At 70.6% G+C, this 57,220-nt stretch carries 49 protein-coding genes, 4 tRNA genes and 3 pseudogenes (2 of these 56 running past the window's edge); 28 read left to right on the top strand and 28 right to left on the bottom strand.

What is annotated here, in order from left to right; translation table 11 throughout:
* The 4 genes from ACFVX4_RS06915 to ACFVX4_RS06900 all read right to left on the bottom strand — a co-directional run.
* On the bottom strand, positions 1-1,466 hold the 5' portion of the coding sequence (locus ACFVX4_RS06915; protein ID WP_389972655.1) for a sensor histidine kinase. The gene continues 193 nt to the left of window position 1, outside the view; the window shows 1,466 of its 1,659 coding nt (coding positions 1-1,466); the start codon lies at positions 1,464-1,466; its stop codon lies off the left edge, out of view.
* Positions 1,459-2,202 carry a response regulator transcription factor gene (locus ACFVX4_RS06910; protein WP_389972653.1) on the bottom strand — a complete coding sequence of 248 codons (744 nt, stop codon included), beginning with the start codon at positions 2,200-2,202 and terminating at the stop codon, positions 1,459-1,461. The genes ACFVX4_RS06915 and ACFVX4_RS06910 overlap by 8 nt, the downstream gene beginning before the upstream one ends.
* An 83-nt stretch (positions 2,203-2,285) precedes the next feature.
* Positions 2,286-3,164, bottom strand: coding sequence for an amidohydrolase family protein (locus ACFVX4_RS06905; RefSeq protein ID WP_389972651.1), 879 nt, complete (start codon positions 3,162-3,164; stop codon positions 2,286-2,288).
* A 71-nt stretch (positions 3,165-3,235) separates the two neighbouring features.
* Positions 3,236-4,114 (bottom strand): DUF2797 domain-containing protein, encoded by an 879-nt coding sequence (locus ACFVX4_RS06900; RefSeq protein WP_389972649.1) that lies wholly within the window; start codon positions 4,112-4,114, stop codon positions 3,236-3,238.
* A 148-nt stretch (positions 4,115-4,262) separates the two neighbouring features.
* On the opposite strand from ACFVX4_RS06900, the gene ACFVX4_RS06895 reads away from it, so the two are divergent.
* Complete coding sequence (locus ACFVX4_RS06895) at positions 4,263-4,814, top strand: hypothetical protein (RefSeq protein ID WP_389972647.1); 552 nt, start codon at positions 4,263-4,265, stop codon at positions 4,812-4,814.
* Positions 4,815-4,839: 25 nt separating this feature from the next.
* Here the strand turns inward: ACFVX4_RS06895 and ACFVX4_RS06890 are convergent, their stop codons facing one another.
* Positions 4,840-5,259, bottom strand: a complete 420-nt coding sequence (locus ACFVX4_RS06890; RefSeq protein ID WP_389972645.1) for a MarR family winged helix-turn-helix transcriptional regulator — start codon at positions 5,257-5,259, stop codon at positions 4,840-4,842.
* Positions 5,260-5,315: 56 nt separating this feature from the next.
* On the opposite strand from ACFVX4_RS06890, the gene ACFVX4_RS06885 reads away from it, so the two are divergent.
* From ACFVX4_RS06885 to ACFVX4_RS06875, 3 genes and pseudogenes are all read left to right on the top strand, one after another.
* The gene (locus ACFVX4_RS06885; protein WP_389972643.1) at positions 5,316-5,840 is read left to right on the top strand and encodes a DUF6790 family protein; all 525 of its coding nucleotides are present in this window, start codon (positions 5,316-5,318) and stop codon (positions 5,838-5,840) included.
* 189 nt (positions 5,841-6,029) lie between these two features.
* A pseudogene (locus tag ACFVX4_RS06880) lies at positions 6,030-6,509 on the top strand (aminoglycoside phosphotransferase); the annotation flags it as partial.
* A 207-nt stretch (positions 6,510-6,716) separates the two neighbouring features.
* The gene (locus ACFVX4_RS06875; protein WP_389972641.1) at positions 6,717-6,917 is read left to right on the top strand and encodes a hypothetical protein; all 201 of its coding nucleotides are present in this window, start codon (positions 6,717-6,719) and stop codon (positions 6,915-6,917) included.
* 102 nt (positions 6,918-7,019) lie between these two features.
* On the opposite strand, the gene ACFVX4_RS06870 is transcribed toward ACFVX4_RS06875, so the two are convergent.
* Positions 7,020-7,092: transfer RNA gene (locus ACFVX4_RS06870), tRNA-Arg, on the bottom strand.
* Positions 7,093-7,710: 618 nt separating this feature from the next.
* Between ACFVX4_RS06870 and ACFVX4_RS06865 the strand changes: the two genes are divergently transcribed.
* Positions 7,711-9,105: a hypothetical protein gene (locus ACFVX4_RS06865; RefSeq protein WP_389972639.1), complete on the top strand. Its 1,395-nt coding sequence runs from the start codon at positions 7,711-7,713 to the stop codon at positions 9,103-9,105.
* An 85-nt stretch (positions 9,106-9,190) separates the two neighbouring features.
* Here the strand turns inward: ACFVX4_RS06865 and ACFVX4_RS06860 are convergent.
* Positions 9,191-9,281, bottom strand: a tRNA-Ser gene (locus tag ACFVX4_RS06860).
* Between the two features lie 228 nt (positions 9,282-9,509).
* Here ACFVX4_RS06860 and ACFVX4_RS06855 point away from each other — a divergent pair.
* A complete protein-coding gene (locus tag ACFVX4_RS06855; RefSeq protein WP_389972637.1) occupies positions 9,510-9,971 on the top strand; it encodes an SSI family serine proteinase inhibitor in 462 nt (153 codons plus the stop codon).
* Between the two features lie 180 nt (positions 9,972-10,151).
* Entirely contained in the window at positions 10,152-14,102 is a 3,951-nt protein-coding gene (locus tag ACFVX4_RS06850; RefSeq protein ID WP_389972635.1) for a PAS domain-containing protein, read from the top strand.
* A gap of 70 nt (positions 14,103-14,172) precedes the next feature.
* Here ACFVX4_RS06850 and ACFVX4_RS06845 read toward each other — a convergent pair whose 3' ends face one another.
* The 8 genes from ACFVX4_RS06845 to ACFVX4_RS06810 all read right to left on the bottom strand — a co-directional run bounded on the left by ACFVX4_RS06845 (position 14,173) and on the right by ACFVX4_RS06810 (position 22,270).
* Positions 14,173-15,822: a long-chain fatty acid--CoA ligase gene (locus tag ACFVX4_RS06845; RefSeq protein ID WP_389972633.1), complete on the bottom strand. Its 1,650-nt coding sequence runs from the start codon at positions 15,820-15,822 to the stop codon at positions 14,173-14,175.
* A 144-nt stretch (positions 15,823-15,966) separates the two neighbouring features.
* Entirely contained in the window at positions 15,967-16,656 is a 690-nt protein-coding gene (locus tag ACFVX4_RS06840) for a SigE family RNA polymerase sigma factor (RefSeq protein ID WP_389972631.1), read from the bottom strand.
* A 181-nt stretch (positions 16,657-16,837) separates the two neighbouring features.
* Positions 16,838-18,004 carry a lipid-transfer protein gene (locus ACFVX4_RS06835; RefSeq protein WP_385331054.1) on the bottom strand — a complete coding sequence of 389 codons (1,167 nt, stop codon included), beginning with the start codon at positions 18,002-18,004 and terminating at the stop codon, positions 16,838-16,840.
* The gene (locus ACFVX4_RS06830) at positions 18,001-18,396 is read right to left on the bottom strand and encodes a MaoC family dehydratase (RefSeq protein ID WP_389972629.1); all 396 of its coding nucleotides are present in this window, start codon (positions 18,394-18,396) and stop codon (positions 18,001-18,003) included. The genes ACFVX4_RS06835 and ACFVX4_RS06830 overlap by 4 nt, the downstream gene beginning before the upstream one ends.
* On the bottom strand, positions 18,393-19,427 hold the full coding sequence (locus ACFVX4_RS06825; protein ID WP_389972627.1) for an acyl-CoA dehydrogenase family protein: 1,035 nt from the start codon (positions 19,425-19,427) through the stop codon (positions 18,393-18,395). The genes ACFVX4_RS06830 and ACFVX4_RS06825 overlap by 4 nt, the downstream gene beginning before the upstream one ends.
* A gap of 1 nt (position 19,428) precedes the next feature.
* Positions 19,429-20,379, bottom strand: coding sequence for a bifunctional MaoC family dehydratase N-terminal/OB-fold nucleic acid binding domain-containing protein (locus ACFVX4_RS06820; protein WP_389972940.1), 951 nt, complete (start codon positions 20,377-20,379; stop codon positions 19,429-19,431).
* Between the two features lie 95 nt (positions 20,380-20,474).
* Positions 20,475-21,740, bottom strand: a complete 1,266-nt coding sequence (locus ACFVX4_RS06815; RefSeq protein ID WP_389972625.1) for an acyl-CoA dehydrogenase family protein — start codon at positions 21,738-21,740, stop codon at positions 20,475-20,477.
* Positions 21,741-21,958: 218 nt separating this feature from the next.
* A complete protein-coding gene (locus tag ACFVX4_RS06810; RefSeq protein WP_389972623.1) occupies positions 21,959-22,270 on the bottom strand; it encodes a hypothetical protein in 312 nt (103 codons plus the stop codon).
* Between the two features lie 326 nt (positions 22,271-22,596).
* Here ACFVX4_RS06810 and ACFVX4_RS06805 point away from each other — a divergent pair, with 326 nt between their 5' ends.
* On the top strand, positions 22,597-23,514 hold the full coding sequence (locus tag ACFVX4_RS06805; RefSeq protein ID WP_389972621.1) for a bifunctional DNA primase/polymerase: 918 nt from the start codon (positions 22,597-22,599) through the stop codon (positions 23,512-23,514).
* Here the strand turns inward: ACFVX4_RS06805 and ACFVX4_RS06800 are convergent.
* The 3 genes from ACFVX4_RS06800 to ACFVX4_RS06790 form a co-directional block, all read right to left on the bottom strand.
* Entirely contained in the window at positions 23,498-25,087 is a 1,590-nt protein-coding gene (locus ACFVX4_RS06800) for an ABC transporter substrate-binding protein (RefSeq protein WP_389972619.1), read from the bottom strand. The two genes, ACFVX4_RS06805 and ACFVX4_RS06800, sit on opposite strands and share 17 nt — an antisense overlap.
* A gap of 566 nt (positions 25,088-25,653) precedes the next feature.
* Positions 25,654-25,740: transfer RNA gene (locus tag ACFVX4_RS06795), tRNA-Ser, on the bottom strand.
* Between the two features lie 179 nt (positions 25,741-25,919).
* Complete coding sequence (locus tag ACFVX4_RS06790) at positions 25,920-27,386, bottom strand: trypsin-like peptidase domain-containing protein (protein ID WP_389972617.1); 1,467 nt, start codon at positions 27,384-27,386, stop codon at positions 25,920-25,922.
* Between the two features lie 254 nt (positions 27,387-27,640).
* Between ACFVX4_RS06790 and ACFVX4_RS06785 the strand changes: the two genes are divergently transcribed.
* From ACFVX4_RS06785 to ACFVX4_RS06775, 3 genes are all read left to right on the top strand, one after another.
* Positions 27,641-28,474, top strand: coding sequence for a glycerophosphodiester phosphodiesterase (locus ACFVX4_RS06785; protein ID WP_266416657.1), 834 nt, complete (start codon positions 27,641-27,643; stop codon positions 28,472-28,474).
* A gap of 53 nt (positions 28,475-28,527) precedes the next feature.
* The gene (locus ACFVX4_RS06780) at positions 28,528-29,217 is read left to right on the top strand and encodes an ATP-binding protein (RefSeq protein ID WP_389972615.1); all 690 of its coding nucleotides are present in this window, start codon (positions 28,528-28,530) and stop codon (positions 29,215-29,217) included.
* Positions 29,218-29,405: 188 nt separating this feature from the next.
* Positions 29,406-30,371 (top strand): DUF5926 family protein, encoded by a 966-nt coding sequence (locus ACFVX4_RS06775; RefSeq protein WP_389972613.1) that lies wholly within the window; start codon positions 29,406-29,408, stop codon positions 30,369-30,371.
* 812 nt (positions 30,372-31,183) lie between these two features.
* On the opposite strand, the gene ACFVX4_RS06770 is transcribed toward ACFVX4_RS06775, so the two are convergent.
* Positions 31,184-31,906 (bottom strand): bifunctional DNA primase/polymerase, encoded by a 723-nt coding sequence (locus ACFVX4_RS06770; protein WP_389972611.1) that lies wholly within the window; start codon positions 31,904-31,906, stop codon positions 31,184-31,186.
* 631 nt (positions 31,907-32,537) lie between these two features.
* On the opposite strand from ACFVX4_RS06770, the gene ACFVX4_RS06765 reads away from it, so the two are divergent.
* Together ACFVX4_RS06765 and ACFVX4_RS06760 are read left to right on the top strand one after the other, a co-directional pair.
* On the top strand, positions 32,538-33,908 hold the full coding sequence (locus tag ACFVX4_RS06765; RefSeq protein ID WP_389972609.1) for a PP2C family protein-serine/threonine phosphatase: 1,371 nt from the start codon (positions 32,538-32,540) through the stop codon (positions 33,906-33,908).
* Between the two features lie 112 nt (positions 33,909-34,020).
* A complete protein-coding gene (locus tag ACFVX4_RS06760) occupies positions 34,021-35,484 on the top strand; it encodes an aminopeptidase P family protein (RefSeq protein WP_389972607.1) in 1,464 nt (487 codons plus the stop codon).
* 76 nt (positions 35,485-35,560) lie between these two features.
* On the opposite strand, the gene ACFVX4_RS06755 is transcribed toward ACFVX4_RS06760, so the two are convergent.
* On the bottom strand, positions 35,561-36,139 hold the full coding sequence (locus ACFVX4_RS06755; protein ID WP_389972605.1) for an ATP-binding protein: 579 nt from the start codon (positions 36,137-36,139) through the stop codon (positions 35,561-35,563).
* A gap of 212 nt (positions 36,140-36,351) precedes the next feature.
* Here ACFVX4_RS06755 and ACFVX4_RS06750 point away from each other — a divergent pair, with 212 nt between their 5' ends.
* The 9 genes from ACFVX4_RS06750 (at position 36,352) to ACFVX4_RS06710 (ending at position 46,289) form a co-directional block, all read left to right on the top strand.
* A complete protein-coding gene (locus ACFVX4_RS06750) occupies positions 36,352-37,155 on the top strand; it encodes a hypothetical protein (RefSeq protein ID WP_389972603.1) in 804 nt (267 codons plus the stop codon).
* Between the two features lie 154 nt (positions 37,156-37,309).
* Positions 37,310-38,053 (top strand): YcnI family protein, encoded by a 744-nt coding sequence (locus tag ACFVX4_RS06745; protein WP_389972602.1) that lies wholly within the window; start codon positions 37,310-37,312, stop codon positions 38,051-38,053.
* 45 nt (positions 38,054-38,098) lie between these two features.
* Positions 38,099-38,752: an SCO family protein gene (locus ACFVX4_RS06740; protein WP_389972600.1), complete on the top strand. Its 654-nt coding sequence runs from the start codon at positions 38,099-38,101 to the stop codon at positions 38,750-38,752.
* Positions 38,749-39,198: a copper chaperone PCu(A)C gene (locus tag ACFVX4_RS06735; RefSeq protein WP_389972598.1), complete on the top strand. Its 450-nt coding sequence runs from the start codon at positions 38,749-38,751 to the stop codon at positions 39,196-39,198. The genes ACFVX4_RS06740 and ACFVX4_RS06735 overlap by 4 nt, the downstream gene beginning before the upstream one ends.
* Positions 39,199-39,212: 14 nt before the next feature.
* On the top strand, positions 39,213-41,177 hold the full coding sequence (locus ACFVX4_RS06730) for a copper resistance CopC/CopD family protein (RefSeq protein ID WP_389972596.1): 1,965 nt from the start codon (positions 39,213-39,215) through the stop codon (positions 41,175-41,177).
* A gap of 5 nt (positions 41,178-41,182) precedes the next feature.
* Positions 41,183-42,520 (top strand): iron uptake transporter deferrochelatase/peroxidase subunit, encoded by a 1,338-nt coding sequence (gene efeB, locus ACFVX4_RS06725; RefSeq protein ID WP_389972937.1) that lies wholly within the window; start codon positions 41,183-41,185, stop codon positions 42,518-42,520.
* 27 nt (positions 42,521-42,547) lie between these two features.
* On the top strand, positions 42,548-43,483 hold the full coding sequence (pheA, locus tag ACFVX4_RS06720; protein ID WP_389972594.1) for a prephenate dehydratase: 936 nt from the start codon (positions 42,548-42,550) through the stop codon (positions 43,481-43,483).
* A 716-nt stretch (positions 43,484-44,199) separates the two neighbouring features.
* The gene (gene serS, locus ACFVX4_RS06715; RefSeq protein ID WP_266416688.1) at positions 44,200-45,489 is read left to right on the top strand and encodes a serine--tRNA ligase; all 1,290 of its coding nucleotides are present in this window, start codon (positions 44,200-44,202) and stop codon (positions 45,487-45,489) included.
* Positions 45,486-46,289, top strand: coding sequence for an HAD family hydrolase (locus tag ACFVX4_RS06710; RefSeq protein ID WP_389972591.1), 804 nt, complete (start codon positions 45,486-45,488; stop codon positions 46,287-46,289). The genes serS and ACFVX4_RS06710 overlap by 4 nt, the downstream gene beginning before the upstream one ends.
* Positions 46,290-46,333: 44 nt before the next feature.
* Here the strand turns inward: ACFVX4_RS06710 and ACFVX4_RS06705 are convergent.
* The 6 genes and pseudogenes from ACFVX4_RS06705 to ACFVX4_RS06680 form a co-directional block, all read right to left on the bottom strand.
* Positions 46,334-46,421 (bottom strand) — tRNA-Ser (locus tag ACFVX4_RS06705).
* 286 nt (positions 46,422-46,707) lie between these two features.
* Positions 46,708-47,406 (bottom strand): hypothetical protein, encoded by a 699-nt coding sequence (locus ACFVX4_RS06700; protein WP_389972934.1) that lies wholly within the window; start codon positions 47,404-47,406, stop codon positions 46,708-46,710.
* A gap of 326 nt (positions 47,407-47,732) precedes the next feature.
* Positions 47,733-48,452 carry an ABC transporter permease gene (locus ACFVX4_RS06695; RefSeq protein WP_389972589.1) on the bottom strand — a complete coding sequence of 240 codons (720 nt, stop codon included), beginning with the start codon at positions 48,450-48,452 and terminating at the stop codon, positions 47,733-47,735.
* A gap of 30 nt (positions 48,453-48,482) precedes the next feature.
* Complete coding sequence (locus tag ACFVX4_RS06690; RefSeq protein WP_389972931.1) at positions 48,483-49,394, bottom strand: ABC transporter ATP-binding protein; 912 nt, start codon at positions 49,392-49,394, stop codon at positions 48,483-48,485.
* On the bottom strand, positions 49,391-50,311 hold the full coding sequence (locus ACFVX4_RS06685) for an ABC transporter permease (protein WP_389972587.1): 921 nt from the start codon (positions 50,309-50,311) through the stop codon (positions 49,391-49,393). The genes ACFVX4_RS06690 and ACFVX4_RS06685 overlap by 4 nt, the downstream gene beginning before the upstream one ends.
* A pseudogene (locus tag ACFVX4_RS06680) lies at positions 50,304-51,291 on the bottom strand (ABC transporter ATP-binding protein); the annotation flags it as partial. The pseudogene ACFVX4_RS06680 and the gene ACFVX4_RS06685, both read right to left, overlap by 8 nt.
* A gap of 288 nt (positions 51,292-51,579) precedes the next feature.
* Here ACFVX4_RS06680 and ACFVX4_RS06675 point away from each other — a divergent pair.
* The 5 genes and pseudogenes from ACFVX4_RS06675 to ACFVX4_RS06655 all read left to right on the top strand — a co-directional run.
* Positions 51,580-52,431, top strand: coding sequence for a M24 family metallopeptidase (locus ACFVX4_RS06675; RefSeq protein ID WP_389972585.1), 852 nt, complete (start codon positions 51,580-51,582; stop codon positions 52,429-52,431).
* Complete coding sequence (locus ACFVX4_RS06670) at positions 52,428-54,209, top strand: SDR family oxidoreductase (protein WP_389972583.1); 1,782 nt, start codon at positions 52,428-52,430, stop codon at positions 54,207-54,209. Before ACFVX4_RS06675 ends, ACFVX4_RS06670 begins: the two co-directional genes overlap by 4 nt.
* On the top strand, positions 54,206-55,186 hold the full coding sequence (locus ACFVX4_RS06665) for a MerR family transcriptional regulator (RefSeq protein ID WP_389972581.1): 981 nt from the start codon (positions 54,206-54,208) through the stop codon (positions 55,184-55,186). Before ACFVX4_RS06670 ends, ACFVX4_RS06665 begins: the two co-directional genes overlap by 4 nt.
* Before the next feature lie 147 nt (positions 55,187-55,333).
* Positions 55,334-55,876, top strand: a complete 543-nt coding sequence (locus tag ACFVX4_RS06660) for an RNA 2'-phosphotransferase (RefSeq protein ID WP_389972579.1) — start codon at positions 55,334-55,336, stop codon at positions 55,874-55,876.
* A gap of 124 nt (positions 55,877-56,000) precedes the next feature.
* Positions 56,001-56,126 (top strand): annotated as a pseudogene (locus ACFVX4_RS06655) (LLM class flavin-dependent oxidoreductase); the annotation flags it as partial.
* A gap of 68 nt (positions 56,127-56,194) precedes the next feature.
* On the opposite strand, the gene ACFVX4_RS06650 reads toward ACFVX4_RS06655, so the two are convergent.
* Positions 56,195-56,596: a DNA-binding protein gene (locus ACFVX4_RS06650; RefSeq protein WP_389972577.1), complete on the bottom strand. Its 402-nt coding sequence runs from the start codon at positions 56,594-56,596 to the stop codon at positions 56,195-56,197.
* Positions 56,593-56,841, bottom strand: coding sequence for a hypothetical protein (locus ACFVX4_RS06645; protein ID WP_389972575.1), 249 nt, complete (start codon positions 56,839-56,841; stop codon positions 56,593-56,595). Before ACFVX4_RS06645 ends, ACFVX4_RS06650 begins: the two co-directional genes overlap by 4 nt.
* A gap of 232 nt (positions 56,842-57,073) precedes the next feature.
* On the opposite strand from ACFVX4_RS06645, the gene ACFVX4_RS06640 reads away from it, so the two are divergent.
* Positions 57,074-57,220 carry the beginning of a plasmid pRiA4b ORF-3 family protein gene (locus tag ACFVX4_RS06640; RefSeq protein ID WP_389972573.1) on the top strand. The gene runs 2,097 nt beyond the window's last position, so 147 of the gene's 2,244 nt are visible here — the first part of the coding sequence; its start codon is at positions 57,074-57,076; its stop codon lies off the right edge, out of view.

The raw sequence follows: 57,220 nt of genomic DNA, 5'->3' as shown, positions 1-57,220 counted from the left end.
GAGTCCACCTCGACCCGGCCGCCGTGCGCGGCGACGACGGCCTGCACGATGGCGAGCCCGAGCCCGGTGGAACCCGCGCTGCGGGAGCGCGAGGCGTCACCGCGCGCGAACCGCTCGAAGACATGAGGCAGCAGTTCGGGCGGAATGCCGGGCCCGTCGTCCCCGACCTCCAGCGTCACCCATGGCCGGCCGACCGCGGACCGCACCCGCACGGTGACGGTCGTACCGGGCGGGGTGTGGGTACGGGCGTTCGCCAGCAGGTTGACCAGCACCTGATGGAGCCGGGTCGGATCGCCGTGCACGGTCGCGGGCTCGTCCGGCAGTTCCAGGCGCCAGTGGTGGCCGCGCTCCCCGGCGGCGCGGGCATCGCTCACCGCATCGACGACGACCGGGGAGAGATCGGTGCTCTCAAGGCTGAGCGGGCGTCCGGCGTCCAGCCGGGCGAGCAGCAGCAGATCCTCCACCATGCCCGTCATCCGCTCCGCCTCGGACTCGATCCGCCCCAGGGCGTGCCGGGTGTCGGGGCCGGTCTCCTCGTGGCCGCGCCGGGTCAGTTCGGCGTACCCGCGGATCGAGGCCAGCGGGGTGCGCAGCTCGTGGCTGGCGTCCGCGACGAACTGGCGCACCCGCGTCTCGCTCTCCTGCCGCGCCGACAGCGCCGAACCGACGTGGCCCAGCATCCGGTTGAGCGCCGCGCCCACCTGGCCGACCTCGGTCCGCGGATCGGCCTGGGCCTGCGGGACCCGCTCCAGGAGGGCCACCTCACCGCTGTGCAGCGGGAGTTCGGAGACCAGGGTCGCGGTCGCGGCGACCCGGCGCAACGGCCGCAGCGCGACCCCGACCATGGCGGCGCCCGCGAGCCCGGCCGCGCTCAGCCCGGCGCCGGTGACACAGACTTCGACGAGGATCAGGGTGGTGAGGGCACCGCTCACCTCGGCTGCGGGGAGGCCGACGACGATCGTCGTCCCGTGCGGGTCCGTGACCGCCTCCACCCGGCTGCCCCCGAGCCCCGGCAGGTCGACGCTCCTCGCCCCGCTCCCGGCGGTGACACCCGCCGCCGCCAGGGCACTGCGCTGGGCGCCGGTCATCGGCTGCCCGCTGTCCTCGACCCCGGGCCCCGGCGTGGAGGTGCTCTCCACGACCACGCGCGAGGCGGTGACCGCGCCGTCCGCCACCACGGCCCCGAAGGCGCCGACGGGCAGCCCGCGCGCGTCGACGAAGGCCAGCGGGTCGAGGCCCTGCGGCAGACCGCCACCGGGCATCGGTCCCCCGCCGGGCGGCTTCGCGGCCCGTACGGCGATGGCGGCCAGCTGGTCGTCGAGCTTGCCGTACATGTAGCTGTGGAACGCGATGGTGGTGACCGATCCGATGACCGCGGCAACGACGGCGATCAGCGTGACCGCCGAGACCACCAGCCGGGTCCGCAGCGTCCACGGTCCTCGCCACCGGTACGGGCGCCTACTCACCGGGCTTGATGAGATATCCCGCCCCGCGCCGGGTGTGGATCATCGATGACCGCCCCGCGTCGATCTTCTTGCGCAGATACGAGATGTACAGCTCGACGACGTTCGCCTGCCCGCCGAAGTCGTAGTTCCACACCCGGTCGAGGATCTGCGCCTTGCTCAGCACCCGCCGCGGATTGCGCATCAGGAAACGCAGCAGCTCGAACTCGGTCGCGGTGAGATGGATGGACACCCCGGCCCGGCTCACCTCGTGGCTGTCCTCGTCCAGAACCAGATCGCCGACGACGAGGGTCGACTCGCTGCGCACGGCCGCCGCCGTGCCGGACCGCCGGATCAGCCCGCGCAGCCGCGCCACGACCTCCTCCAGGCTGAACGGCTTGGTCACGTAGTCGTCGCCGCCCGCCGTGAGGCCGGCGATCCGGTCCTCCACCGCGTCGCGCGCGGTCAGGAACAGGACGGGGACCTCGGAGAGCTCCCGCCGCAGTCTGCCGAGCACGGCGAACCCGTCCGTGTCGGGCAGCATCACGTCGAGGATCACCACGTCGGGCCGGAAGTCGCGCGCCATCCGGACGGCCCCGGTACCGTCCCCGGCGCTGCGCACCTCCCAGCCCTCGTAACGCAGGGCCATGGACAGCAGCTCGGCGAGCGGAGCCTCGTCGTCCACCACCAGCACACGGACGGGGGTACGGTCCGCCCTCAGCAGTTCGGTACGCCCCTGGGGCGAGGTCGTCGTCGTCATGCCCCAACCCTGTGAGGCTCCTCTGAAAGGGTCCTTACCCGATTCTGTGAATTCCCTGAGAAAGCAGCGCCGCCGAGGGGCCGTCAGCCAACCTCGAACAACGCGCTCGCGTTCCCGTGACAGACCGCCCGCAGCCAGTCGTCGCCCAGCTCCAGCCGTTCCAGCGCGTGCAGTTGATGCGCGTACGGATATGGAATGTTCGGGAAGTCCGTGCCCAGCAGAATCCGGTCCCCGAGCGCGGCGAGCCGCCCCCGCTCGGCCGGCGGGAACGGGGTGAAGTCCTCCGTGAAGTCCGTGAACGCCATCGTCGTGTCGAGCCGCACCCGCGGATACGCCTCCGCGAGCGCCAGGAACTCCGCGTACTCCGGCATCCCCATGTGCGCCACGATCAACGGCAGCCGCGGATGCCGGGCGAGCAGCCGGCCGACCGGCTCGGGGCCCGTGTACTTGCCGGGCGCCGGCCCCGAGCCGCAATGCATCACCACCGGGATCCCGGCCTCCGCGAGCAGCCCCCAGACCGGCTCCAGCAGCGGGTCATTGGCGTCGTACGCGCCGACCTGTACGTGCGACTTGAAGACCCGCGCCCCCGCCTCGACGGCCTCGCGCACATACCGCTCCACGCCCTCCTCCGGGAAGAAGGTCGCGGTGTGCAGGCAGTCGGGCACCCGGCGCGCGAAGCCGGCCGCCCAGCCGTTCAGCCAGGCGGCCATCCCGGCCTTGTGCGGGTAGAGCATCGAGGTGAACCGGAGCACGCCGAACGAACGCAGCAGGGCGAGCCGTTCGTCCTCGTCGTGGCGGTACTCGATCGGCCACTCCATCCCGGTCAGCGGCCCCGCGGAGTCGAAGTACGCCCAGACCTTCCGGAGCACCCGCTCCGGCATGAAGTGCGTATGGACATCGATGATCCCGGGCAGCCCCAGCCGTTCCCAGAACCGCACGACGTCGTCGGCGTCACCACTCATCCCGCGCCCCTCTCACCGTTCTCACCATCCGGCCGGTCCGGCTCCCACCGGTCCGGACGGATCCGACGATCTCAGAACAGCCCGCCCTGCACGCCACCGCCCCCGAAGTCGGCCACCGGCACCCCGACCCCGGCCCGCGCGTCCGCCGCCACCAGCTCCCACCCGGTCATCAGCCGGGTGTCCAGCACCACGACCCCGTCGGCCGTCGCCAGATGCAGATCGGGCCCGGCCGCCGCCACCAGCCGCCCCGCGACCGCACCCCCGGCCACCAACTCGGTCACCGCCGAGGCCACCTCGACCACCCCGTCGATCCCGAACAGCCCCGCGTGATCGACCGCCTCGAACGGCAGCCGCTCCAGCGACTCCGGCCACCCGGCCCCCTCCAGCGCCGCGGCCCGCCCGTAGAGCTCCGCCACCTCGGCACCACGCTCCGCCGCCCCCGGCAGCGCCCCGCGAACGGCCCGCTTCCTCGCATACGGAATCCGGTCCGGCACCCCGAGCGCCGACCGCAGCAGTTCCTCGGTCCGCCGGCACGCCATCAACGGCCCCCGCCCCAGCCAGCTGAACACCACGGCCCCCTGCTCGCGCAGCCGCGCCGCTTCCCGCTGTTCGGCGGTGATCCCGACCTTCACCATTCCCGGCCCGAACCAGGCCAGATACACGCGGTACGTCCTCGGGTCATCGGCGATCGTGTCGGCGGCCACCGAATGCGCCCGGTCCAGCCGCGCACACTCCGGACACCGCGCCCCCGTGCTCCGCCCCGACACCACGGCCCCCACCGGACACGCGTTCCCGCGCGCCCCGACACAGCCCCGCTCCCCCTGGGCCCGGAACCCGAACTCCGCCCCGTACATCTGCGCACTCGCCCGCACGGCCCCGCCGCGCCGCCAGCCGAGCACGGGCGGCCCCTGCGCGTCGGGCCACCGCAGCCCGGTGCACTGCCATCCCATGGCCACCACCATGAACGAACCTCCGGAGCGACGTCAGCGGACGGCCTCGGCGGCCCCGCGCGGAGACAGGAAATCCGGAGGTCTCCGGAGAGCCGTGCCAAGTATCCTGTTCAACTGCTTTCCAGACATGATCGGTTGGAGAATCCACGTGTCCGACTCCGACGACACCCGCACCACCGGCGACCCGGCCGGGAGGACCGATCGCAGCCACCGGACAGTGATCATCGCGGCTGTCATCACCGGCGCGGCCACCATCCTCGCCGCCGTGATCGCGACCACGGTCGCGGGCGGCACCTCCCCGAAGGCACCCGCCGCCGCAGCGCCCCCGGCCCCGCAGCACACCTCGGACACCTCGGACACCCCGCGCCCCGTGCAGAGCCTTCCGTCCACACCACCGCCCCCGGCACCGTCCCCCACGGCCGCCCGCATCATGGCCGCCCCCGACTCGGCCGCCATAGGAGCCACCGTCACGATCACGGGCTCCGGTTTCGCGGCCGGAGAGCAGGTGCGCATCACGTTCAACGGCACGTACGGCGCCACCCTCGACCTCCGCGACATCACGGCCGACCCGGACGGCGGCTTCGCCGCAGAGGTCACGGTCCCGAAGGACAGTGTCGATTCGCACCAGCAGCAGTCGTTCGAGGTGCGCGGCCTGGACAGCGACAAGCTCGCCGACACCCCGTTCCACATCACGGGCTGAGGGAACGGCGGGCGCGGCGGCGCCCTCAGTCGGATGCGAGGAACTCGGCGAGCCGAAGCGTGTCCTGGAGATAGCGCTCATAGGGAAAACCGGCCGCGACGAGCCCGGCGCGGAGTTCGTCGTAGAGCGGCTTACCGGCGGCGTGGAAGGCCTTCCGGCCCGCCTCGGTGAGGCGGACCAGCCGCCGCCGCGCGTGTTCGGGGTCGACGGTGATCTGCACCAGGCCACCCGCTTCGAGCGGTCGTAGCGCCCGGCTGATCGCCGGATCCGACACCGACAGCGCCTGTGCCAGCCGATGCTGCGTCGTCGGCTCGATGTCCTCCAGCGTGCCCAGAAGCCGTATCTGGCTGTAGGTCAGCCCGTCGGGGTCGTCCGTGCGCTGCCTGGTCGCCTCACTCAGCAGCATGACCACGCGGTGCAGCAGGTCTGCGAGTCCGTCATCCACACCACTCACTATACCCGACTCTTGACTTGTTAATATTAACTAGTCAAGATTGAGGCATGGACACCTTCTCGTACGTCGCCCAGTCCGCGCTCCCCCTGGTCTGGATCCTGATACCGACCATCGGAGCCTTCGTACGGACCCGCCACGCCCAGTCACCCCAGCAGGCACTGGAAACCTGGCAGCGCTGGTGGGCCATCGGCGCCTTCGGCTGCGGCAGCCTGTGGATGACGGTCGCGTTCCTCGCCTTCCCGGACGTCATGGCCACCGCGATCGGCTTCGACCGGACGCCCTTCATGTTCGAGATCGCCTTCGCCAACCTCGGGTTGGCCGTCATGGGCTTCCGGGCCGCCTCGGCATCCGCACGCGAGCGCATCACCATCGGTCTCGGCGGCGGGATGCTCCTCTGGGGAGCCGTGGTCGGCCACGTCTACCAGTGGTTCGCCAACGGTGACCACGCCCCCGGCAACACCGGCGGAGTCCTCGTCAACGACCTCCTGATCCCGGCGGTCATGATCATCCTGGCCGTGCGGTCCCGGCGACTGGCGGCCACAGCCCGACCGGCCGCGGACATCGCCGCCTGACACCCCATCCCTACCCTTCAGTCCTCATCACGTCCGCACGCCGGCACGGCCACCCCGTCCTGCCAGCCGTCGAGCTGCCCACCAGGCACCCGATCCGCCGGGAACATCCCTCTTCGCGGGACGTTCCCGAAAACCAGGATCAACTCCTACGAACCAGCCCCGCCAGGCTTGACGAAACAGATAGGGCCCCCCGAAGTCGCCGCCCTCCTGTGCCGCCTCGGGGCGACCCCCTGCCCCGGCATCGAACTACGCCACGCCGAACAGCGCCTGGAGCACTACGCTGCCCACCCCGACGACCTCCGCCTCTTCGCCGGGGCCCACCTCCTACACACTGACCTGAACAACGCCAACGTCCTCGTTGACGACCACGTCCCCCAGGGCGACCGGGCCCGCCTGGTCGACTGGGTCTGGGCGACTCGCGGAGCGGCCTGGCTCGACGCCGGCTACTGGGTCATCTGGCTCATCGCCGCTGGCCACACCCCCGCATCGGCCGAAGGCTGGGCCGCCGAGATCCCCGCCTGGCACACCGCCCCCGCCGAGGGCATCACCGCCTTCGCCGCCGCCAACGCCAACGTCTGGTCCGAGATCAGCACCGCCGACCCCGGCCCATGGACCCTCCGCCTCGCGACTGCCACCACCGCCTGGAACGCACACCGCAAGGCTGGTTGAACCGAACCCTCCGCCCAGGCCAGCCGCCCCGGCTACAGCTGGTTGAACGGCAATCTGCGTTGCCTGATGCGAACTTGGCTTGCGCCCCACTCCTGCTGGCCGTGCTCGCCGAGGGGCTGCCGTCGTGGTTCTTCGTTGGCCTGGGTGCCCGCTTCTCGGGCTTTTGCGGCGCGAACGGGCGGGGCCGCCGCAGGCGGTGGCGGAGACGTGGAGCCGGCTGCAGCCCGGGGCCGCCGCGCCGCGCGGCCCGCGCAGCGGGCCGCCGTGATCCGCATGACCATGGACATCTACACCTTCGCGCGGCTGGACTCCCAGCGGTTCCGCTTTCGACCGCGTCGGGATGCGCTGACGGGTGGCGGCAACGCGGCGGACGCTGACGACGGCACGGGGTTCCTCGTGGCCGTCTGATCGGTCCGACGGCCGCCCCCGGAAAAGATTGCCATCAACCTCCGCCGTCATGACATACGACAGAGGCCCTCAGGACTTCTCCTGAGGGCCTCTCGCCTGCTGTGCACTCGGCAGGATTCGAACCTGCAACCTTCTGATCCGTAGTCAGATGCTCTATCCGTTAAGCTACGAGTGCTTGTGCTTCCCGGTTTTTTCTCCCCGGTCGGCGTTGCGAGAACAACATTACATGACCTGCGCCGTAGCGCGAAATCCATTAGCCACACCCGCTTCGACCTGCGGAAACACCGTGTTCAGCGGCTGCGGGGGCGGGGCGCCGCAGCCGCTGCGGGGCGGTCGGCGGACGGGGTGGGTCCGTATGTGGCCGGAGCCCCGCGTCGGCGGGCCGGGCGCCGGGGCGCGTGTCAGCGGCCCCCATCTCCACGGACGTTCACGCGGTCGCCGCTGCGGCGCCGGAAGCGTCAACTTCGCTGGTGACCGATTCACCCCGAGCAGGGGTGGGCGCACGAGGCGCGGCGGAGGCTTCCGGCCATGACGGGGTGGGCGGGTGAGAACCAGGAGACGGGTGCGACGGGTGCGGCGCACCGACGGCGGCGCGGGTGGCGTTGTGGCGGGAGTGGCCCGGGGGCGGGTTTCACAAACCTGCCGCGCGGGTTTGGCCGAACCGCCCCGTTCATCGCTTTACGCGATCACCCGAATGCATTGCGCTACTGGGTGTACCGACTCCGCCACGGCGCGCAGTTGTGCGGCCGGACGGCGGTGCGTTCCAGCAGCGTCGACTTGAGGGGAAGAAACCATGTCCACACCTCCTGCTCCGCTCCGGGTCGCCCTGGCCAACGGCAGCTTCGAACAGCCCGTCGTCACCGGTGTGGAGATCCTGCCGGACTCCTCACAGACGCAGGCGCCCAAGCGGGTCCCGGGCTGGCTCACCACCGCCACCGACCACATGATCGAGCTGTGGCATACGGGCTTCAACGGAGTACCGGCGGCCGACGGCACCCAGTTCGCCGAACTCAACGCCAATCAGGTCTCCACGCTCTACCAGGACCTGCCCACCGCACCCGGTACGAAGCTGTACTGGCGGCTGTACCACCGCGGCCGCCAGGGGGACGACACCATGGCGCTGGACATCGGCGCGCCGGGCTCCGCGGTGCAGCAGAGACGCTTCACCGACGGCAACACCGCCTGGGGTTACTACACCGGCACCTACACCGTCCCGGCAGGCCAGACGCTGACGCGCTTCGCCTTCCGTTCCGTCTCCGCCGCCGGCGGCAACCAGAGCATCGGCAACTTCCTGGACGGCATCTTCTTCGGCACCGCCCCCTACCTGGTGCTCACCAAGACCGCCGCTCCCACGGGGCCGCTGGAGGTGGGCGATGTCATCACCTACCGCGTCAACGCCAGGAACGAGGGCGGCGGCGCGGCCGAGAACCTCGTCCTGACCGACGTGATCCCGCAAGGCACGACGTATCTGCCCGGTTCCCTGCGCATCGTCGACGGCCCGAACGCCGGGCCGAAGACCGACGCGCGGGGTGACGACCAGGCGTACTACGACGCCCAGGGCGACAAGGTCGTCTTCGCGCTCGGCAACACCACCACCGGGGAAGGCGGCAGCCTGCCCAACACCGAGACCCTGCCGGCGGGAACCACGGCCGAATACCGGGTCACCATCGACCGGGCCGCCGGCGGCAAGCAGATCAGGAACACCGCCACCGCCTCCTACGAGAACCGGCTCGGCGACACCCCGGAGCCGCTGACGGCCACCTCCGACGAGCAGGTCACCCAGGTCAACCCGGCCGCCGACCTGACCGTGGTCAAGGCAGCCGACGCGACCACCGTCACCGTCGGGCAGACCGTGACCTACCGCATCACCGTCCACAACGCCGGCCCGAACCGGGCCACCGGCGTCACCGTCACCGACCGGCTCCCGGACGGTCTCGCCTTCCTGTCCGCCGACGGCCCCGGAAGCTACGACCCGGCCACCGGACGGTGGGCCGTGGGCACCCTGGCCGACGGCACCGGGGCCACCCTCGTGCTGCGGGCCAAGGCCACCGAAGCCGGCCCGGTCGTCAACACCGCCACCGCCACCGCCAACGAAAAGGATCCCGACTCCACCAACAACACCGACGCCGTCACCATCTGCGTCGAGCCGGCCCCCTCCTGCTGCGACCCCTGCGCGACCCGGAAGTAGCCGGGGCCTGCCGTCGGTCGCCGGAACGGCTCTGAAAACGACTCAGGGAGTTCAGCCAAACAGGCTGAACTCCCTGGTCAGAGAGCGGAGGCGGAGGGATTTGAACCCTCGATGGGCTTTAAGACCCAAACCGCATTAGCAGTGCGGCGCCATAGACCGGACTAGGCGACGCCTCCAGCACACCCCGCGCGAGCGCGAGTGGTGCGTGCAGATGATGACACAGTTGAGCGGTGCCTCACCAATCGACGCCTACGGTACTAGGCAGTCGGGCGCGAGGGCAAAGCGCCTGCGGTTGCGCAACGCCGTGGCGTGCGGAGCGTTAGTGATGACGGAGGCGCCGTCCTCCCGTCCTTCCGTCCGTTCCACCGGCACTCCCGCCGAAGTGCACGAGCACAGGAGCCCGCATGTTGCGCCGCCTCGCCCTCACCGCCGTCGCGTCCCTAGCCGCGCTGTCCGCCGCCGCGCCGACCGCGACCGCGGTCACCGGCCCCCTTCCGCTTCCGCTGCCGCTGTCACTGCCCGTGCTGCGGGACGACGCCCGTACCCAGCTGACGATCACGGTCTCGGGCTCCGGGAACGCCGCGGCCGAGGGCGCCTTCGAGTTGCGGTGCGGTCCGGCGGGCGGCAGCCACCCGGTGGCGCGGCATGCCTGCGACCGGCTGGACGAGCTGACGGGCGAGGGCGCGGACCCGTTCGCCCCGGTGCCCGAGGACGCGCTGTGCACCCAGCAGTTCGGGGGACCGGCCACCGCCCGGGTCAGCGGGACCTGGCGGGGGCGGAGCGTCGACACGGTCTTCAGCCGGACCAATGGCTGCGAGATCGCCCGCTGGAACAGCCTGCGGCCGGTGCTCCCGAACGTCGGCTGACCGGGCCGGCCAGGACGGAGTCGTACACCGTATGCACAGAACCTTGGTGAGAGCTCCCCCTCATCCGCAGCCCCACGCCCCCTCACTGCCTTTAGACTCCTCCAGTGACAGCCCGCGGCCCGAGGGGCAAGATGGGGCCCGCTGTCGGCAAGGTGCGGTAACCAGGGAGGAAGCGTCGTCGTGAGCAGCAGGCCATCCCGAGGCGCTGCTCGCCTCGCAGCCATACTCGATGCACTCCCTGACGGGCTGCTGCTCGTCAACTGCAACGGCACGGTCGTCAACGCCAACACCATCGCGCTCGAAATGTTCGAGACGCCGGGCACCGCGCTCGTCGGTCGCGGGCTCCTCGATCTGCTGCCCGAGTTCGACTCCAAGCTGATCCCGGGCTCGATGCGCCGCCCCGAGACCGCCGCCGAGCGCGTCCGTACCAAGCCGACCCGGATGACCGCGCGGCGGACCGACGGCACCGAGTACCCCGTCGAGGTCACCAGCGCCAGCCTGGAGGACGGGCAGGCCGCGTACAACGACTTCCAGAGCACCTACAGCGGCAGCTACACGGGTGACGAGCTGCTGATGCTCGTCGTACGGGATCTGTCGGGCACCGTGGACACCGAGGCCGAACTGGCCCGTTCGCAGCGGCAGACCGAGATGATCCTGCGGGCCGCGGCCGAGGGCGTGGTCGGTACGGACACCGACGGCCGCGTCGTCCTGGTCAACCCCGCCGCCGCGCAGATCCTCGGCTTCCGCGCCAGCGACCTGGGCGGCCACGAGCTGCATCCGCTGATCCTGCACTCGCGGGCGGAGGGCGAGCCGTTCCTGTACGAGGAGTCGCCGCTCGCCGACACCCTCAGGTCCGGGCGCAAGCACCGGGTGCGCGGCCAGGTCCTGTGGTCCAAGAGCGGCGCGCAGGTGCCGGTCGATCTGACCACCGCACCGGTCCGGGACGGCGACCAGCTGGTCGGCGCCGTCATGACGTTCACCGACCGCAGGCCGTACGAGGAGCTCGGCGCGCAGCACCGGGCCGAGGTCGCCGAACTGACCGGGAGCCACACCGCCGAGGTCGCCGAGCTGACGGAACGGCACAGCACGGAGCTGGCCGACCGGACCGAGCGGTACGCGGCCGAGCTGGAGGCGCAGGCCGACCGGCTGGCGGCGCTGACCGCCCGGCACACCCAGCTCACCGCCGTGCTCGGCGAATCGCTGCGCGGCCCGCTGGAGGAGCTGCGCGGCGAACTCTCCACGCTCGCCGCCGACCCGGCAGGACAGCTGTGGCCCGAGGCGAACCAGATCCTGCACCACCTGGCCGCGGGCTACGCCCGGATGACCACCCTCGTCGACAACGTGCTCGGCTACCAGCGTCTGGACGCCGGCTCCGAGAAGCTGGCCAAGGCGAACGTGCTGCTGGACTCGGTCGTGACGGCCGGTATCGACGCGGCCGTCGAGCTGATCGGTCCCGGGCGCGCCCAGTTCGCCGTGCACACGCCGCCGATCGAGGCCGAGGTGGACGCGGCCCGGCTGGTGACCGCGCTCGCCCATCTGGTCGCGGATGTCGCCGGGGTCGACTCGACCGGCAAGGCCCGGGTGGTGCCCGGCGGCGGGTACGTCGACTCCACGGTCGTCGTCGCGGCGGCGCAGCGCGGCGAGGTCGTACGGATCGAGGTGCGCGGTCCGTTCGCCGGGGGAGACCCGGTGCACGAGCCGATCGTGCGCGGGATCGTGCGGGCGCACGGCGGCGTGCTCCAGACGCACGAGGTGCCGGGGATGAGCGGCAGCGCGTATGTGCTGGAAGTGCCGTTGGGCGCGGGTTCGGGCACGGTGACGGCGTCCGCGTCCGAGCCGGAGCCGGTGGCCGGGGCGCAGCCAGGTGCCGGGCCCGAGACGGCTGGGCAGCAGCCGGGCGGCGGGCGGCGACGGGCGCGTCGGGCGTCCACGGACGCGTTCCTGGAGAGCCCGGTGGGTGCTTCCGGGGCGGATGCCGGGTCCGGCGGTGACACGGCGGCGGCCGAGCCGACGGGGCGGCGACGGGCGCGTCGTGAGCCCGTGGCGCAGGACGCGCAGACGTTGCCGGGGGCGCAGGACACGCAGGGCGGGGGTTCGGGGCGCAGGCGGGGGCGGCCGAGTCCGGCCGAGACCGGGGCCCAGCACTCGCTTCCGGACCGGCCGGCCCAGTTGCCCGAGCAGGGGCAGAGGTCCGGGCAGCAGGGCGCCGGGCAGGCATTGGCGCTGCCCGCGGCCCCGGCGCCGTCCGAGGGAGCCGTGGTGACGGCGGCCGAGGGCGCGCAGGGTGGCGGCGGCCGGCCGCAGCTCGGCCAGACCGTGCCGCCGCAGGGCGTTCCGGCAGAGGGGCAGATGCCGGTGCCGGTGCCCGCGGGCGGACACCGCGCGCGTCAGGGAGCCGAGAACCAGCTGGCCCTGCCGGCTTCCACCGCGGCTCCGGCTTCCGCCGCGGCCGGCGACCCCGAGGGGTTCCCGCAGCCCGGTGACGGCTCCGGGCCCGGAGCGTCGCAGGCGCCTCAGCCGACCGGGCGGCGGGCCCGGCGGGCGCTGGCGGCCGCCCAGGAGCGGACCGACCGGGCCGAGCCCGCAGGGCCCCGTACCGCGTTCGCCCTCCCGCCGGCGGAGGCCGACCGCTCCCCGGCCACGGCCGCCGACGCGGACGCCTCGCTGCCGGGACGCCATGACTCCGTGCGCAGCGCGCCGGACGACGACCACACACCGCCGCAGGCGCATCCCGTACCGACCGGCCGTCGCCGGGCCCGGCACTCCGAGGCTCCCCAGCAGCCCGGTCGGCCCGAGGAGCCCGCCGTTCCCGGTGAGCAGTCCGAGGACCTGCCCGGCGACGGTGCGGACCGGCCCGCGGCCGGACGGACCACGCACGCCACCGGCGCCACGGCCGTCGCGGCCACCCCGGGTTCCCCGGAGAGCGAGGAGGACGCGGAGGGCGAGGCGGACCACCCGCGGATCGCACCCGTGCCGGACACGCGCAGGCAGCCGCTGCCCGCGGAGGCCCCGATGCCCGGCGGCTCGTCGGACTCGACGCAGGGGCGCGCGTTCAGCGTGCGGACGCTCGGGCAGGGCGTGCCCTTCGCCCAGCACATCGCGCACCAGCAGAACCAGACGCTCGGCGGTGCCGGGCGGCGCCGCAAGCTCGCCGCCCCACCGGAAGGCGAGCGCACTCCGCAGGCCGCCCCGTCGGCGCCGTCCGCGCCCGCTTCCTCCCCCGCCGGTGGGGCGCAGACCGGCCCCGCGCAGGGCCCGCTGCGTTCCGGGCCGGAGGCCGAGGGACGCTCGTACGCGATAGGGGCACCCGACGAGGGCGCCGAGGGGCCGGAACCGCTGGACGGTCCGGGTGGCGCGGTCGAGGTCGCCAACCGTCCGTCGCCGCAGCCGGTCGACGACGAGCTGCCCCCGGAGCCGCTGGACAACCCGCGCCGGCTGCTCGTCTGGCCCGCGCCCGACGTCTCCACCCAGCAGGCGCTGAGCGACCGGGGCTACCGGCCGGTGATCGTGCACTCGCGCGAGGAGGTCGACGCCCAGATCGCGGCGTTCCCCGCTGCGCTCTTCGTCGACCCGCTGACCGGCCCGATCACCCGCAAGGCCCTGCAGTCGCTGCGTCAGGCGGCGGTGGCGGCCGAGGTGCCGGTGCTGGTGACGGCCGGGCTGGGCCAGGCCTCGCGGGAGGCGGCGTACGGTGCCGACCCCGCCGTCCTCCTCAAGGCGCTCGCCCCGCGCGACAGCGAACAGCATCCGCCCCGGGTGCTGTTGATCGAGGAGCACGAGGAGATCGCGCTGGCGCTGACGGAGACCCTGGAGCGCCGCGGCATGCAGGTGGCGCAGGCCGCCACCGACAGCGAGGCGGTGTCGCTCGCCACCCGGATGCGGCCCAATCTGGTGGTGATGGACCTGATGCAGGTACGCCGCCGCCGGGCCGGCATCGTCGACTGGCTGCGCGCGAACGGCCAGTTGAACCGCACCCCGCTGGTCGTCTACACCTCCGCCGCCGACATGAACGGATCGGATCTGCCGAAGCTGAGCTCGGGCGAGACCGTTCTCTTCCTGGCCGAGCGGTCCACCAGCGAAGAGGTCCAGTCGCGCATCGTCGATCTGCTCGCGAAGATCGGTACGAACTGAGACGCGGGAAATGACCGGGGCGGTGCGGGATCACTCCCGTACCGCCCCCGTCGTGTCCACGGCCCCCGGCTCAGAGCCGGGTGATGTCCAGCTCGCCCTCCGCGTACTGCTTGCGGATCACCTTCTTGTCGAACTTGCCGACGCTGGTCTTCGGCACGGCCGGAATGATCGTCCAGCGCTCCGGCAGCTGCCACTTGGCGATGCCGGAGGTGGCGAGGAAGTCCTTCAGCGCCTCGTAGTCGGCGCTCGCGCCGTCCTTGAGGACCACGGTCGCCAGCGGGCGCTCGCCCCACTTCTCGTCCGGGACGGCGACGACCGCCGCCTCGGCCACATCGGGGTGCGCCATCAGCACGTTCTCCAGTTCGACGCTGGAGATCCACTCGCCGCCGGACTTGATGACGTCCTTGGCCCGGTCGGTGAGCGTGAGGAAGCCGTCCTCGCTGATCACGCCGACGTCGCCGGTCTTCAGCCAGCCGTCCTCGCTGAACTTGTCCTCGGGGCGCAGGGCCTCGCCGTCCGCGCCCCCGTAGTAGGCCCCGGCGATCCAGGGGCCGCGCACCTCCAGCTCACCGGCCGACTCGTTGTCCCACGGCAGGTGCTCGCCGCCGGGGCCGACCAGCCGCGCCTCGACACCGGCCGGGAAGCGGCCCTGGGTGACGCGGTAGGGCCATTCCTCCTCCTCGGTCAGTCCGGCGGGCGGGTTGGCCATGGTGCCGAGCGGCGAGGTCTCCGTCATGCCCCAGGCGTGGCAGAGGCGGACGCCGAGCTTGTCGTACGCCGTCATGAGGGAGGGCGGACAGGCGGCGCCGCCGATGGTGACGCGGGCCATGGAGCTGAGGTCGCGCGGGTTGGCGGTGACTTCGGCGAGCAGTCCCTGCCAGATGGTGGGGACGGCGGCGGCGTGGGTCGGCTTCTCGCGCTCGATCATCTCGGCGAGCGGGGCGGGCTGCAGGAACCGGTCCGGCATGAGCATGTTGACGCCGGACATGAACGTCGAGTGCGGCAGCCCCCAGGCGTTCACATGGAACTGGGGGACGACCACCAGCGTGGTGTCCTTGTCGGTCAGGCCCATCGACTCGGACATGTTGACCTGCATGGAGTGCAGGTAGATGGAGCGGTGGGAGTAGACGACGCCCTTGGGGTCGCCGGTGGTGCCGGAGGTGTAGCACATGGCGGCGGCCTGGCGTTCGTCCAGCTCGGGCCAGTCGAAGTGGGTCGGGCGGCCGGCGATCAGCTCCTCGTACTCGTGCACCCGGGGCGCCGCCCCGTCGAGGAGCGAGCGGTCGCCCGGCCCCGTGACGATCACGTGCTCGACCGACGTCAGGTGGGGGAGGAGCGGTGCGAGCAGCGGCAGCAGGGAGCCGTTGACGATGACGACCTTGTCGTCGGCGTGCCCGACGATCCAGACCAGCTGCTCGGCCGGGAGCCGGAGGTTGAGCGTGTGCAGCACCGCGCCCATCGAGGGAATCGCGAGATACGCCTCGACATGCTCGGCGTTGTTCCACAGGAGGGTGCTCACCCGCTGGTCGGCATCGACACCGAGCTCGTCGCGCAACGCGTTCGCGAGCTGCGTCGCCCGTCGGCCGATCTCGGCGAAGCTGCGCCGCTGCGGCTCGGGTTCGCCGGTCCAGGTCGTGACCTGCGACTTCCCGTGAATGGTCATCCCATGGTTCAGGATGCGGGTGACAGTCAGCGGTACGTCCTGCATGGTGCTCAGCACGGCGTCCTCCCGGTGGGCGCTACGCGGCAGTAAGGTTGCGCTGATTCTGCTCACATACCGTTCGGTATGTCACTAGCTCCGGGAGCACGAATCGGTCTCGTTCGGCAAAATCAGGCCCGGTCGGCGCGCCGCCGTCACCCGGGGTCACCGCACCGGAGCGAGCTCCGGGTCCTCCCTCAGCTTGCCGAGCGCCCGCGACACCGCGCTCTTCACGGTGCCGACGGAAACCCCGAGCACCTCGGCCGTCTGGGCCTCGCTCAGGTCCTCGTAGTAGCGCAGGACCACCATCGCCCGCTGCCGGTCCGGCAGCTTCAGCACGGCACGCCACATCGCGTCGTGCAACGACTGCTGCTCGGCCGGGTCGGGCCCCTGGACGGCCTCCTGCTCGGGCAGCTCGTCGCAGGCGAACTCGTCGACCTTGCGCTTGCGCCACTGCGAGGTCCGGGTGTTCAGCAGGGCCCGGCGGACATAGCCGTCGAGCGCCCGGTGGTCCTCGATCCGCTCCCAGGCGACGTACGTCTTGGTGAGCGCGGTCTGCAGCAGGTCCTCGGCATCGCTCGGGTTGGCGGTGAGCGAGCGCGCGGCGCGCAGCAGCACGGGCCCTCTCGCCCGGACGAAGGAGGAGAACGACGGATACGGGGCGTACGGGGTCCGCGAGGCGTACGGGGCGCGTGCGGTACGCGGTGTGTGGGACAGGTGCGTGCTCTGCGTTCCGTGCTGGCTGTGTGAGCCGTGCCCCGTGATGTGCAGGGTGTGCGACACGTGTCCTGGGTGCGGCGTGTGTCCGGTGGTGGCGGCTCCCCCGGAGCTGCCCGTGCAGACTGGCGTGGTCATGGTTCCACGCTAGAAGTGGGCGCAGCTCCGGGGATCGGCCCCAGGTCCCGAAACCGCGTCCGCCTCAGGGTGTAGGGGTGGGGGCTGCTCCACCTCCTGTAGGTGGAGTCGTCGTCCTGGGGGGTCCGGGGCACCCCTGAGCCCCCGCCCGGCCAAGGGCGCCGCCCCGGAGCGCGTCCGCTCAGCCGTCCGTGCCGAGGATCAGGCCCGAGGTGGGTACGCCGGTGCCCGCCGTGACCAGGGTCCTGGCCGCCCCCGGCACCTGGTTCACCGACGAGCCCCGGATCTGCCGGACCGCCTCCGCGATGCCGTTCATCCCGTGCAGATAGGCCTCCCCCAGCTGGCCCCCGTGCGTGTTCAGGGGCAGCGCGTCCGCCGCGACGAAGCCGGCCCCCTCGCCCGGCGCGCAGAAGCCGAATTCCTCCAGCTGCATCAGGACGAACGGGGTGAAGTGGTCGTAGAGGATCCCCACGTCGATGTCGGAGGGGGAGAGGCCCGAGCTGCGCCAGAGCTGCCGGGCGACCACTCCCATCTCCGGCAGGCCGGTCAGGTCGTCGCGGTAGAAGCTCGTCATCTGCTCCTGCGCCCGCCCGGCGCCCTGCGCGGCGGCCACGATCACCGCGGGCGGCTGCGGCAGGTCCCGGGCCCGCTCGGCACTCGTGACGACGATCGCCTGCCCGCCGTCGGTCTCCTGGCAGCAGTCGAGCAGCCGCAGGGGTTCGACGATCCACCGCGACGCCGCGTGGTCGGCCAGGGTGATCGGCTTCCCGTAGAAGTACGCGGCGGGGTTCCGGGCGGCATGGCGCCGGTCGGTGACCGCGACATGACCGAAGACGTCCGGCGTCAGCCCGTAGGTGTGCAGATAGCGCTGGGCGGCCATGGCGACCCAGGAGGCCGGGGTGAGCAGCCCGAAGGGCAGGTTCCAGCCGAGCGCCGTGCCTTCCGCGGTGGGCTCCCGCTGCTGCACGCCGGAGCCGAATCTGCGCCCGGAGCGCTCGTTGAACGCGCGGTAGCAGACCACGACGTCGGCCACCCCGCTCGCCACCGCCAGGGCCGCCTGCTGGACGGTGGCGCAGGCCGCCCCGCCTCCGTAGTGGACGCGGGAGAAGAACGACAGCTCACCGATGCCGGCCGCCTGGGCGACGGTGATCTCCGGGCTGGTGTCCATGGTGAAGGTGACCAGGCCGTCCACGTCGGCGGGGGTCAGCCCGGCGTCGTCGAGGGCGGCCCGCACCGCCTCGACGGCCAGCTTCAGCTCGCTGCGCCCGGAGTCCTTGGAGAACTCGGTCGCGCCGATCCCCACGACCGCCGCCCTGCCGCCGAGTGAATCGGCCCTGCGCACACTCATGCCGCCCCCTGCGGAACGCCTACGGTCACGGTGCCGGTGACATGCCGTCCGAGACCGTTGGACCCGACGACGGCCACCTCGGCCGTCCCGTCGGCCCCGACGGCGGTGACCGTGCCGCTCAGGACCATGGTGTCCCCGGGGTAGTTGGGCGCGCCCAGCCTGATGGCGACCCTGCGGAGAACGGCCGACGGGCCGAAGCGGTCGGTGACGTACCTGCCCACCAGGCCGTTGGTCGTCAGGATGTTCATGAAGATGTCCGGGGAACCCTTCTCCCGGGCGAGCTCCGCGTCATGGTGCACGTCCTGGTAGTCGCGGGAGGCTATCGCACCCGCCACGATCAGGGTGCGGGTCACCGCGATCTCCAGCGGCGCGAGCTCATCACCGGCCTTCACTCCGTGCCCTCCTTCACCAGCGACTCACCGAGTTCCTGAAGCACTTCGCTGCCGCATCCCAGGTAGGCGTCGAGCTGCCGCCCCCAGAGGAAGTGGCGGTGCACGGGGTGGTCGAGGTCCGCGCCCGTACCGCCGTGCAGATGCTGTCCGGCGTGCACCACCCGCTTTCCCGCCTCGGACGCCCACCAGGCCGCGGTCAGTGCCTGGGGCCCGTACGGCAGCCCCGCGTCATGGCGCCAGGCCGCCTCGTACGCGGTGACCCGGATCGCCTCGGTGTCCATATGGGCGTCGGCGGCGCGCAGCAGCACCCCCTGCTTGGTGGAGAGCGGGCGCCCGAACTGCTCCCGGGTGTTCGTGTGGGCGACGGCGCGGGCCAGCGAGCCGGCGCACACCCCGGCCTGCAGTCCGGCGAACGCCGTCCGGCCCGCGGCCAGCACCGCCGCGTACGCCCCGGCGCCGCCGAGCCGCTCCCCGGACGCCCCGTCCAGGACCAGCCGCGCCGCCGACCACGGCGCCGTGGTCTCCACCGGCTCGGTCAGCACACCGGCGTCCCCGGTCCGGACGATCCACAGCCGCCGCTCCCGGTCCGGGACGAGGACGAGGTCCGCGTCCCGCAGCCACGGCACGTACGGCACGCTGCCGCTCAGCCGCCCGCCGTCGTCCGCCCGTATCCCACCACGTGCCGGGAACGCCCCGGTGGCGACGGCCGTGCCGTCCCGCAGCGGCGGCAGCAGCCGCTCCCGCTGCTCGTCGCCGCCGTGCCCGGCGACGGCCAGCAGCCCGTACACACAGCTCGCCGCGAACGGCACCTGCGCCGTCGTGCGCCCCTGTTCCTCCAGCAGGAGCACCAGGCCGAGCAGCCCGGTCTCCTCGACCGCCGCGGTCAGTCCGGCCGCGCAGAGCTCCTTCCACAGCCCGGCGTCCGTCCCCGTGCCGGCCGCGGCCAGCCGTTCGGGCGTCGACAGATCGCCGAAGATCCGCGCCGCGAGCCCCTGTGCCGCGGCCTGCTCCTCGGTGGGTGCGAAATCCATGTCAGCTCTCGCCTCCCCGGAAGACCGGAAGCTCCAACTCGGGGTCCGTACGCAGGAATTCCAGCCGGACCGGCATTCCCGTCCGCACCTTGTCGTACGGCACGCCGATGACATTGGCGACCATCCGCACCCCTTCCGCCAGCTCGATCAGCGCCACCGCGTACGGCCCGCCCGCCCCGTCGGCGCCGAAGGCGGGGAAGGGCGGGTGGTGCATCACCACCTGACTGAAGACGGTGCCCTCACCGCTCGCCTCGACCGTGTCCCACTCCTGGCAGCCGCAGGCGTTGCAGCCGGGCAGCCAGGGAAATCGCAGCGTGCCGCAGTCGCCGCAGCGCTGGATGAGCAGCCTGTGCTCGGCGACGCCCTGCCAGAACCCGGCGTTGTCCCGGTTGATCACCGGCCTCGGGCGCAGGCTCCGCCCACCGCCGCGCGACGCCCGCTTCGGTGCCGCCGGGGTGTACTTGAGGATCCGGAAGCGGTGCGTCCCGGCAGGCTCCCCGTCCGCCCGGACGTCCATGCGCGTGGTGACGAAATAGCCCGTCCCCAGTTTGGTGGTCTTCCGCTCCGAGACCGATTCGACGACCGCGTCGAACGTGATCCGGTCCCCGGGTCGCAGCGGGCGCAGATACTCCTGCTCGCAGTCGGTCGCGACCACCGAGGTGTATCCCGCGCCGTCGAGCAGGCCGAAGAGTTCCTCGTACGCCGCGGAGCGGTCGGTGTGGCCCGACAGGCCGCCCATCGTCCATGCCTGCAGCATCGTCGGCGGAGCGACCGCCTCCGGCCCCGAGTACGCCGGGTTCGTGTCCCCCATCGCCTCGCACCAGTGCCTGATCATCGGTTCGTTGACCGGGTCCTTGCCGGTGCCCGCGGTCGCGGCCGCCCGCCCCTCGAACTCCTTGAGCCGCCCGTACAACTCGTCGGATTCCTCGGACACCTGCCGCCCCTCGGACATCTGCCGCCCCTCGGGAACCTGCCGTCCCTCAGACATCTGCCGCCCCTCGGGAACCTGCCGTCCCTCGGACATCTGCCGCCCCTCCCGCACGACCGTCACCGCCTGCCCCTCTTCATGCCGAGCCGCATCGTCGCGACGATCTCCCGCTGCACCTCGCTCACCCCGCCCCCGAAGGTGTTGATCTGCGCCGCGCGGTTCATCCGCTCCAGCTCCCCGTCCCCGAAGGAACCGGTCGAACCGCCCCGCACCGTGCCCGCCTCCCCGGTGATCTCCTGGCACATCCGGTACACCTCGACGGCGCTCTCGGTCCCCGCGAACTTCACGCCGCTCGCCTCGCCCGGGGCCGGCGAACCACCCCCGACGTCGCCCACCAGACGCCAGTTGAGCAGGCGCGTCGCCGCCAGCCGGGCATACGCCTCGGCCAGCCGGCCGCGCACCCACGGCTCGTCGGCCGGGCGCCTGCCCGTCACGGGGTCGGGGGTACGGGCGTGGGCGAGAGCCGCCTCGTAGAAGTCCTCGGCCTGCATCCCGATCGCCGCGAGAGCCACCCGCTCGTGGTTCAGCTGATTGGTGATCAGTCCCCAGCCGCCGTTCTCCGGACCCACCAGATTGGTGACGGGCACCCGGATCCCGTCGTAGTAGGTGGACGTCGTGGTGAGCCCGCCCACGGTCTCGATCGGTGTCCAGGCGAAGCCGGGGGCGTCGGTCGGGACGAGGATGATCGAGATGCCCTGGTGCTTGGGCGCGTCCGGATCCGTGCGGCAGGCGAGCCAGATCCAGTCCGCGTTCTGGGCATTGCTGGTGAAGATCTTCTGCCCGTCGATCACCCAGTGGTCGCCGCCCTCGCCGCCCTCGCCGCTCCCGGCGCTCCCGGCGCTCCCGGGGCCGTCCGAGCCGGAGGCGACGTCCGGACCGGAGGCGCCGACGCGGCCCCGCACCGCTCTGGTGCGCATCGAGGCGAGGTCCGTACCGGCCTCGGGCTCGCTGTAGCCGATGGCGAAGACGAGCTCGCCGCTGAGGATCCTGGGCAGGAAGTACGCCTTCTGCTCGTCGGTCCCGTACTTCATCAGCGTCGGGCCGACGGTGTTGAGGGTGACCATCGAGACGGGCGCCCCCGCCCGGTACGCCTCGTCGAAGAAGATGAACTGCTCGTCGGCGCCTCGCCCCTGGCCGCCGTACTCGACGGGCCAGCCGAGTCCGAGCATCCCGTCGGCGCCGATCCTGCGCAGCACCCGCCGCTGCCCGGCCGGGTCCCCGTCACCCGGGGCCGTCCCCGCGTCCCTCCCGGGCATCACCTCGCGGAAGTACGTGCGGAGTTCGGCGCGCAGCTGTCGCTGACGTTCCGTCTGGGCGAGGTGCACGGCGGCTGCCTCCCGGACACGGGCGTACGGATCAGGATTTCTGACTGTCCGTCAGATACATGGCCACTGTCAAGGCCACCGACGCCCTCGCCACGGCCCGCACGCCCTCTCTCCCGCAACGCGGAACGGCCCGCGCGGGGGTGCCGAAGCACCCTCGCGCGGACCGCTGTTCCACCGACCCTGACCCGCCCCCCGACCGGCCCACGACCGGCCACGGCTCACCAGAGGTTGGTGAAGTTCACCGCGACGTTGTCGCTGTGCTGGTCGATCGCGGTGAACGCCGAGCCGTTCACCTGCGCGGAGTTGCTCCGGTTCGACGCTCCGGAGCCGACGGCCTGCTGCTGTGACGTGGACGAGTTGCCGGAGTTGTTGCCGCCGACGCCGCTGCCGACGACCGTCGCAACGGCCGCGTTCGATCCGTCGTTCGCGAACGAGCCGCTGTCGGCCTGGGCCACACCACCCAAGAGCGCGGCGGCGAGGGGCAGGGCGGCAACAGCGGCGAGGGCACGAGCGGTACGGATGCTTGCCATGTCAATTCCTCCAGGAACCGGAAGTACGGCTTGTTCCGAGGCAGTTGGCCGACCGCCCCGGTGTTGGTCACGACGTCGCGAGACCAGAGTTGCCCACCGGATCCCCGGCGAACCACCCATGCGATCCGATTCCCCCGCAGGCGTGAGGAAGCACCGATAAACCTTTGTGCACCCCAAAAGCCCCAGCCCACACCCCGTATGCGCCCCATCCGGGCACCGCCCCACCACTCGATCCCGTACACCCCATGGGAAGAAGCGTTCCGGCGCCCGGCTCGCCGACGCCCCGCTCCCTTCCCTTTTTCGAACACCTGAACGAAAATAGAACCATGGCCATCACCGACCGGCAGACCGCCACCCTGGCCCTGGCCCACGCACTCTCCGCCGCCGCGCGCGGGCTCCCCGTCATCCCGCTGACCGCCCGCAAGCTCCCCGCCCTGCCCTCTCCGCACCGGAGCGACGACCGCCGGTCCACCTGCCGCGGCGCGTGCGGCCTGCCCGGACACGGTGTCCACGACGCCACCACGGACCCGGCCGCCGTACGGGCCCTCTTCGCCGCCGCCCCCTGGGCCACCGGCTACGGCATCGCCTGCGGCCGGCCCCCGCACCACCTCATCGGCATCGACCTGGATATCGACACCACCGGCAGCAGCGACTCCGCCGCATCGCTCCGCCGGCTGGCCCTGCATCACCTGTTCACGATCCCGCCGACCGTCATGGTCCTCACCCCCAGCGGCGGGCGGCACATCTGGCTGACCGGCCCGCCCGGCGTTCCCGTGCCGAACTCCGCGAGCCGCCTCGCTCCCGGCATCGACATCCGGGGCGCCGGTGGCTACCTGGTGGGACCCGGATCGGTCACCCCGCACGGCCGCTACCGACTCGCCCCGGGCACCGTCGGCCTGCCTCCGGCACGCTGCCCCCTCGCGCTCCTGCGCCTGCTCATGCCTCCCGCGCGCCGCCGGCCCGGCGCCGCCGCCCGGCCCGACCGGGGCCGGGGACTGGTCCGCTTCGTCCTCGCGGCACGCGAGGGCCAGCGCAACACGCGGCTCTTCTGGGCGGCCTGCCGCGCCTACGAACACGGCTACGGCGACGCCCTGGCGGAAGCCCTCACCCACGCCGCCGTCCGCACCGGACTCACCGAACGCGAGGCCCGCGCCACGATCGCGTCGGCGGCCCGTCTCACCACGGCCGCGCCGGACGCGGCTCCCGGAGGCCGTCCGCCGGACGACCCTAATCCGCGGTGCTGAGTTCCCAGAACCGGAAAACGGTCGACGTGTCCAGACAGTTCTGCAGACCCCGGACGTTCTCGTTGGCGACCGCGTACTGCTTCCCCTGCCAGAGCGGCAGGAGCGGCACCTGATGCGCCACGATGTCCTGCAGCTTGATGAACGGCGTCCGGGTGTTCGAGCGGTCGGTCATGGACGAGGTCTGCGGGATGATCCGTTTGGTTATGTCGCTGTTCTCGTAATTGTTCGACAGGACATTCCCGTCACCGAAGAACGGCTGGGTGAAGTTGTCGGGGTCGGGATAGTCCGGCACCCAGCCCTTCACATAGATGCCGTACTTGCCGTCGGCGATGCCCTTCTCGTACTGGTCGAACGGGACCGACCTCATACTGGCGTCGAACAGGCCGCTCTTGTTCAACTGATCGGCGATGGTCTGGAGTTCATCGTCGGTGGCGGGCCCATAACGGCTCGGAGTGGACCAAAGGGTGAGTCTCACCTTGTCGGTGATACCGGAATCCCTCAGGACGTCCTTCGCCTTCTGCGGCTGCGGACTGTCGCCGTAGGTGTTGAAGAAGGAGTTGCCGTGCCCGGTGATGCCGACCGGGACGATCGAGTAGAGCGGTGTCGCCGTGGACTGGTAGACCTCGCTGACCAGGGCGTAACGGTCGACGAGATAGGCGATGGCCTTGCGCACGGCGAGCTTGCCGACCACCGGGTCGGCGACGTTGAAGACCATGTGCTGGACTTCCGCGCTGCTCCCCTGGACCACGTCGATGCCGTCCTTCTCCGCGGTGGGCGAGGTGTCCAGGGCGGCTATCGTCTTGGCGGTGAGACCGCGGTACGCGATATCGACATCACCCTTCTCCAGAGCGGTCTTGAGCGCCTGCTGATCGCCCTGGAAGAGCTTCATCGTCACGCCGGAGTTCTTCACCTCGGCGGTTCCGTGATAGCCGGAATAGACCGAGAAGTCGGCCTTCGACTTGTCTATGGAGTCCAGCTTGTAGGGACCGGAGCCAACCGTTTTACCGCCCTTGAGCAGACTGTCCTTGGGATATACCCGGCGGTCCACGATGGAGCCGGCACCCGATGCGATCTTGCTGGGGAATGTCGCGTCGGGCACCTTGAGCCGGAATACGATGGTCTTGTCGTCCGGCGTGCTGATCGACGAGATGGTGGAGAGCAGCGGTGCCGGGCCCGCCGGGTCGTTGATCTTGATCGCCCGGTCGAAGGAGTACTTGACGTCCGCCGAGGTGAGGCTGTGGCCGTTGCTGAACTTCAGCCCGTCGCGCAGGGTGCAGGTGTAGGTCTTGCTGCCATCCGAGAAACCGCACTCGTCGGCGGCCTCCGGCACCGGGATGGAACCCCCGGGCGGGAAACTCAGCAGCGACTGGAAGACGTTGTTGAACAGCAACCAGGACCCCGGGTCGTACCCCGCGGCCGGATCCGTCGCCAGGATGCCGTCGGACATGCCGACGACCATCCTGTCCTTGCTCTCGAACGGCCAGATCTGATCCTCGGAGCCGCAACCCGCCAACAGCACCGCCGCCAGTCCCCCGGAGATCAAGGTGGCCGACCGCCTCGTACGAACCTTCACAGAACGTGCCTCATACTCTCGGCCGGGAACGTGGGGGTCCCCGGACAACCGGATCAGGTCAGAACTACTGCGAACGTCGCGGCCGTCCAGCACTGTCAGCCCGGCCGTGCGCGGTGGTGCGGACCGACAGCCTGACTGGACATGGTGTTCACCAGGGTTCTTCGTAGTGACTGACTGCCGAATGGCAGCTGATGAACGGTGGAGCACAAATCATGATCGGTCTCGTGGTGCTTTGACAATCTAGTAGTACGAGGCGCTACGTGGTGCCACATCAAGCGACAAACATCGTCACCGGCAGCCGGTGCCGTCGGCGTGAATGGCTGGTATCGAACCGTGCCGGCCGACCGGCCGAACCGGCCGTCACACCTGCACCCCTGGTCAGCGAACGGGCCACGGATAAAAGGGACTTGGGCCACACCACCCCAGGACTCCGCGATCTCCCGCAGTCCGTCCGGAACAGTGCGTACCGCAGCGGCATCCGCGCACAGCCAACGCACAGCCAATGCACCGGCAACGCGCAGAACAACGGCCCCCGACCGGACTTCCGGTCGGGGGCCGTTCATCTGCGGTGGGTGTGGGATTTGAACCCACGGTGACATCGCTGCCACGACGGTTTTCAAGACCGTTCCCTTAGGCCGCTCGGGCAACCCACCCCTGCTCCGCCCACCTGTGACGGAGCGCCTACAGCCTACCGGCTGATTGATTCCGCCGGGCAATCCCGGTCGCTCGCCCACTCCGCCGCAACTCGGGTCCGTGGCGGTTCGCGTGGGTGATACGGGCCTCAGCAGGCTTCGGTAGCCGTCGGATCACCGCTGCGGCGGGCGTCGCCCGGTCAGCTGTCGCCGTTGCGCTCCCCCAGGGTGACCTGGGCCGTTGCCGTCCGGCCGTCGCGCTTGTAGGTCAGCGTGACCCGGTCGCCGGGCTTGTGGGTCCAGATCTCGCCGATCAGGGTCGGGCCGCTGTCGATCACGGTGTCGTTGAACTTCGTGATGACATCGCCCGCCCTGAGGCCGGCCCGGTCAGCGGGTCCGTCCTTCGACACGGCCGCCGTACCGTCCGCGCCCTGGTCGGAGATGACCGCGCCGCCGGTCTTCTCGTTCATGGTGACCGTGGCTCCGATCACCGGGTAGACCGGCTTGCCGGTCTTGATCAGCTGCTGGGCGACGTTCGTCGCCTGGTTGATCGGGATCGCGAAGCCGAGGCCGATGGAGCCCGCCTGGGTCTGACCCGCGCTGCTGCCGGTCGACTGGATGGCCGAGTTGATGCCGATGACCGCACCGCGCGCATCGAGCAACGGACCGCCGGAGTTGCCCGGGTTGATCGAGGCATCGGTCTGCAGGGCGCTCATGTACGAGTTGCTGCCGCCGGAACCGTCGCCGGAGGCGACCGGGCGGTTCTTCGCGCTGATGATGCCCGTGGTGACCGTGTTGGACAGGCCGAACGGAGCGCCGATGGCGATCGTGGAATCGCCGACCGCGACCCGGTCCGAATTGCCGAGGGCCAGCGGGGTGAGCCCCGACGGCGGGTTCTTCAGCTTCAGGACGGCGACGTCGTAGCCCTGTGCCCGGCCGACGACCTCGGCGCCGTACTTCTTGCCGTCGGAGAACGTCGCCGTGAGCTGGCCACTGTCCGCCGCGGAGGCCACCACGTGGTTGTTCGTGAGGATGTGGCCCTCCTTGTCGTACACGAAGCCGGTGCCCGTACCGCCCTCGCCGTCACCGCCCTGTGCGTCGATGGTGACCACGCTGGGCAGCGCCTTGGCCGCCACGCCCGCGACCGTACCGGGATCGCGCTTGAGGTCCTGCGGGTTGGCCGACGCCGAGACGGTGGTCGAGCCGGAGGTGTCGTTGCGGTCGGCCGCCCAGTAGCCGAGGGCGCCGCCGATGCCGCCGGCGATCAGCGCCGCGGCCGCCACCGCCGCCACCAGACCGCCCATGCCCCGCTTGCGCGGGCCTTCGGGGGCGTACGGCTGGGGCGGGGCGCCCCATACCGGACCGCCGCCGTCCGCACCGTGGGAGGCGTACGCCGGCACGGCGGGCGGGGGCGGCCAGTTGGCTTCGGCCGCCGACTGGGGTGCATGGGGAGTGTGCGGCGCATGAGGCTCGTGGGAAGGCGTCGCCGGGACGGAAGCCATGGGCGTGGTGGCCGCGGTGGCCGGTTCCCCCGTCGGGGCGGGGGTGGACGCGGGCAGGCTCCCGGGCGACTCCTGAGGAACGTCGGCCGGCACGGGAGGTACGGACGGAACGGGCGGAACGGCCTCGGCCGCAGTGCCCTCGTTGCCCTCGTTCTCTGTGCTCACAGCTCTTTACTCCTCGGTTCCACATCAATTTCGGCAAGAGATCCGCTGTGTACGTGTCCGGTAACAGCTTTTCCCAAGGCACGTCAGGCCACTGTAAGCAGGACCTGTGCATCCGCACACCAATCTTTACATCGGGCAAAACGATCCCCCGGTGCAAGACGCACCGCAGTCGCGGCGCAGTCACGGCGCAGAGGTGCACACATCCGCCGCGCAACGTGCGCACAGCGGTCGCCTCCCGGTGACACGATGACGCGGTGACCCACGCACGGCAGCAATCCACGCACCACCCCATCCAGGTCATCGCTCACCGGGGCGCGTCCGACGACGCCCCCGAGCACACGCTGGCCGCGTACCGGAAGGCTATCGAGGACGGCGCCGACGCCCTGGAGTGCGACGTACGGCTCACCGCCGACGGCCACCTGGTGTGCGTGCACGACCGCCGGGTGAACCGCACCTCCAACGGCCGCGGCGCCGTCTCCGCCCTGGAACTCTCCGAGCTCGCCGCCCTCGACTTCGGCTCCTGGAAGGACCGCGAGGAGTCGGAGTCCCCGGACTGGGATCCGGTGCCGGGGGAGCTCACCTCCGTACTCACCCTGGAACGACTGCTCGAACTCGTCGTCGAGACCCGGGCCGCCGGGCGTCCGCTCCAGCTGGCCGTCGAGACCAAGCACCCGACCCGCTGGGCGGGCCAGGTCGAGGAGCGGCTGCTGCACTTGCTGAAGCAGTTCGAGCTCGACGCCCCGCCGGCCGACGGCCCGTCGCCGGTACGCATCATGAGCTTCTCGGCGCGCTCCCTGCACCGCGTCCAGGCCGCGGCCCCCGCCCTGCCCACCGTGTACCTGATGCAGTTCGTCTCGCCACGACTGCGCGACGGGCGGCTGCCGGCCGGGGCGCGGATCGCGGGGCCGGGGATGCGGATCGTACGCAACCACCCCGCATACATCGAGCGGCTGCACCGCGCGGGGCACCGTGTGCACGTCTGGACGGTGAACGAACCGGAGGACGTCGAACTCTGCGTCGACCTGGGCGTCGAGGCAATCATCACGAACCGCCCGAAACAGGTTCTGTCACAACTGGGACGTTCTTAACATCAGTTACACGGAGTACACCGGCGCATTCGAACCGTATTCGATCGTTACGAGTGCGTCACTGGCAGTCCATTGGCCGGTTTCCGGTCCAGTCCAGGAGGGCATCCACTCCGTGGCGTGGGGCAAAGGAGGTCTCGGGGGTGGCGTTGGTGGTGGCACAGGAAGTGCCCACGTCGTCGAGCATGGCCGTACCCCATGGCCCTGCGGGCGTGGGCCAGGCGCGGCACCGGATGCGCGAGCAGTTGCGCAGCCACGGGGTGTCGGACTCGGTCGTCGACGATGCTGTATTGATTCTTTCCGAACTGCTCAGCAATGCCTGCCGGCACGGCAGGCCGCTGGGCCGGCACACGGATGTGGGTGACGGCGACGTCCGCGCGGCGTGGCGCGTCGACAGAACGGGCGGGCTGACCGTCGAAGTGACGGACGGCGGCGGTCCGACCCGCCCCGTTCCGGCCACACCGTCGGTGACGGCGCGTGGCGGCCGGGGGCTCAACATCATCAGCGCGCTCGCCGACGAGTGGGGCGTACGCGACAGCTCGTCCGGTGAAGTGACCGTCTGGGTCCTCGTCAACGAGGGAGAGGGACAGGTGTCCGGGGTGCCGGGCAGGCCGGGCAGACCGGGCGCACCGGCCGTTTCCGTGCCGGGCGTGTCAGGGAAGGCCGTGTCGGGGACGGGTGTGCCGGGAGCGGGCGTGTCGCTCGACGGGCTGGGCTTCGCGGACGCCTTCGACGACGTGGGCTGACCTTCCGGCCGGGACACCGGCCGCCGTGACGGCCGAGGCGTCGTCGAGGCATCAGGGCACGTCCTCGCGGAAACGCGCGTTCCGCACTCCGGTACCGCCGGACGTGTGGGCGCATGTGTCCCGCGCACGACAGGGGCGGCTAGGCTCGCGGCCCAGACCGCACTGTCGCAATCGGGAGAAAGCCCACCATGGCCAAGAAGCGCCCTCAGACCAAGGCCGGGAAGCAGCAACTCAAGGATGGCGAGATCCCGGTGGTCGGGGCTCGCGAGCCCTGCCCGTGCGGTTCGGGCCGCCGCTACAAGGCGTGTCACGGCCGCGCCGCCGCCCAGGCCGTGACCGAGCTCGTCCACCGCCCCTTCGAGGGTCTGGCCGGCGAGTGCGACTGGGTCGCGCTGCGTGAACTGGTGCCCGCCGCCACGGTCGCGCTGACACTGAAGGACGGGCTGCCCGAGGGCATGCCCTCGGTGACGCTCGCGACCGTCCTGCCCATGGCCTGGCCTGCGCTTCGCCGCGACGACGGTTCGGTGCTGCTCGCCCTGCAGAACGACACCCCGTCGGGTGACCTCAGCCGTGACCTCGCGGACACGCTGCTGCGGGCGCTGGACGCCGAGCCCGGTTCGCCCGTGGCGGCGCAGCGCGTGCCGGCCGACGGTCCGCGGCTGCAGGACGTGCTCGACCCCAGTGCGGCGTTCGAGCCCGTCGTCCACTCCGGCTTCGAGTTCTGGGTTCCGGACGCGGAGAACGCCACGCCCGAGGTGTCGGCCTCCCTGGAGCGCGCGAACGAGGCGGCGATCCCGACGACGCGGCTCGCCGGTGTGGACGCCGCCTACTGGTGCGAGACCCCGGAGAAGAATCACCTCCGCTGGGTCATGCCGCACGCCGAGGAGCGGCTGCTCGACGCGCTCGCCCGGCTGCACGCCGCCGGCACCTCCTCGCTGGGCGAGGGGACCAGGCTGGTCGGCTCCTTCCGGGCACACGGGCTGATGGTCCCGGTCTGGGACCTGCCGAGCACGATGGGGGCCGAGGAGTGCGAGAAGCCCGCGGCCGAGTTCGCCGAACGGCTGACCGCGGCGCTCGACTCGGACGCGCCGCTCAGTGCCGAGGAGCGGCGGGCCCGCGGCGGGCTCACCAACCGCCAGGTGACGCTCAGCTGACAGTGACGCCCCCCGGGGTCCACCGGACCCTTCGGGTGACTCGCGTCACAACTCGCCGTACTCACAGGTAAATCGCTGTCCGAATACGCGAGATCGAATTTGCGAACGGCAGATCTCTTGTTACCGTTCTAGAAGCCCGGTCGCTGGTGCATCCCCCGTCGCCAGCGATCGGGCATTCTCATTTCCGGGTACGGCGCACAGTGCGCAACGCGGCGCACGAGCCCGCGCACAAGCCTCCTCGCCCGTACGCTCCTCGTTCATCGAGCGCTGCGGCCCACGACCGCCCCGCCGCACCGGCACCTTCACGGGCACACCGGCCTGGCCCGGCGGAACGGGAGGGGCGGAGGACCGACGGAGCCGTGACCGCGACAGAAGCCCTGGGCCCTGGGCGTCGGTGTGCCACGCGGGGACCGATCGGTCTCGGACAGATGCCGACTGCCGGATGCCAGGCGATCTCCACGAATAGCCCGCCCCGAACTCACTCGAATAGATATTCGATAAATCCGTCCGGGCGTTCCGGAATGACCATCAGAAAGCCTTCTGCCGCCGGACTTTGCAGCGGCAGACTTTGCATTGTGAGACATGGGCCGGGATCACATCCGCGATCACATCCGGGGCCGCATCCGCCATCCGGATAACGATCGCCGGACAACGACCACCCGGATAACCATCGCCCGGATAATCGCGTGGCCTCATCTGTCGGCTTCGCATGAGTTTCTGACGGTCCGCCGGATATTCCGACGGAATACGGGTCGGTGCGGCCCACCCCATTGCTCCGGTGGCGGGCACGATGCGCGCCCGCCACCGCCCCGTCAGTACGCGAGCCGACTGCCGCCGTCCGGTGCGCCGCTGCTCGCCTCGACCAGTGCGTCCAGCACCGCACCCACATCCGGCAGCCACGGCGCGGCGGGCGCCGGAACCGGCCCCCTTCCGTGCGGACGCGGCCGGGGCTCCGGGGAAGGAGCCCGCTCCCAGCGCACCTGCCCCGCCCCCACCTCGGACGGCGGAAGGACCAGATAGCCGCCCTCGCCGTGGAAACGCAGCGAACTGGGCACCCAGTCCTGGGCGTGCAGCAGCTCGCCGAGCCGTTCGAGGTCGTACGGGGCGACCAGCAGCGACCACCGGGTCGGCGTCGCCACCACGGGCCCGAGCCGCACGCCCATCCGGTCCAGCTCGGTCAGCGCTCGGGCGGCGGCCACGGCAGGCAGGCTCAGCGCACACGGGGCGCGCCCCCCGGTGGCCAGGACGATCGGAGCGGTGGGCCGGTTGGTCCACCACCAGCGCACCAGGCGCTCGTCGGTGGTCGCCGCGAGGAGACCGGGATCGAAGGGATGTGCGCCGGGCACGGCGCACTCGGGATCGGGACAGGCGCAACCACGACCGCGGCCACCGCGACCACCGGCCGCCTCCGGTCCCACTCCGGGGAGCACCGGCCACTGCCATGCGGTGGCGCAGGTCAGGGCCGCGTCGAGCTGGGCGGGCCTTCCCCTGCGCCGGAGCCGGAGCCTGCGTCGCCTTCCGAGGATCTCGCGCATGAGCGCTCGTTCCTTTCCGTTGAACGCCGAGGGTCCACATCGCACCACGTGCGAATTGCCGTACGTGTGCATCACTTCACTGTGCGTACATGCTCTTCAGGTCTGCGGTACGGGTGGGTCGTCGGTACCGAGCATGGGCCGAGCCGATTCGAGCAGGTGCGAGACGGGTCCGGACGAGCAGTCCGGACAAGCATGGCGAGGAGCAGCGCATGTATCGCGCCTGCCGTCCCAAGGTGCAAACCCCGCCACTCGGGGGTGGGGGCGTGGCCGTCACAAGAGAGGACGTCCGGGCCGTCTGCCGGGTTCCGGGGCGATCAGAACTGCCCCTGGCCTTCATCGATTACGTACCCAGCATGCCCGAAATGACGCTCCCTCTAGGACTTCACCCTGAGAACACCCCCTGTCGAGCACGCCCAGTCGACCCCAAATGGCTGTCGCAGGGTGCATTTTTAGGCCAACTTGACGGTCTCTTGGACACCACATTTCCCGTGGTGACAATGCTGGACATCGCCTCACTTGTGCGTGTACATGTGGTGCACGTGTACATGCGGATGCACTGGTAGCGGCGCAGAATGACATGGGGGTTTGCGATGCTATTCGACGAAACGCACTGGTCGGAAAGCAGACATCCATGAGCGCCCCACACCTGCCGAAAGTGGCTGGAATCGATCCCACAGTTCCGGTTTCAGCGCACACTGCCGGGCCCCTGTCCGAAGTACCGTCCGCCCCGGGAGCCTTCATCCAGGACCGGCTCGCCGGCTGGGTCTCCGACCTCACCACGTTGCACGAACTCACCGAGCGGCTGGCCAGAACCGGCACCCTCGACGACGCGCTCCACGAGCTGCTGGACGCCGGAGCCGCCCTGGTCGGCGCCCGCCGCGGCCTGGTCGTCCTCGAACCGTCCGACCGCCGCGGCCCCGTGAGCACCATCGGCCTCGGGCTCGCCCATGCCGAGCTCGGACTGATCGAGACGGTGCCGCGCACCGCCACCTCCTACGGCCGGATCCTGGAGGGACTCCCGGACACCGAAGGAGCGCTGACCACCCCCGACCTGCCCGGCGACACCGGCCTGGACCCCCGCCGCCGCGAAGTCGCCGCCCGGCTCGGATACGCCGCCAGCTACGCCGTGCCGATCACCGCCGAGGCGACCGGCAGACTCGGTGCCGCCGTCTGGCTGTACGACGAACCCGCCGAACCCCTGGAGCGCCAGCGCCATCTCGCCGGCCTCTACGCCGGGTACGCCGGTGAGCACCTGGCCAGGCTGCTGGAACTGGAGCGGGCCAGGGCCGACATCGCCACCATCACGGAGGAGCTGCTGCCCAGCCGGCTGCCCCGGGTCGCCGGCGTACAGCTGGCCGCCCGCCACCGCCGGGCGCCGCAGGGCGGTGGCGACTGGTACGACGCACTGGCGCTGCCGGAGGGTGCGCTCGGTCTCGCCGTGGGCTCGGTGAACGGCTCCGGGCCCAGCGCCCTGGCCGCCATGGGACGGCTGCGGGCCGGCCTGCGGGCGTACGCGGTGATGGAGGGCGAGGATCCGGTCGCCGTGCTCTCGGACCTGGAGCTGCTGCTGCGGCTCACCGAACCGGCCCGTACGGCGACCGCGCTGTTCGCCTACTGCGAACCCGCCGAGCGCAAGATCCTGCTGGCCGGCGCGGGCCACACCCCGCCGCTCGTGATCGGCGACCGGCGCACCGAGTTCGTCGAGACCTCGGTCTCCGCGCCGCTGGGCATGCTCGCCTGCTGGGAGGCGCCCAGCGTGGAGATCACCCCGGCGCCCGGCGAGACCGTACTGCTCTGCACCGACGGACTGCTGCGCCGCACCGGCGACTCGACGGACCGGGCGTTCGCGCGGCTCCACTCGGCGGCCGCTTCCGTGCCGAAGGCGATGCGTCTCGACGCCGGAGCCGTCGCCGACCATGTGCTGCGCACCGTGCTGCCGGACGGGCTCGACCGCGACGACGACGCGGAGGACGTGGTCGTCCTGGCCGCGCGTTTCGACTGAGCGCCCCGGCATTCCCCGGCCCGGCCGTGTAACAGGTCCTCCGGCCCTGTGCCCCCTTCCGTACGCCCGTACGATGGACGGGGTCCAGTGTCGTATCAAGGAGAGACAAATCGTGGCTGAGGAGCTCACCCCGGAGAACCCGGAGACCGAGGAAGAAGAGACGGTCAAGCAGCGGAAGAACGGCCTGTACCCGGGCGTCTCCGATGAACTCGCCGCGAACATGAAGTCGGGTTGGGCCGATACCGAACTGCACGGCCTCGAACCGATCGCCCAGGCCGCACACACGGCCGCCCGCCGCGCCGCGCTCTCCGCGCGTTTCCCCGGTGAGCGACTGGTCATCCCCGCGGGCAACCTGAAGACCCGCTCCAATGACACCGAGTACGCCTTCCGCTCCTCCACCGAGTACGCGTACCTCACCGGCGACCAGACCCAGGACGGCGTCCTCGTCCTGGAGCCGACCGAGGACGGTCACAAGGCGACCATCCACCTGCTGCCGCGCTCCAACCGCGAGAACGGCGAGTTCTGGCTCGACGGCCAGGGCGAGCTGTGGGTCGGCCGCCGCCACTCCCTCGCCGAGGCCGAGCAGCTGCTGGGCATCCAGGCGAAGGACGTTCGCGAGCTCCCCACCGCGCTGACCGAGGCCACCGGCCCGGTCCGCAACGTCCGCGGCCACGACGCCGGCATCGAGGCCGCGCTGACCGACAAGGTCACCGCGGAGCGCGACGAGGAGCTGCGCGTCTTCCTCTCCGAGGCCCGGCTGGTCAAGGACGCCTTCGAGATCGCCGAGCTGGAGAAGGCCTGCGACGCCACCGCGCGCGGCTTCGAGGACGTCGTGAAGGTCCTGGACAAGGCCGAGGCGACGAGCGAGCGCTACATCGAGGGCACCTTCTTCCTGCGTGCCCGCATCGAGGGCAACGACATCGGCTACGGCTCGATCTGCGCCGCCGGCCCGCACGCCACCACCCTGCACTGGGTGCGCAACGACGGCGCGGTGCGCTCCGGCGAGCTGCTGCTGCTCGACGCCGGTGTGGAGACCAACGACCTCTATACCGCCGACGTGACCCGCACCCTTCCGATCAACGGCACGTTCACGCCGCTGCAGCGGAAGATCTACGACGCCGTGTACGAGGCCCAGGAGGCGGGCATCGCCGCCGTCAAGCCCGGCGCCGGCTTCCGCGACTTCCACGACGCCGCACAGCGGGTGCTCGCCGAGAAGCTCGTCGAGTGGGGCCTGCTGGGCGACCTGTCCGTGGACAAGGTCCTGGAGCTGGGGCTCCAGCGCCGCTGGACGCTGCACGGCACCGGCCACATGCTCGGCATGGACGTCCACGACTGCGCCGCCGCGCGCACCGAGTCGTACGTCAACGGAACGCTGGAGCCCGGCGTCTGCCTCACGGTCGAGCCCGGTCTGTACTTCCAGACCGACGACCTGACCGTGCCCGAGGAGTACCGGGGCATCGGCGTCCGGATCGAGGACGACATCCTCGTCACCGAGGACGGAAACCGGAACCTCTCCGACAAGCTGCCGCGTCGGGCCGACGAGGTCGAGGAATGGATGGCCCGGCTCAAGGGCTGATCCGAAACATCCGGGACGACCCGGGAAGGACCGGAAGTCCCGGGAAACCGGGAAGACCCGGCGAAGGACGCTCTGCTCAGGACACCATGAGCAGGGCGTCCTTCCGCCATTTCAGGACCTTGTCGAAGCTGACGACGGCACCGCTGCCGGGGCGGTTGCCGAAGTGCACGTGGTCGGCGAGCTGCTCGATCAGACAGAGGCCCCGCCCGTCCTCGGCGTTGAGCGGCGGGTACTGCTGGGGTTCGTGCTGCTGATGGTTTTCGTGCTGCTGGGGCCCGTGCCGCTGTGCGGAGGTGCGGAACGTGCGCCGGGCGGGAAAACCGGGCCCCGAATCGGCGACCTCGATACGGCACTTCTCACCGTCCAGATAAGCGGTGACCTGGTACTGCCCGGAGGCCGCCCCGGGCAGCTCGTCCCATACGTCCCACGGATCCCGCAGAACGCCCTGGCCGCCCTGGCCTTCCTGGTCTTCCTGGACCCTGTGGTCACCGCCGTGCTCGACGGCGTTCGCGCAGGCCTCGCTGAGTGCGACCGACAGATCGAAGGAGATGTCCGGGTCCACGCCCGCGGTCTCCATGGTGCCCAGCAGGAAGCGACGGGCGAGCGGAACGCTCGCAGCCTCGCGCCGCAAATGGAGGGACCACCAGATGCTCATGCTCCAGCCTCCTGGCTGCGGCTCGACATACCGATACGTATTGCCGCGCAACACCATTCGTAAGCGCAGACCGGATGTGAGACCGCTCATTCGGCGGATACCAGCTCTCCGTACACCCGTGTATGCCCGGCCCGTGGGCCCAATCGGACGGAAGGCGACCTTCCGGACCTGCCGTACGGAGCCCCGGGGCTCGGTGCGATGATGGCCCCGCCATGTCTATGCCTGTCGCACGCGCCGGAGCCGGTCTGCGGCTCATGAGGGCCGCGGTGTTCACCGCGGTCTGCGTCGCGCTGTCCGCGGCAGGTCACTCCCTGGCTTCCTGCGCCGCCGTCCCCTGGTGGACCCTGCTCGCGGGGTTCCTGGGGGTGTTCGCGGTGGTGGCACCATTCGCCGGACGCGAGCGTTCACTGCCATCCATCGCCGCCGCACTGGCCGGCGGGCAGATCGCCCTGCACTCCCTGTTCGGCATGGGTACGCACGGCACCCCGGCGAACTCCGCGGCGGGCGACGACTCGTTGATCCGGTTCGCGGCAAGCCTCGTGTGCGGGGCCGGGCCGGCCCAGCTGAGCGCCGCCGAGGCGCACCGCATCGTCACCACCGCGGGCATCGACCCGGCGTCGGTGACGGCCGGTGACCACCACCACGTGGCCGCCGCGTCCGGCACGGATCCGGCCGCCCTCGCCGCCCTGCTGCCCGACCTGCCCATGCTGCTCGGCCATCTCCTGGCCGCGGCGGCCACCGGCTGGCTGCTGCGCCGCGGCGAGATCGCCCTGTTCCGGCTGGTCCGGCTGTCCGCGCACGGCGCCCAGCAGATCGCGGCCGGGGCCCGGTTGCGCGCCCTGCGCGCGGCGCTCGCCCTCGTCGACGCCCTGCGCGCCGGACTTCCCGGCGGCCCGACGACCGGGCCGCGCATCGCCCGTACGGCGGTCGACGCCCCGCCCCTCGCCACCGGGGACCCGTTGCAGCACCTGGTGATCAGGCGCGGTCCGCCGCCCGCGTACGCGCTCGCAGCCTGACGCGACACCCTCCATCCGGCGCACGGATCGCTCCGTGCCGTACCCGGCCGGCGCATGCGCGCCGCTCAGGGGGAAGAGGAGAGGTGTCGTGATGCCGTCGCGCACCCGCGCGCCGGACCACCTTTCCTTCGTGCTTCGTGGAGTGATCCCTGTCATGAACGTTTCCCGCATCGCCCTCGCCGGCGGCGTCGCCGCGTCCACCGTCCTGATCCTCGCCGGTACGGCCTCCGCGCACGTCAGCGTGCAGCCGCAGGGCGAGGCCGCCAAGGGCGGTTACGCCACCGTCAACTTCAAGGTCCCCAACGAGCGCGACGACGCCTCGACGACCAAGGTCGAGGTCAACTTCCCGACCGACCACCCGCTGGCCTCCGTCATGCCGCAGGCCGTACCCGGCTGGGACATCGAGGTCACCAAGAGCAAGCTGGCCAAGCCGATGGAGATGCACGGCAAGAAGATCAACGAGGCCGTCTCCAAGGTCACCTGGACCGCCGAGGGCGACAAGGACGAGCGCGGCATCCGCCCCGGTGACTTCCAGCAGTTCCCGCTCTCCATCGGCCAGCTCCCCGAGGACGCCGACCAGCTGGTGTTCAAGGCCATCCAGACGTACGACAACAAGGAAGTCGTCCGCTGGATCGAGGAGCAGAAGGCCGGCGCCGCCGAGCCCGAGAGCCCGGCGCCCGTCCTCGCGCTGACCGCGCCGACCACCGGCGAGCACGGCGCGGCCGCCGACGCCAAGGGTGCCGACGCCGGCGCCCAGGCAACGGACAAGCAGACGACGGCCGCCTCGGACACCTCCTCCAGCGACACCACGGCCCGGGTCCTCGGCATCGTCGGCATCGTCATCGGCGTGGCGGGCGTGGCCTTCGGCGTCCTCGCCGGCCGCCGCCGCACCGCCTGATCCACAGCTCCACACGTCCCACCGACCACCAGGAATCAGTGCTCCATGCCTAAGAAAACGGTGCTGGCCGCGGCGTTCGTCGCCGCGGCCGCGCTCACCCTGTCCGCCTGCGGCAGCAGCGACGACAGCGCCAAGAAGCCCATCGCCGACGTGTCGGTCCAGGCGAAGACCAAGGCCGCGACCGTCCTGGACCAGCCGTTCACCAAGCCGAATCTCGTCCTCACCGACACCCACGGCAAGAAGTACGACCTCCGGGAGCAGACCAAGGGCAAGCCGACCCTGATCTACTTCGGCTACACCAACTGCCCCGACGTCTGCCCGCTCATCATGAGCAACATCGCCTTCGCCAAGAAGTCGCTGCCCAAGGCCGACCAGGAAAAGCTCCAGGTCGTCTTCGTGACCACCGACCCCGAGCGGGACACCCCGTCCTCGCTCGGCAGCTGGCTCAAGTCCCAGGACGCCTCCTTCATCGGCCTCACCGGCGACTTCCCGACCATCCAGGCGGGCGCACGCCAGATCGGCATCGGCATCGACGCGCCGAAGAAGGAGAAGGACGGCACGGTCGTCTCGATGCACGGGTCCCAGGTCATCGCGTTCTCCCCGAAGACCGACAAGGGCTACCTCATCTACAGCGAGGACACCTCGCCCGACGACTACACCAAGGACCTCCCCAAGATCGTCAAGGGGGAGACCCCGTGAACCGCCGCACCACCCTCGCCTGCGTCATCGCCCTCACCACGGGGCTGACGCTGGCGGGTTGCTCGTCCTCGGACGGCAAGCCCGAGCTGAAGGTGACCGGCGCGTTCATGCCGCAGCCCGTCAGCGACATGGCGGCCGGATTCCTCGTCGTGAAGAACAGCGGCGGGACGTCCGACCGGCTCACCTCCGTCACCAGCCCGCTCTCCGACGACATAACGATCCACGAGACGAAGAACCAGACGATGCGCATGGTGACGTCCTTCGACGTGCCCGCGGGCGGCGAGCTGGATCTGGAGCGCGGCGGGAACCACATCATGTTCATGAAACTCAAGCAGCGGCCCAAGCAGGGCGAGAAGGTGTCCGTGGAGCTGCACTTCGAGAAGGCCGACCCGATAAAGGTCGACCTTCCCGTGAAGGAGACCACCCACAACCCGAAGAAGCAGTGAGGGACTGACTCGTCATGACAGCCACCGCCCCGCACTTCGGACCGCCCCCGTCCACTCCCTCGACACGCCGTCCACTCGCCGCGGCCGCGCTCCTCGCCGCCCTCGTCGGCATGGTGTTCGGCCTGTTGCTGGGAGGTGCGGGCCAGGCGTCCGCGCATGCCGCACTGACCGGGAGCGATCCGCAGGACGGGGCGGTGGTCGCCACCGCCCCCAAGGAGGTCACGCTCACCTTCTCCGAGCAGGTCGCCCTCGGCGACGACTCCATCCGGATCCTGGACCCCGCCGGCAAACGCGCCGACACCGGCGCCGCGCCCCGTGATCTGCAGAGCGGATCCACCGTGAAGTACGGCGTCTCGCTGCACGCCGGACTGCCCGACGGGACGTACACCGTCGCCTGGCAGGCCGTGTCCGCGGACAGCCACCCCGTGTCCGGCGCCTTCACCTTCTCCGTCGGAGCACCCTCGAAGACCGCCGTGGCACTCCCGACGGACGAGGCCGGCGGCGGCGTCGTCGGCACCCTCTACGGCATCGCGCGCTACGCCGCGTACGCCGGTTTCATCCTGCTGGCCGGCGGCTCCGCCTTCGTGCTGGCCTGCTGGCAGCGCGGGGCGGGTGCACGCCCCCTCCAGCACCTGGTCGTACGCGGCTGGATGACCCTCACCGTCGCCACCCTGGCCATGCTGCTCCTGCGCAACCCGTACACGGGGTCGGGGAAGCTCGCGGACGCCTTCGACCTCGACGGCCTGAAGGCCGTGCTCGACACCAAGCCCGGCGCCGCACTCGTCTCCCGGCTGCTGCTGCTCGGCGCTTCCGCGCTGTTCATCGCCGTGCTCTTCGGGGCCTACGCCAAGCGCGAGGACGAGCGCGAGAAGAAGGACCTCACCTTCGGGCTGGCCATCGGCGGCACGGTGATCGCCGCCGGGATCGCCGGTACGTGGGCGCTCGCCGAGCACGCCTCGACCGGGATCCAGCCCGGCATCGCCATGCCGGTCGACGTGCTCCATCTGCTGGCCGTCGCCGCCTGGCTCGGTGGTCTCACGGCCCTGCTGGTCGCGCTCTACCGGACCCCCGACATCGACGCCACGGCCGTACGGCGCTTCTCCGGCATCGCGTTCGGCAGTGTGATCGTGCTCGCCGCGACCGGGATCTATCAGTCCTGGCGCCAGGTCGGCACCTGGTCCGCGCTCACCGGCACCGGATACGGGCAACTGCTGCTCGTGAAGGTGGGGCTCGTCGCCGTCCTGGTCGGGATCGCCTGGTTCTCGCGGCGCTGGACGGCGCGCCTGATCGCGGGCGGGGGCGGCGCGGAGACGGGGTCCAAGGCCGGGGACGGGGAGGGGCCCCAGGCAGCGGCGTCCGACGAGGCCGAGACCCCGGGCACATCGGCGTCCACGGTCGAGGACCCCGCGCGGGCGGCTCAACTCGCCCGGCAGCAGGCCGCCGTGGCCACCGCCCAGAAGAAGCGGATCCGCGACGCCGACCCCGAACGGTCCGGGCTCCGCCGGTCGGTGCTGGCGGAAGTGGGAGTCGCCGTCGCACTGCTGGCGGTGACGACCGTGCTGACCTCGACCGAGCCGGCGCGTACCGAGGAAGAGGCGGCCCGCGCGTCGACGGCGGCGACCGCCCCGGCGGCCGAAGGCCCGGTCAGCTTGAAGCTGCCCTTCGACACGGGCGGCACGAACGGCAGGGGAACGGTGCGGATGGAGATCGCCCCCGCCGGTACCGGCGCCAATGAGCTCCACATCTGGATCGACGGCGCCGACGGAAAGGCCATGGACGTCCCCGAGGTGAAGGTCGCCTTCACGCTGGAGTCCAAGGACATCGGCCCGCTCCCCGTCGTCCCCGCCCGGCTGACCGAGGGCCACTGGACCGCCGACGGCGTCCAGATCCCGATGCCGGGCAACTGGAAGGTCGCCGTGACCGTCCGTACCTCGGACATCGATCAGACGACCATCGACAAGAACGTGAAGATCGGTTGAGCAGGATCGTGAGCACAGACAGCAGCAGGAAGACCCGGGCCGGCGGAGCCCGGGACGGCGCGGGCAGCGGGGACGACGGTGCCCGTGGCGGCGGAGGCATCTCCCGGCGTCGGCTGATCGGCAGCGCGGGCGCGGCCGGTGCGACCGGGCTGGTGCTGGGCGCGGCGGGCGGCGCGACCGGCTATGCCGCGACCCGGCCCGCCGAAGCCGCCGCACTGACCACGGTCGGCTCCACCCAGGTGATGTTTCACGGGAAACATCAAGCGGGGATCACCACTCCGCTTCAGGCGCGCGGCCATCTCGTCGCCTTCGACCTGGTGCCCGGTGCCGGACGCAAGGAAGCCGCTGCCCTGATGCGCCGGTGGTCGGCCGCGGCCGAGCGCCTGATGGCCGGCGATCCGGCCGGGGGCGGCGCGGCGGACGGTCCGGACCATGACACGGGGATCGCGCTGGATGCCGGACCGTCCTCGCTGACCGTCACCTTCGGCTTCGGCCGGACCTTCTTCGAACGCACGGGCCTGACCGGCAACCGCCCACCGGGGCTCGACCCGCTGCCGCCCTTCTCCTCCGACCGCATCGACGCCGGGCGCTCCAACGGTGACCTCTGGGTCCAGATCGGCGCGGACGACGCGCTCGTCGCCTTCCACGCACTGCGTGCCGTACAGAAGGAGGCCGCCCCCGCCGCCAGGGTCCGCTGGCAGATGAACGGCTTCAACCGCGCCCCCGGCGCCACGGCCCAGCCGATGACCGCCCGCAATCTGATGGGACAGGTCGACGGCACCAACAACCCGAAACCGACCGAGAGCGACTTCGAGCGCCGTGTCTTCGTCCCGGGCGGAACCGACGCGAAGTACGACTGGCTCGCGGGCGGCTCGTACGCGGTCGTGCGCCGGATCAGAATGCTGCTCGACGACTGGGAGAAGCTCCCGGTGCAACGACAGGAGCAGGTCATAGGGCGCCGGAAGAAGGACGGCGCTCCGCTGAGCGGCGGCACCGAGACCACCGCGATGGACCTCGACAGGGCCGGCCCCGACGGCAAGCTCCTGATCCCGGACAACGCCCACGCCCGGATCTCCTCCCCCGAGAGGAACAGCGGCGCGGCCATGCTGCGGCGCCCCTTCTCGTACCACGACGGCATCTCGGCGGACGGCACTCCGGACGCCGGTCTGCTGTTCATCTGCTGGCAGGCGGATCCGCTGCGCGGGTTCGTCCCGGTACAGCGCAAGCTGGACCGGGGTGACGCCCTGTCCCCGTTCATCCGGCACGAGGCGAGCGGCCTGTTCGCGGTGCCGGGCGGTGCGGCGGACGGCGAGTACGTGGGGCAGCGACTTCTGGAGTCCTGAGCCACCGGGGCGCATTAGGGTGACGGTATGTCCGCCACGCGCTACGCCTATCTCGGCCCCGAAGGTACCTTCACCGAGGTCGCCCTCCGTACGCTCCCGGAAGCCGCCACCCGCGAACTCGTCCCGATGGTCTCCGTACCGGCCGCTCTGGACGCGGTACGCAGCGGGGCCGCCGCGGCGGCGCTCGTGCCGATCGAGAACTCCGTCGAGGGCGGCATCACCGCGACGCTCGACGAGCTGACCACCGGCGAGCCGCTGATGATCTACCGCGAGGTGCTGCTCTCCATCACCTTCGCGTTGCTGGTGCGGCCCGGTACCAAGCTGTCCGACATCAAGTCGGTCACCGCACACCCGGCCGCACAGCCGCAGGTGCGCAACTGGATGGCCGCCCATCTCCCGGACGCCGTGTGGGAGTCGGCGGCCTCCAACGCGGACGGCGCCCGGCTGGTGCAGGAGGGCCGGTACGACGCCGCCTTCGCCGGTGAGTTCGCGGCGGCCACGTACGGCCTCGAACCGCTGGTGACCGAGATCCATGACGCGGTGAACGCGCAGACCCGCTTCGTCCTGGTGGGCCGCCCCGCCCGGCCGGCGGCACCGACGGGCGCGGACAAGACGTCGGTGGTCATCTGGCTGGGCGAGGACCACCCCGGTGCCCTGCTCGAACTGCTCCAGGAGTTCGCGGTGCGCGGGGTGAACCTGATGCTGATCCAGTCGCGGCCGACGGGGGCCGGCATCGGGAACTACTGCTTCGCGGTGGACGCCGAGGGGCACATCGCGGACCGCCGGGTCGGAGAGGCGCTGATGGGGCTGAAGCGGATCTGCCCGAAGGTGCGCTTCCTGGGTTCGTACCCGCGGGCAGGCGTGGCGTTGCAGGACGTGCGGCCGCTGCGCGCGGGGACGTCGGACGCCGCGTTCACGGATGCCTCCGACTGGCTGACCAGGAACCTGGACGGCCGAGGCTGACGGAGTCGGGAACCGGGGACGCGAGGGGCTGACAGGACTTCGGTCCTGCGGGACGGGAGCGAGTCGGCCTCCTCCCGGGTCTCAGCGCGCCGTCGATGCCCAACGCCGTCGCCGCCCGCGCCGTCGATGCCCATACCGTCGATGCCCAACGCGTCGCCGCCGGTGCTATCTGCCGATTTTCGGCATCCACAAAGTTATCCACAGGGACGGTTCCCGGCCTGGGGACAAGTCGACACTCCCCTGCGACATGGTCGACAAATTGCTCCAGTCGGTCCAGATGCGTCCACAGGTCGGCAGGTCACCCGAGGCACCCCGTGTCGCCCCAATTCCATTGATCAACTCTTTAGGACGGGAAATTCCCACCCGAACGAGCGTCTGAAGTGGGTTTGAACGGGAAATCCGCGAGCCATCACGCAACTTTCGGAATGACATCTTCCGGCATCCACAGATCTTCTTCACACCCTGTGGATAACTTTCGGAAGCACGGGAGCCTGTGGACAAGCAACGATCAACTGCCCTTCCAGGCACGGGGGATACGTCAAGACGAGTGAAGCCTTCTGCCCCATTTAGGCGAGTAGGCTCTTTTTATTGACGATCGGGATCCACCCCGGCCGCACAATCTCCCTCAGCATTGCCAATTCAGGCAATTAGGGCAAAGTGACACGCTCGGCAATATCGGTTCGAGCGGGGGAAGTGCACACCGGTAGCCTGGAGGGGTGATTGACCTTCGCCTGCTCCGTGAGGACCCCGACCGTGTTCGCGCCTCCCAGCGCGCCCGTGGAGAGGACGTCGAACTCGTCGACGCCCTTCTCTCCGCCGACGAGCGGCGCAGGTCGTCCGGTGTCCGCTTCGACGAACTCCGCTCCGAGCAGAAAGCGCTCGGCAAACTCATCCCCAAGGCCTCGCCCGACGAGCGCGCCGAGCTGCTCAAGAAGGCCGAGCAGCTGAAGGCCGACGTCAAGGCCGCCGACGCCGCACAGGACGAGGCCGACGCCGAGGCCAAGCGCCTGATGCTCCAGATCGGCAACATCGTCCACGAGGACGTGCCGGTCGGCGGCGAGGAGGACTTCGTCGTCCTGGAGACGCACGGAACGATCCGTGACTTCGGGGCCGAGGGCTTCGAGCCCAAGGACCACCTGGAGCTCGGCGAGAAGCTCGGCGCCATCGACATGGAGCGTGGCGCCAAGGTCTCCGGCTCGCGCTTCTACTACCTGACGGGTGTCGGCGCACTGCTGGAGCTGGCCCTCGTCAACGCCGCGATCGCGCAGGCCGGCGAGGCCGGCTTCATCCCGATGCTGACACCGGCGCTGGTCCGCCCGCGCGCCATGGAAGGCACCGGATTCCTCGGCCAGGCCGCGGAGAACGTGTACCACCTGGAGAAGGACGACTACTACCTGGTCGGCACCTCCGAGGTCCCGCTCGCCGCGTACCACATGGACGAGATCATCGATGCCGAGAAGCTGCCGCTGCGCTACGCGGGCTTCTCGCCCTGCTACCGCCGTGAGGCCGGTACGTACGGCAAGGACACCCGGGGCATCTTCCGGGTGCACCAGTTCGACAAGGTCGAGATGTTCTCGTACGTCGACCCGGCGGACGCCGAGGCGGAGCACCGCAGGCTCCTCGACTGGGAGAAGCAGTGGCTCACCGCTCTTGAGCTGCCCTTCCAGGTGATCGACGTCGCCACCGGCGACCTGGGCGCCTCGGCCTCCCGGAAGTTCGACTGCGAGGCGTGGATCCCGACGCAGGGCAAGTACCGCGAGCTGACGTCCGCGTCGAACTGCAACGGATTCCAGGCCCGCCGCCTGTCCGTCCGGATGCGCGACACCCGCGACGGCAAGAAGGTGCTCCAGCCGCTGTCCACGCTGAACGGCACGCTCTGCGCCGTACCGCGCACGATCGTGGCGATTCTGGAGAACCACCAGCTGGCCGACGGTTCGGTACGGGTGCCCGAGGTGCTCCGGCCGTATCTGGGCGGGCGCGAGGTTCTGGAGCCGGTCGCCAAGTGACCTTTCCGTACAAGCTCGTCGCGACCGATCTCGACGGCACGCTGCTGCGTAACGACGACACGGTCTCCGAGCGCACCCGTGAGGCACTGGCCGCGGTCACCGCGGCCGGTGCCGCGCACATCATCGTCACCGGGCGCGCGGTCCCCTGGACCCGCCACATCCTGGACGACCTGGGCTACGAAGGGCTCGCCGTCTGCGGCCAGGGCGCGCAGGTCTACCACGCGGGCGAGCGCAAGCTGCTGACCTCGCTGACGCTGGACCGGCAGCTCGCCGGTCTCGCGCTGTCCAAGGTCGAGGCCGAGGTCGGTCCGCTGGCCCTGGCGGCGAGCCGCGACGGGCTCGACGGCGAAGTGATGGTCGGCCCCGGCTACCGGGTACAGGAAGGTCCGCTTCCGGCCGTCTTCGTGGAGGACCCGGCCGAGCTGTGGTCCGCGCCTCTGAACAAGGTCTACATCCAGCATCCCGATCTGGACGACGACGCTCTGGCGACGGCCGCGCGCGCGGCCGTCGGCAACCTCGTGGACGTGGTCATGGCCGGTCCGGGAGTGGTGGAGATCCTGCCGCTGGGGCTGAGCAAGGCGACCGGGCTCTCGCTGGCCGCGCGCCGGCTGGGCATGAAGGCCGCGGACACCCTGGCCTTCGGCGACATGCCGAACGACATCCCGATGTTCGCCTGGGCCCGGCGGGGCGTGGCGATGGCCAACGCGCACGAGGACCTGAAGGCCGTGGCCCAGGAGATCACCGCGTCCAACGAGGACGACGGCATCGCTGTGGTGCTGGAACAGCTGCTCCAGCCGTAGGAGCATGGAGCAGGGCCGCGTACCGGTACGCGGCCCTGCTGCGGCGGAGGATGCGCGGATCGAACGCGCGCGGGGTTCACGGCCCCGACGACGGCTTAGCAAGCCGCTGCCTTACCACTCGGCCAATCCTCCGGGTGGGCGGCCGCGCGATGCGCAGACAAGGCCGCCCGGGGCGTTCCGCTCCGAGCGGCACGGCGGAGTCGTCGGTGACTACTCCGGCGCCGGCTCGGGCCCGCCCTGCGGGGAACTCGACGGACTCGGACTCTCGGTCATCGTCGCGCTCCTCTCCCGGCCTGTGGCGTGCGTGTCGGCGGGTGCCGTCCCCATCACTGTGCCGGGGACGGCCTTTCGACGCCACCCGTTTTCGGGGCGGCACCCCTCTCCGGGCAGCGCCGAAAGGATGCGAACTCCTGCCGGATCAGCGCTGCTTGCTGTGGCGGCGGCTCGGATCCTTCAGGTTGCGGGCGAGTTCATCCATCCTGCCGTCGATACGGACGATGTCCTCGGACATGTGGCCCAGTCGCACGCTCATGGCGCCGACGACCTGATGCGTGACGTCCAGCCGCCGGTCGAGGCTGTCGAGCCGGTGCGACATCCGGTTGAGGACGGGCCCGAGCTCCTGGAGCGCGGTGCCGACTCCGGCGAGGCAGCTCTCCCCCCGGGTGACGCGGTGTTCGAGGGAGGCGTACCCCGCGCGCAGGTCCTGCTCGGCGTCGAGCAGATACGTACGGACGCATCGGGCGATGTCGCTGTCGCGAAGAAGCATCGCGACGTTGAGGACGGTCCTGCGGGTGTAGACCCGGAGCCGGGTCGCCGCCTGTGGATAACTTTCCGGCACCTCCCCCGCCCATAGCGACATCATGTCGCTATGGAAGGAGCGCAGGTCAGCGCCACGCAGCACCTGCATCCCGTTCTCCATCAACTCGTTCTGATGGCGGTCGGTGAGCCTTCTGACGGCGGTTGTGGATACTTCGAAGTATCGAGCCACATCCTCTGTGCGAAGGTGAATTCCGTCCGGGAGCATGACAAGGCTCTTGACCTTGTCGAGGACATCGACGCGCTCCATCTGCTCCACGCGCAGCGCACGCGATTCGAGCAGGGCGACTTCTGTGGGCATGGACATGCCTTCCGATCGTGAAACCGGCGACGGGCAGCCCTGTCCCGGGCTTCGAGGGGCGGAGAACGCTCACGGTTGCCACTCACTCAATGACCGACCCGGCGGGTACTCCCTCGCCGGCATCGGCAATCCCTGTTTCACGAAAGCTACGACGCCACAGATCCCAGTTGCCTCCACGCACCCTGCCCAACGAACGGATAACCGTACAGTTACGCGTACAACTGTCCGAAATGCGTCAACCCCCGCCCAGGAGGCGAGGGTTGACGAGTTCCGGAGAGATCAGGAACGGAGCGCTCGGGTGGATGCGCCGGGAGGCAGACCCCCGGTCACTCCTCCCCGGCCAGCTTCAGCGTGCGCAGCTTCTGGCCCGCGTACCAGGTCGCCACCACCGTGACCGCGGCCAGCAGGACCGTCGCGGTCGGCAGTCCGACGTCAGAGGTGATCGCGCCCGCCCCGCCGACCTTCTCGGCGACCGCGAGGGACCACTGCTGGACGCTGAGCGTGCGCGCCCCGGGCACCAGGGTGCCGAACAGGGCCTCCCACACCAGCGCGTAGACGAGGCCGAAGACGACCGCGTGCCGGCTGACGGTGCCCAGCAGCAGGAACAGCGCGCTGTACGCGATCGAGGCGACCAGTGCCGCGATGGTGTAGGCCACCGCGATCTGCTGGCCGTTGCCGTTGAGGATCAGGCCCGCGATCAGCGTGGGCAGCGCGGAGAAGACCATCGTCACGGCGATGGCCACGATCAGCTTGGTGAAGATGATCGACGGCCGCTTCACCGGCTTGGCCAGCAGGTAGACGATCGATCCGTCGTCGATCTCAGGGCCGATGGCCCCGGTTCCGGCGATCACACCGATCAGCGGCACCATCGTGGCGATGGCGAAGCCGCCCAGCACGTCCGAGGCCACCTGGTCGTCGGACCCGGCGAACGCCCGGACCGCGACGGCGATGACCACCAGCAGCGCCGGCAGGACGAACAGGATGGCGGCCCGGCGCCGGCCGAGCAGGGCCCGGTAGGTGAGCCGGGCGACTGTGGGGTCGTACATGACGCTTCACAGCTCCTTTCAGGCCACTACTCAGGCCGCTACGAGATAGGAAAAGACCGATTCGAGGGACTCGTCGGACGGCGAAACGGTCAGAAGACGAATTCCGTGCTCACGTGCGACCTTCGGCAGCAGCTCGGTGAAGCGTCCGAAGTCGACCGCCTGGATACGCAGGGCCCGTTCACCCAGGTCCACCTCGATACCGGCCGTCGACGGGTCGGCGATCAGCGCGGCGGCGAGGGCGCGGTCATCGCTGGACCGTACGAGATAGCGGTGCGGGCGGTCCGTCATCAGACGGCGGATCCTGCGGAAGTCGCCGGACGCCGCGTGCCGTCCTGCCACGATCACCTCGATGTGGGAGGCGAGTTGCTCCACCTCTTCGAGGATGTGGGAGGAGAAGAGCACCGTACGGCCCTCTGCACCCATCTGTCGCAGCAGTTCCATCAGCTGCATCCGCTGGCGCGGGTCCATGCCGTTGAACGGCTCGTCGAGCAGCAGCACGGACGGTTCATGGACCAGGGCGGACGCCATCTTCACGCGCTGGCGCATGCCCTTGCTGTACGTCGAGATCTTGCGGTCCTGCGCGTACTCCATCTCGACCGTGGTCAGCGCCTTCCGCGCCTCCGCGTCGCCGAGCCCCTGGAGCTCCGCGTTGGCGACGACGAACTCGCGGCCGGTCAGGAAGTCGTACATGCCCTCCCGCTCCGGCACGATCCCGATCTCCTTGTACACGGCTTCGTTGCGCCAGATCGCCCTGCCGTCCAGCGTGACCGTGCCCGTCGACGGGGCGAGGAAGCCGGCCATCATGTTGATCAGCGTGGACTTTCCGGCGCCGTTCGGCCCGAGCAGACCGGTGACGCCCGGCCCCACCGTCATGCTCACGTCGTTGACGGCGACCACATTGCCGAACCAGCGCGAGGTGTGGTCGATCTCGATGGTGGTCACAGCCCGACCCTCCGGTAGCGGCGCATCAGTACGGCGTACGAGCCGGCGACGAGCGCGAGAACAACGATCAGATAGACCACGCCGACCCCGGCATCGGGGGCCGCCGCTCCGGGGAAGGCCGAGTTGGCCCCGAGGAACGCGGTCTGCAGGCCGCCGATCAGCGTGATGGGGGAGAAGAGCCCCAGCCACTCGATCGCCCCGGCGGAGCCCGTCTGCCAGGCGATCGCCTGGACCGTGGAGACCGCGCCGTAGGTGATGGTCAGTACGGCGATCACCGCGGCGACACCGAAGCCGCGGCGCGGTGTCAGCGCGGCCATCAGCAGGCCCAGCGCGGCGAAGAGCACGGAGAGCAGCGCCACCGAGACCAGTCCCTGTCCGAATCCCTTGGTCTGGTCGGCGAAGTCGAACTTCCCGAGCAGCGCGCCCGCATAGAGGATGACGAGCGGCGCGCCGGTGAGAATGAAGAGCGCGGTCGCCATGGCCGCCAGCTTGGCCACGACGTAGTCGACCCGTTCGATCGGCCGCGAGAAGTACAGCGGCACGCTCTTGAAACGCAGGTCCCGGGAGACCGACTGCGGTGCCTGCGCGGCGAGGAAGAGGCCGATCACGGCCTGGAGATAGATCGCGAACGCGGTGTACTTCATCGGCAGGGCCGTCGATCCGGGGGTGGCGATGGCGACGGCGACGATGATCGCCGCGATCATGCACATCACGCCGAAGAGCAGCATCGGCAGCACCTTGGACTTGGCGGAACGGCCGAGTCCGAACGCACCGCGCAGGGACTGCGAGTAGAGCGAGCGCCGCGCATAGCCACGGCCCAGCCGCGGGCCGTCGTAGGAGCGGTACCCGATGTTGTGGATGCGGGAGGTCTCGCTCCCGGTCACGGTCCCGGTCTCGGTCTCGGTCTCGGTACTCATCACGACCGCTCCCCTTCTGCTGTACGGCGTTCCGCGGTCGCGGGCACGCTCTGCGCCGCGGGTGCGGACGCGGGTGCCCCTTCGGTACGGAAGACCTCGGCGATGTGATGGCGCCGCTGCTCCATCCGTACGAGGCCGAGTCCGAGCCCGGCGACGCCGTCGCGCACGATGTCGTACGTCTCGTCGCCGGTCGCCTCGACCAGCAGGATGTGGCCCGCGCCGGGCAGCCCCTGCGCATCGAGACCGTCATGGCCGATGAACTTCACGCCGGCCCGGGTGAGGACCTGGCGCAACGCTTCGGTGCCGTCCGGGTGGGTGTCGCTGTCGGTGACCTCGACCGCGAGGGTCGTGGTGGTCTGGGTGAAGTCGCTGGTGGAGCTGGAGCGCAGGAGCGTGCCGCCGTCGATGACGACGACGTGGTCGCAGGTGCGTTCCAGCTCGCCCAGGAGGTGCGAGGTGACCAGGACCGAGATGCCGAAGTCGGTGTGGACGCGGCGGATCAGCCCGAGCATCTCGTCGCGGCCGACCGGGTCGAGGCCGTTGGTCGGCTCGTCGAGCAGGACCAGCTGCGGGTCGTGGACCAGCGCCTGCGCCAGCTTCACGCGCTGCTTCATGCCGGTCGAGTAGCCGCCGATGGGACGGTAGCGCTCCTCGTAGAGACCCACGTGCCGGAGCGTGTCGGCGGTGCGCTCGCGCGCTGCCGTCGGCGGCAGTCCGGACATCCGCGCCATGTGGACGACGAACTCGGTGGCCGAGACGTCCGGTGGCAGGCAGTCGTGCTCGGGCATGTAGCCGACCCGTTCCCGGATGGCGGCACCACGGGTGGCGACGTCGAGCCCGAGCACGGCGGCCCGGCCTTCGGTGGCGGGGGACAGACCCAGCAGGATCTTGATCAATGTGGACTTGCCGGCTCCGTTGGAACCCACCAGGCCGGTCACACCGGGGCCGATGTCCAAGGAGAGCCGGTCAAGCGCGGTCACCCGGGGGAACCGCTTGCTCAGGCTTTCGGTCGCGATCACAGTCACAATCCGAAGGTAGTGGCGCGCGCCACATCAGTCGTCAGCCCTGGCGGCTGGATCGGCATCCGACTCCAGATGTACGGACCCGTAGGGGGCCACCAGGAGGGATGAGACCCGCGGCCGGGGGGAGGGCCCGACCGAGTTGTCCACAGGTCTCGCGCACCTCTTGACGTAGTCGCCGGACATTGTCACATTCATCAGTGTCACGTTACGGACACGTACCGCACACGGCAGGGAACGGACGGTGGCATGGCCTCGGCAGTGAAGGACGAAAAGGCCCCGGAACTGCGGGGGTTCAGAGAGGTTCAAAGCCTCGCGTACGCCTGCGCGGAGGCGGTCGCGGGCCGGCTCCGGCCCGGGGTGACCGAGCGCGAGGCGGCCCGTATGCAGCGCGACTGGCTGCGCGAGCGCGGGGTGCGGGACTGGTTCCACCTCCCCTTCGCCTGGTTCGGGGACCGCACGGCCTTCGCCGGCTTCAAGATTCCCCTGCAGTTCTTCCCGACCAACCGGAAGCTGGAGCCGGGGATGCCCTTCATCCTCGACATGGCTCCGGTCTACAAGGGCTTCACGGCCGACATCGGCTACTCCGGCTGTCTCGGGCTCAACCCCCTGCACGACAAGCTGCTGGCCGATCTCGAGGCCCACCGCGAGCTGATACTGCGCGAGGTGCGCGAGCGGCGTTCGCTGCGCGAGATATACGAGGACGTCGAACGCCTGATGATCAGGCAGGGGTACGCCAACAGGCACCGCGCCTACCCCTTCGGTGTCATCGCCCACAAGGTCGACCGCGTCGCCGAACGCCGCTGGTCCCCGCACGTGTTCGGCTTCGGCACCCAGTCCCTCAAGGGGCTGATGAGCGACGCGTTGCACGGACACCGGGACGGCTGGTCGCCGCTGTGGAGTCCGTACCACTTCTCCGACCATCCGCCGCAGCCCGGTCTGTGGGCGGTCGAGCCCCATCTCGGATTCCGCGGTACTGGTGCCAAGTTCGAGGAGATCCTGGTGGTCACCGACTCCAAGAACCCCGAGCAGAGCGCCTTCTGGCTGGACGACGATCTGCCGCATGTGCGGCGCTGGGCCGAGGAAAGGATGGCGGCATGAATCTGCGGAGCCTGCCGGGGGCGCGCGAACGCCGGGTGCGTACGGGCGGAATCGAGCTGTGTGTCGCCGAGTTGGGCGAGGAGGGGCGGCCGACGGTCGTCCTGGTGCATGGCTACCCGGACAGCAAGGAAGTCTGGACGGACGTGGCGCGGCAGCTGGCCGACCAGTGGCACGTCGTGCTGTACGACGTGCGCGGGCACGGCCGGTCCACGGCCCCGAAGCCACTGCGCGGCGGCTTCACCCTGGAGAAGCTCACCGACGACTTCCTGGCCGTCGCCGATGCGGTGAGCCCGGACCGGCCGGTGCATCTCGTCGGGCACGACTGGGGTTCGGTCCAGGCCTGGGAGTTCGCCACGGTCAAGCGGACCGAGGGCCGGATCGCCTCGTTCACCTCGATGTCCGGCCCTTCCCTGGACCACTTCGGGCACTGGATCAAGCAGCGGATGACCCGGCCCACCCCGCGCCGGGTCGGCCAGCTGCTCGGCCAGGGCGCCAAGTCCTGGTACGTCTACATGCTGCATACGCCGGTCCTGCCCGAGCTCGCCTGGCGCGGCCCGCTCGGCAAGCAGTGGCCGCGGATACTCCAGCGGCTGGAGAAGGTACCGGCGGGCGACTACCCGACAGCCTCACTGCCCGGCGACGCGGCGCACGGCGCCTGGCTCTACCGCGACAACGTCCGCGCCCGGCTGAGCCGACCGCGCACCGACGCCTACGCGCATGTGCCGGTCCAGCTGATCACGCCGACCGGCGACATCTTCCTCTCGGAGAAGCTGTACGACCAACTGGAGCTGTGGGCACCCCAGTTGGTACGCAGGTCGCTGGACGGCAAGCACTGGGTGCCGCGCACCAGGCCGGACCAGCTCGCCGCCTGGATAAGCGAGTTCGTCGCCGCGAACGAGGCCGCCAAGGAGAACGGCGGCCCGGTGCAGGACACCGCGCCGACCGGGGCGTACGCGGACAGGTTCGGCGGCCGGCTGGTCCTCGTGACGGGCGCGGCCGGCGGCATCGGCCGGGCCACCGCTTTCGCGTTCGCCGAAGCGGGTGCCCGGGTGGTGGCCGTGGACCGGGACGCGGAGGGAGCCGCCAGGACGGCCGAGATGGCCCGGCTGATCGGTGCCCCGGCCGCCTGGGGAGAGGCGGTCGACGTCAGCGACGAGCAGGCGATGGAGAAGCTCGCCGAGAAGGTCGCCGCCGAGTACGGAATCGTCGACGTCCTGGTCAACAATGCCGGGATCGGCCTGTCCGGCTCCTTCCTGGACACCACGAGCGAGGACTGGAAGAACGTCCTCGACGTCAATCTGTGGGGGGTCATCCACGGCTGCCGGATCTTCGGCAGGCAGATGGCCGAGCGCGGCCAGGGCGGCCATATCGTCAACACGGCTTCCGCCGCCGCCTATCAACCGTCCCGGGCGCTGCCCGCGTACAGCACCTCCAAGGCGGCGGTGCTGATGCTCAGCGAATGCCTGCGGGCCGAGTTCGCCGAGCGGTCGATCGGGGTCAGCGCCATCTGTCCCGGCATCGTCAACACGAACATCACCGCGACGACGCACTTCGCCGGTGCCGACGCCGCGGAGGAGAAGCGTCTGCGCAAGCGGACCAGCCGGCTGTACGGGCTCCGCAACTACCCGCCGGAGCGGGTCGCCGACGCGATCCTCAAGGCGGTGGTGCGCAACCAGGCCGTCGTGCCGGTGACACCGGAGGCCCGCGGCGCCCGCCTCCTGTCCCGGTTCAGCCCCGGCGCGCTGCGCGGGATCGCCCGGCTGAAGCCGCCGCTGTGAGCGGCCCCGGGCGGTCGTCGGCGGCGACGGACCGGCAGGCCGCCGCCGAGTACCGGATCGAGGACCTGGCGCACGCGAGCGGGGCCACCGTCCGCACGATCCGCGCCTACCAGGACCGCGGCCTGCTGCCGACACCGGAGCGGCGCGGCCGGGCCAATGTGTACCGGGACACCCATCTCGCCCGGCTCCGGCAGATCGCCGATCTGCTGGATCGCGGTTACACCCTGGCCAGCATCAAGGAGCTCCTGGACGCCTGGGACACCGGCCGCGGGCTGGGCGGGGTGCTCGGGCTCGTCGCCGAGGTGCACGGCCCCTGGACGGACGAACAGGCCGACCGGATCACCCGGGACGAGCTGAACCTCAAGTTCGGCGGGACCCCGGACGACGAGGCGGTCGCCGAGGCGGTGGACCTCGGCGTACTCGAACGCATTCCGGGCAGGGACGACGAATTCCTGGTGCCGAGCCCCCAGGAGCTGGCCGTGGCGGTCGAGTTGCACGCGGCGGGCGTGCCGCTCAGCGCGATCTCCGGGCATCTGAGGGAACTTCGCGGTCAGGTCGAGCAGATCGCCTCGCGTTTCCTGGAGTTCACCACCGAGCATGTCTTCGCCCGCTATCTCGGCCATCGGCCGCCGACCGACTCGGACGCGGCCGAGGCCGCCGCCATGGTGCGCAGGCTGCGTCCGCTCGCCCAGCAGACGGTGGACGCCGAACTGGCCCGTGCCATGAGGACGTTCGCCACCCGTCATCTGCATCATCACCTCGGTGCGGACACACCCATCGGCGCGGATTCCCCGTCGCTCACGGCACGCGGAGTGGATCTGCCGCCGAGCACGATCCGGGCTGTCCAACAGCTGGTTGGCGCGGAGAACGTCTCCGCCTTCGTCGCGGCAGCCGCCGAACGCGAGGTGCAATCACGGACATTGGATGCACTTGTGTCACTTACCAGCAAAGTGGAGCAAATTGACCAAAGCGGTTGATTTCACTCGAACTTGTCCACAGAAACGCCAATTAGCCTGTGGATAAGTCGAACTGACTGTGGATCAAACCTGTGGAGAGAATTACTTCGGCACGTCGTGAGCAAAACCCGCATGCACCGGGAAGACCCTCACTGGCACCCTGCCGGTATGGATGAAAGACGCACCGTCAAGGTGTCCAAGTACCTCTCGAAACACCTGCGGCATCAGCCGGAGCGGATCGGCATCACGCTCGACGCCAACGGCTGGGTGCCGATCGACACGCTGCTGCGGGCCGTGGCCCGCAACAACTTCCCCCTCACCCGGGCCGAGCTCGACCATGTCGTCGCCGTCAACGACAAGCAGCGCTTCGCCGTCGAGAACGACCGGATCCGCGCAAGCCAGGGCCATACCGTCCCGGTGGATCTCGACCTGCCGCCGGCCGAACCGCCCGCGTACCTCTACCACGGCACGGTGGGCCACGCGCTGGACTCGATCCGGATCGAGGGGTTGCGGCCCATGGACCGCACGCACGTCCATCTCTCGCCCGACCGCGAGACGGCGACCAGGGTCGGTGCCCGGCGCGGCCGGCCCGTCGTCCTGTCCGTGGACGCGGGCGCGATGCACCACGCGGGCCACACCTTCTACGTCAGCGCCAACGGCGTCTGGCTCACCGCTGCCGTGCCGCCCGCGTTCCTGCGGTTCCGCGACTGACCAGCTACTCGGCCGCCCGGTCGGCGGGTGCCCGGCCCGATCACCTGACCCGCGCCCGGTCCGGTGTTCCGTCCCACCGAGGAGTCGCACGCCCATGCGGAGCGGGCCCACCGGTTTACGGCCCCTGGCCTGGCGGACCTTCCGCGACAGCCCCTGGTTCGGTGCGGTACCGATCTTCACCGCCGCGGCCGCCGCCACCCGCCGACTGCGCCTGGGCACCCTCGCCACCTCGGTCAAGCCTTTTCACCCATCACGGTGTGAACAGGGCGGATCCCCTCCGGGGCCGGGGCCGGGGCACGGGCACCTGCGCCCGTGCGCTCAGATGCCGATGAGCCGGACGCGGCCCCCACACAGCCGCGCCATGTCGTCGATGTCGGACGTCAGTACGACCACCGGCCCCGGCTGGCGCAGTGCCACCTCGGCGACTGTCGCGTCGATCGCGTACTTGTGGCCGTACAGGCCCGCGGCCTTGAGCAGTTCCGCGGACGCTTTCGCCGCGCCCTCGGTCACCGGCTCTACCTTGACGCGGGACAGCGCCCACCGCAGCCGAGGCATGTTCACGCGTGCATGGCTGACTTCCACAATGGTGTTGGCGCCGATGACGAAATCGGCCCCCATGGCGTGGAACACCTGGAACATGGCATGGATCTTGCGGTCCTGCGCGATCCAGGCGGAGAGCCCTTGGGAGTCCAGGACCACGGTCTCGACATGATCGTTCACGCCGCGCTCGCCGACCCGCCGACATTCGCCGTCCCGGAGATCCTGGAGCGGGCCTCCGCCAGCTCCTCCTCGGTGAAGGCCCCGTGTTCCTCCTGGTGGCTCAGCAGGTCCGCCCCCAGAAGCTGGTGCCGCAACTGCCGCGCCACCGCCTCGGCGACATAACCGGAAACGTTGTCGGTGAGCTTCCTCAGTTCGGCGACCTGCTCGGTCGGCAGCGTCACCGTGATGCGCGTCGTATCCGCCATGACGCGAGCATACTGCGATATGCGCACCCCACGGCTGCCTTCCCGCCAGGTATGCGTCCGCGAATGGCGGGGCCGCGAGGTCGGTGCGCGGACGCAGGGTATCCGCTGCGAGCGATACCGGGGCCCCCGCGACCGAAATGGCCGCAGCCGAAGTGATCCGGTTTGAGTCGGAACACACGCGACCGTCATGCTGGGGCCATTCGAGCGGCCTCGGACAGGTGGGAGACAAAAGATGCGACGAGACACGGGGGCGGCCCCATCCGATCTCCAACTGAAGATCGTGCTGCACGGCACCCAGCCGCCTCTGTGGCGGCGCCTCGTACTGCCGTCCGACACCTCTCTTCGCACCCTGCACGACGCCGTCCAGGCCGCCTTCGGC

Origin of the sequence: Streptomyces sp. NPDC058240, from assembly GCF_042882135.1 — a bacterium.
Lineage (GTDB): Bacteria > Actinomycetota > Actinomycetes > Streptomycetales > Streptomycetaceae > Streptomyces.
This window is presented reverse-complemented; position numbering and strand designations above follow the sequence as displayed.

Bases quoted from the DNA above. Each gene is read 5' to 3' on its own strand.
- ACFVX4_RS06910 (WP_389972653.1), bottom strand. From the start codon at position 2,202: ATGACGACGACGACCTCGCCCCAGGGGCGTACCGAACTGCTGAGGGCG.
- ACFVX4_RS06905 (WP_389972651.1), bottom strand. From the start codon at position 3,164: ATGAGTGGTGACGCCGACGACGTCGTGCGGTTCTGGGAACGGCTGGGG.
- ACFVX4_RS06900 (WP_389972649.1), bottom strand. From the start codon at position 4,114: ATGGGATGGCAGTGCACCGGGCTGCGGTGGCCCGACGCGCAGGGGCCG.
- ACFVX4_RS06885 (WP_389972643.1), top strand. From the start codon at position 5,316: ATGGACACCTTCTCGTACGTCGCCCAGTCCGCGCTCCCCCTGGTCTGG.
- ACFVX4_RS06865 (WP_389972639.1), top strand. From the start codon at position 7,711: ATGTCCACACCTCCTGCTCCGCTCCGGGTCGCCCTGGCCAACGGCAGC.
- ACFVX4_RS06855 (WP_389972637.1), top strand. From the start codon at position 9,510: ATGTTGCGCCGCCTCGCCCTCACCGCCGTCGCGTCCCTAGCCGCGCTG.
- ACFVX4_RS06840 (WP_389972631.1), bottom strand. From the start codon at position 16,656: ATGACCACGCCAGTCTGCACGGGCAGCTCCGGGGGAGCCGCCACCACC.
- ACFVX4_RS06835 (WP_385331054.1), bottom strand. From the start codon at position 18,004: ATGAGTGTGCGCAGGGCCGATTCACTCGGCGGCAGGGCGGCGGTCGTG.
- ACFVX4_RS06825 (WP_389972627.1), bottom strand. From the start codon at position 19,427: ATGGATTTCGCACCCACCGAGGAGCAGGCCGCGGCACAGGGGCTCGCG.
- ACFVX4_RS06820 (WP_389972940.1), bottom strand. From the start codon at position 20,379: ATGTCCGAGGGGCGGCAGGTGTCCGAGGAATCCGACGAGTTGTACGGG.
- ACFVX4_RS06810 (WP_389972623.1), bottom strand. From the start codon at position 22,270: ATGGCAAGCATCCGTACCGCTCGTGCCCTCGCCGCTGTTGCCGCCCTG.
- ACFVX4_RS06805 (WP_389972621.1), top strand. From the start codon at position 22,597: ATGGCCATCACCGACCGGCAGACCGCCACCCTGGCCCTGGCCCACGCA.
- ACFVX4_RS06775 (WP_389972613.1), top strand. From the start codon at position 29,406: ATGGCCAAGAAGCGCCCTCAGACCAAGGCCGGGAAGCAGCAACTCAAG.
- ACFVX4_RS06770 (WP_389972611.1), bottom strand. From the start codon at position 31,906: ATGCGCGAGATCCTCGGAAGGCGACGCAGGCTCCGGCTCCGGCGCAGG.
- ACFVX4_RS06765 (WP_389972609.1), top strand. From the start codon at position 32,538: ATGAGCGCCCCACACCTGCCGAAAGTGGCTGGAATCGATCCCACAGTT.
- ACFVX4_RS06755 (WP_389972605.1), bottom strand. From the start codon at position 36,139: ATGAGCATCTGGTGGTCCCTCCATTTGCGGCGCGAGGCTGCGAGCGTT.
- ACFVX4_RS06750 (WP_389972603.1), top strand. From the start codon at position 36,352: ATGTCTATGCCTGTCGCACGCGCCGGAGCCGGTCTGCGGCTCATGAGG.
- ACFVX4_RS06745 (WP_389972602.1), top strand. From the start codon at position 37,310: ATGAACGTTTCCCGCATCGCCCTCGCCGGCGGCGTCGCCGCGTCCACC.
- ACFVX4_RS06740 (WP_389972600.1), top strand. From the start codon at position 38,099: ATGCCTAAGAAAACGGTGCTGGCCGCGGCGTTCGTCGCCGCGGCCGCG.
- ACFVX4_RS06730 (WP_389972596.1), top strand. From the start codon at position 39,213: ATGACAGCCACCGCCCCGCACTTCGGACCGCCCCCGTCCACTCCCTCG.
- pheA (WP_389972594.1), top strand. From the start codon at position 42,548: ATGTCCGCCACGCGCTACGCCTATCTCGGCCCCGAAGGTACCTTCACC.
- ACFVX4_RS06700 (WP_389972934.1), bottom strand. From the start codon at position 47,406: ATGCCCACAGAAGTCGCCCTGCTCGAATCGCGTGCGCTGCGCGTGGAG.
- ACFVX4_RS06695 (WP_389972589.1), bottom strand. From the start codon at position 48,452: ATGTACGACCCCACAGTCGCCCGGCTCACCTACCGGGCCCTGCTCGGC.
- ACFVX4_RS06685 (WP_389972587.1), bottom strand. From the start codon at position 50,311: ATGAGTACCGAGACCGAGACCGAGACCGGGACCGTGACCGGGAGCGAG.
- ACFVX4_RS06675 (WP_389972585.1), top strand. From the start codon at position 51,580: ATGGCCTCGGCAGTGAAGGACGAAAAGGCCCCGGAACTGCGGGGGTTC.
- ACFVX4_RS06670 (WP_389972583.1), top strand. From the start codon at position 52,428: ATGAATCTGCGGAGCCTGCCGGGGGCGCGCGAACGCCGGGTGCGTACG.
- ACFVX4_RS06660 (WP_389972579.1), top strand. From the start codon at position 55,334: ATGGATGAAAGACGCACCGTCAAGGTGTCCAAGTACCTCTCGAAACAC.
- ACFVX4_RS06645 (WP_389972575.1), bottom strand. From the start codon at position 56,841: ATGGCGGATACGACGCGCATCACGGTGACGCTGCCGACCGAGCAGGTC.